The 47392-nt window shown below is 64.0% G+C and carries 43 protein-coding genes (1 of these 43 running past the window's edge); 29 read left to right on the top strand and 14 right to left on the bottom strand.

Annotated elements, in window-relative coordinates; genetic code table 11:
• Window positions 1–1040: ATP-grasp domain-containing protein (locus tag BVH03_RS16110; RefSeq protein WP_075962112.1), on the top strand; the 1040-nt coding region annotated here is incomplete at its 5' end.
• 117 nt (window positions 1041–1157) lie between these two features.
• On the opposite strand, the gene BVH03_RS16105 is transcribed toward BVH03_RS16110, so the two are convergent.
• Window positions 1158–2057 carry a LysR substrate-binding domain-containing protein gene (locus tag BVH03_RS16105; protein ID WP_075962111.1) on the bottom strand — a complete coding sequence of 300 codons (900 nt, stop codon included), beginning with the start codon at window positions 2055–2057 and terminating at the stop codon, window positions 1158–1160.
• Window positions 2058–2164: 107 nt separating this feature from the next.
• On the opposite strand from BVH03_RS16105, the gene BVH03_RS16100 reads away from it, so the two are divergent.
• On the top strand, window positions 2165–3520 hold the full coding sequence (locus tag BVH03_RS16100) for an MFS transporter (protein ID WP_075962277.1): 1356 nt from the start codon (window positions 2165–2167) through the stop codon (window positions 3518–3520).
• Between the two features lie 57 nt (window positions 3521–3577).
• On the top strand, window positions 3578–4852 hold the full coding sequence (locus tag BVH03_RS16095; RefSeq protein ID WP_075962276.1) for a glucarate dehydratase family protein: 1275 nt from the start codon (window positions 3578–3580) through the stop codon (window positions 4850–4852).
• A gap of 282 nt (window positions 4853–5134) precedes the next feature.
• On the opposite strand, the gene BVH03_RS16090 is transcribed toward BVH03_RS16095, so the two are convergent.
• The gene (locus BVH03_RS16090) at window positions 5135–5692 is read right to left on the bottom strand and encodes a cysteine hydrolase family protein (RefSeq protein WP_075962110.1); all 558 of its coding nucleotides are present in this window, start codon (window positions 5690–5692) and stop codon (window positions 5135–5137) included.
• 245 nt (window positions 5693–5937) lie between these two features.
• Between BVH03_RS16090 and BVH03_RS16085 the strand changes: the two genes are divergently transcribed.
• The 7 genes from BVH03_RS16085 (at window position 5938) to BVH03_RS16055 (ending at window position 11858) form a co-directional block, all read left to right on the top strand.
• Entirely contained in the window at window positions 5938–6288 is a 351-nt protein-coding gene (locus BVH03_RS16085) for a hypothetical protein (protein ID WP_075962109.1), read from the top strand.
• Window positions 6289–6621: 333 nt separating this feature from the next.
• The gene (gene pstS / locus BVH03_RS16080) at window positions 6622–7653 is read left to right on the top strand and encodes a phosphate ABC transporter substrate-binding protein PstS (RefSeq protein WP_075962108.1); all 1032 of its coding nucleotides are present in this window, start codon (window positions 6622–6624) and stop codon (window positions 7651–7653) included.
• 71 nt (window positions 7654–7724) lie between these two features.
• Window positions 7725–8690 (top strand): phosphate ABC transporter permease subunit PstC, encoded by a 966-nt coding sequence (gene pstC / locus BVH03_RS16075; protein ID WP_075962107.1) that lies wholly within the window; start codon window positions 7725–7727, stop codon window positions 8688–8690.
• Window positions 8690–9583 (top strand): phosphate ABC transporter permease PstA, encoded by an 894-nt coding sequence (gene pstA / locus BVH03_RS16070; protein ID WP_075962106.1) that lies wholly within the window; start codon window positions 8690–8692, stop codon window positions 9581–9583. The genes pstC and pstA overlap by 1 nt, the downstream gene beginning before the upstream one ends.
• Window positions 9584–9659: 76 nt before the next feature.
• Window positions 9660–10421 carry a phosphate ABC transporter ATP-binding protein PstB gene (gene pstB / locus BVH03_RS16065; RefSeq protein ID WP_256574727.1) on the top strand — a complete coding sequence of 254 codons (762 nt, stop codon included), beginning with the start codon at window positions 9660–9662 and terminating at the stop codon, window positions 10419–10421.
• Window positions 10422–10521: 100 nt separating this feature from the next.
• Entirely contained in the window at window positions 10522–11223 is a 702-nt protein-coding gene (locus BVH03_RS16060) for a hypothetical protein (RefSeq protein WP_075962104.1), read from the top strand.
• Window positions 11223–11858, top strand: coding sequence for a hypothetical protein (locus BVH03_RS16055; RefSeq protein WP_075962103.1), 636 nt, complete (start codon window positions 11223–11225; stop codon window positions 11856–11858). The genes BVH03_RS16060 and BVH03_RS16055 overlap by 1 nt, the downstream gene beginning before the upstream one ends.
• Window positions 11859–11918: 60 nt before the next feature.
• Here BVH03_RS16055 and pgm read toward each other — a convergent pair whose 3' ends face one another.
• Window positions 11919–13583: a phosphoglucomutase (alpha-D-glucose-1,6-bisphosphate-dependent) gene (gene pgm, locus BVH03_RS16050; protein ID WP_075962102.1), complete on the bottom strand. Its 1665-nt coding sequence runs from the start codon at window positions 13581–13583 to the stop codon at window positions 11919–11921.
• Between the two features lie 332 nt (window positions 13584–13915).
• Here pgm and BVH03_RS16045 point away from each other — a divergent pair, with 332 nt between their 5' ends.
• Window positions 13916–15550, top strand: a complete 1635-nt coding sequence (locus BVH03_RS16045) for a methyl-accepting chemotaxis protein (RefSeq protein ID WP_075962101.1) — start codon at window positions 13916–13918, stop codon at window positions 15548–15550.
• A gap of 68 nt (window positions 15551–15618) precedes the next feature.
• A complete protein-coding gene (locus BVH03_RS16040; RefSeq protein ID WP_075933873.1) occupies window positions 15619–16020 on the top strand; it encodes a hypothetical protein in 402 nt (133 codons plus the stop codon).
• A 65-nt stretch (window positions 16021–16085) separates the two neighbouring features.
• On the opposite strand, the gene BVH03_RS16035 is transcribed toward BVH03_RS16040, so the two are convergent.
• Window positions 16086–16535: an Rrf2 family transcriptional regulator gene (locus BVH03_RS16035; protein WP_075962100.1), complete on the bottom strand. Its 450-nt coding sequence runs from the start codon at window positions 16533–16535 to the stop codon at window positions 16086–16088.
• Window positions 16536–16679: 144 nt separating this feature from the next.
• Here BVH03_RS16035 and BVH03_RS16030 point away from each other — a divergent pair, with 144 nt between their 5' ends.
• The 4 genes from BVH03_RS16030 to epsC all read left to right on the top strand — a co-directional run bounded on the left by BVH03_RS16030 (window position 16680) and on the right by epsC (window position 21520).
• Window positions 16680–17567 (top strand): NAD(P)/FAD-dependent oxidoreductase, encoded by an 888-nt coding sequence (locus BVH03_RS16030; protein ID WP_075962099.1) that lies wholly within the window; start codon window positions 16680–16682, stop codon window positions 17565–17567.
• A 71-nt stretch (window positions 17568–17638) separates the two neighbouring features.
• Entirely contained in the window at window positions 17639–18055 is a 417-nt protein-coding gene (locus BVH03_RS16025) for a cytochrome c family protein (protein WP_075962098.1), read from the top strand.
• Between the two features lie 304 nt (window positions 18056–18359).
• The gene (treS, locus tag BVH03_RS16020) at window positions 18360–20435 is read left to right on the top strand and encodes a maltose alpha-D-glucosyltransferase (protein WP_371915367.1); all 2076 of its coding nucleotides are present in this window, start codon (window positions 18360–18362) and stop codon (window positions 20433–20435) included.
• A gap of 122 nt (window positions 20436–20557) precedes the next feature.
• The gene (epsC, locus tag BVH03_RS16015) at window positions 20558–21520 is read left to right on the top strand and encodes a serine O-acetyltransferase EpsC (RefSeq protein WP_256574718.1); all 963 of its coding nucleotides are present in this window, start codon (window positions 20558–20560) and stop codon (window positions 21518–21520) included.
• A 258-nt stretch (window positions 21521–21778) separates the two neighbouring features.
• Here epsC and BVH03_RS16010 read toward each other — a convergent pair whose 3' ends face one another.
• From BVH03_RS16010 to BVH03_RS15970, 9 genes are all read right to left on the bottom strand, one after another.
• Window positions 21779–22666: a metal ABC transporter solute-binding protein, Zn/Mn family gene (locus BVH03_RS16010; RefSeq protein ID WP_075962096.1), complete on the bottom strand. Its 888-nt coding sequence runs from the start codon at window positions 22664–22666 to the stop codon at window positions 21779–21781.
• The gene (locus BVH03_RS16005; protein ID WP_168175632.1) at window positions 22663–23565 is read right to left on the bottom strand and encodes a metal ABC transporter permease; all 903 of its coding nucleotides are present in this window, start codon (window positions 23563–23565) and stop codon (window positions 22663–22665) included. The genes BVH03_RS16010 and BVH03_RS16005 overlap by 4 nt, the downstream gene beginning before the upstream one ends.
• A complete protein-coding gene (locus BVH03_RS16000) occupies window positions 23562–24317 on the bottom strand; it encodes a metal ABC transporter ATP-binding protein (protein WP_075962095.1) in 756 nt (251 codons plus the stop codon). Before BVH03_RS16000 ends, BVH03_RS16005 begins: the two co-directional genes overlap by 4 nt.
• Complete coding sequence (locus tag BVH03_RS15995; RefSeq protein WP_075962094.1) at window positions 24314–25246, bottom strand: metal ABC transporter substrate-binding protein; 933 nt, start codon at window positions 25244–25246, stop codon at window positions 24314–24316. The genes BVH03_RS16000 and BVH03_RS15995 overlap by 4 nt, the downstream gene beginning before the upstream one ends.
• A 35-nt stretch (window positions 25247–25281) precedes the next feature.
• Window positions 25282–25848, bottom strand: a complete 567-nt coding sequence (locus tag BVH03_RS15990) for a DUF6162 family protein (RefSeq protein WP_075962093.1) — start codon at window positions 25846–25848, stop codon at window positions 25282–25284.
• The gene (locus tag BVH03_RS15985; protein ID WP_075962092.1) at window positions 25845–26171 is read right to left on the bottom strand and encodes a hypothetical protein; all 327 of its coding nucleotides are present in this window, start codon (window positions 26169–26171) and stop codon (window positions 25845–25847) included. The genes BVH03_RS15990 and BVH03_RS15985 overlap by 4 nt, the downstream gene beginning before the upstream one ends.
• On the bottom strand, window positions 26168–26713 hold the full coding sequence (locus BVH03_RS15980; RefSeq protein ID WP_075962091.1) for a thiamine pyrophosphate-binding protein: 546 nt from the start codon (window positions 26711–26713) through the stop codon (window positions 26168–26170). The genes BVH03_RS15985 and BVH03_RS15980 overlap by 4 nt, the downstream gene beginning before the upstream one ends.
• Window positions 26710–27897 (bottom strand): PepSY domain-containing protein, encoded by a 1188-nt coding sequence (locus BVH03_RS15975; RefSeq protein ID WP_075962090.1) that lies wholly within the window; start codon window positions 27895–27897, stop codon window positions 26710–26712. The genes BVH03_RS15980 and BVH03_RS15975 overlap by 4 nt, the downstream gene beginning before the upstream one ends.
• Before the next feature lie 189 nt (window positions 27898–28086).
• Entirely contained in the window at window positions 28087–29145 is a 1059-nt protein-coding gene (locus tag BVH03_RS15970; protein WP_075962089.1) for an AraC family transcriptional regulator, read from the bottom strand.
• A 198-nt stretch (window positions 29146–29343) separates the two neighbouring features.
• On the opposite strand from BVH03_RS15970, the gene BVH03_RS15965 reads away from it, so the two are divergent.
• The 3 genes from BVH03_RS15965 (at window position 29344) to BVH03_RS15955 (ending at window position 34137) form a co-directional block, all read left to right on the top strand.
• Window positions 29344–31374: an NADPH-dependent 2,4-dienoyl-CoA reductase gene (locus BVH03_RS15965; RefSeq protein WP_075962088.1), complete on the top strand. Its 2031-nt coding sequence runs from the start codon at window positions 29344–29346 to the stop codon at window positions 31372–31374.
• 396 nt (window positions 31375–31770) lie between these two features.
• Window positions 31771–33057 carry a chromosome partitioning protein ParA gene (locus BVH03_RS15960; RefSeq protein WP_075962087.1) on the top strand — a complete coding sequence of 429 codons (1287 nt, stop codon included), beginning with the start codon at window positions 31771–31773 and terminating at the stop codon, window positions 33055–33057.
• A gap of 138 nt (window positions 33058–33195) precedes the next feature.
• Complete coding sequence (locus tag BVH03_RS15955) at window positions 33196–34137, top strand: 1-aminocyclopropane-1-carboxylate deaminase/D-cysteine desulfhydrase (protein WP_075962086.1); 942 nt, start codon at window positions 33196–33198, stop codon at window positions 34135–34137.
• Here the strand turns inward: BVH03_RS15955 and BVH03_RS15950 are convergent.
• A complete protein-coding gene (locus BVH03_RS15950) occupies window positions 34126–35157 on the bottom strand; it encodes a DUF1853 family protein (RefSeq protein WP_083640088.1) in 1032 nt (343 codons plus the stop codon). The two genes, BVH03_RS15955 and BVH03_RS15950, sit on opposite strands and share 12 nt — an antisense overlap.
• A 38-nt stretch (window positions 35158–35195) precedes the next feature.
• On the opposite strand from BVH03_RS15950, the gene BVH03_RS15945 reads away from it, so the two are divergent.
• From BVH03_RS15945 to BVH03_RS15900, 10 genes are all read left to right on the top strand, one after another.
• Window positions 35196–36083 carry an NAD(+) kinase gene (locus BVH03_RS15945; RefSeq protein ID WP_073268818.1) on the top strand — a complete coding sequence of 296 codons (888 nt, stop codon included), beginning with the start codon at window positions 35196–35198 and terminating at the stop codon, window positions 36081–36083.
• Window positions 36083–37057 (top strand): metallophosphoesterase, encoded by a 975-nt coding sequence (locus tag BVH03_RS15940; RefSeq protein ID WP_075962085.1) that lies wholly within the window; start codon window positions 36083–36085, stop codon window positions 37055–37057. The genes BVH03_RS15945 and BVH03_RS15940 overlap by 1 nt, the downstream gene beginning before the upstream one ends.
• Complete coding sequence (locus BVH03_RS15935; protein ID WP_075962084.1) at window positions 37054–37923, top strand: rhomboid family intramembrane serine protease; 870 nt, start codon at window positions 37054–37056, stop codon at window positions 37921–37923. The genes BVH03_RS15940 and BVH03_RS15935 overlap by 4 nt, the downstream gene beginning before the upstream one ends.
• 62 nt (window positions 37924–37985) lie before the next feature.
• Entirely contained in the window at window positions 37986–38249 is a 264-nt protein-coding gene (locus BVH03_RS15930; RefSeq protein WP_075962083.1) for a YeaC family protein, read from the top strand.
• Entirely contained in the window at window positions 38249–39082 is an 834-nt protein-coding gene (locus BVH03_RS15925) for a DUF2797 domain-containing protein (RefSeq protein WP_075962082.1), read from the top strand. Before BVH03_RS15930 ends, BVH03_RS15925 begins: the two co-directional genes overlap by 1 nt.
• A gap of 71 nt (window positions 39083–39153) precedes the next feature.
• The gene (gene pepN / locus BVH03_RS15920) at window positions 39154–41817 is read left to right on the top strand and encodes an aminopeptidase N (RefSeq protein WP_075962081.1); all 2664 of its coding nucleotides are present in this window, start codon (window positions 39154–39156) and stop codon (window positions 41815–41817) included.
• 522 nt (window positions 41818–42339) lie between these two features.
• On the top strand, window positions 42340–44313 hold the full coding sequence (locus tag BVH03_RS15915) for a DUF1302 domain-containing protein (protein WP_075962080.1): 1974 nt from the start codon (window positions 42340–42342) through the stop codon (window positions 44311–44313).
• A 15-nt stretch (window positions 44314–44328) separates the two neighbouring features.
• Window positions 44329–45690, top strand: a complete 1362-nt coding sequence (locus BVH03_RS15910) for a DUF1329 domain-containing protein (protein ID WP_075962079.1) — start codon at window positions 44329–44331, stop codon at window positions 45688–45690.
• Window positions 45691–45853: 163 nt separating this feature from the next.
• Window positions 45854–46897 carry a YCF48-related protein gene (locus BVH03_RS15905; RefSeq protein WP_075962078.1) on the top strand — a complete coding sequence of 348 codons (1044 nt, stop codon included), beginning with the start codon at window positions 45854–45856 and terminating at the stop codon, window positions 46895–46897.
• A gap of 19 nt (window positions 46898–46916) precedes the next feature.
• Window positions 46917–47392, top strand: partial view of an RND family transporter gene (locus tag BVH03_RS15900; RefSeq protein WP_075962077.1) — the start only. 1903 nt of this gene lie beyond the right edge of the window; only the first 476 of its 2379 coding nucleotides appear in the window; the start codon lies at window positions 46917–46919; its stop codon lies beyond the right edge, outside the window.

Here is a 47392-nt window from a genome sequence, read left to right as displayed (position 1 = left end):
GCCCGAAAGCCGACACCATCCGCCTGATGGGTGACAAGGTGTCCGCCAAGGACGCCATGATCAAGGCCGGCGTACCGGTGGTTCCAGGCTCCGACGGCCCGCTGCCGGAAGACGAAGCGCAAGCCCTGCGCATCGCCCGTGAAGTCGGCTATCCGGTGATCATCAAGGCCGCCGGCGGCGGCGGTGGTCGCGGCATGCGCGTGGTGTGGAAGGAAGAAGACCTGATCAAGTCGGCCAAGCTGACCCGCACCGAAGCCGGTGCCGCGTTCGGCAACCCGATGGTCTACCTGGAGAAATTCCTCGGCAACCCACGCCACGTGGAAGTCCAGGTGCTGTCCGACGGCCAGGGCAACGCCATCCACCTGTACGACCGCGACTGCTCGCTGCAGCGCCGTCACCAGAAGGTGCTGGAAGAAGCCCCGGCGCCGCTGATCGACGAGAAGGCCCGCGCCGAAGTGCTCAAGCGCTGCGTCGATGCCTGCATCGAAATCGGCTACCGCGGTGCCGGTACCTTCGAGTTCCTTTATGAAGACGGCCGTTTCTACTTCATCGAGATGAACACCCGCGTTCAGGTCGAGCACCCGGTTACCGAAATGGTCACCGGCATCGACATCGTCAAGGAGATGCTCAGCATCGCCGCGGGCAACAAGCTGTCCTACAAGCAGGAAGACATCAAGCTCCTGGGCCACGCCCTGGAGTGCCGCATCAACGCCGAAGACCCGGACAACTTCATGCCTTGCCCCGGCAAGGTGAAGCACTTCCACGCTCCGGGCGGTTTCGGTGTGCGTGTCGACTCGCACCTGTACAGCGGCTACTCGGTACCGCCGAACTACGACTCGCTGATCGGCAAGCTGATCACCTACGGCGTGACCCGCGACGAGGCCATGGCCCGCATGCGCAACGCCCTGGACGAGATCGTCGTCGACGGCATCAAGACCAACGTGCCGCTGCACCGCGACCTGGTTCGCGACAAGGGTTTCTGCCAGGGTGGGATCAACATCCACTACCTGGAAAAGAAACTGGGCATGGACAAGCACTAAGTGACCTCGTCCGATGGCTATACGGAGTGAAGCGAAACCCGGCAGAGATTTCGGTATTCATCTTTGAAGCGACCGGGATCTCCCCGTGTCGGGCGCAGGTGGCGGCGATGTCCACCTTCAGTGCACCTCCGCCGCCACGGCCGCGCGGATGGCCTCGAGCAGCATCAGGCAGGCGGGGTTGTCGTTGTTGCTGCGCCAGGTCAGGTGCAGCTCGCTCTGGATGCCTTCGCCGAGGTCGATCTCGCGAAAGCACACGTCCTTGAACACCACATTGGTGGCGCAGCGCGGCACCAGGGCCAGGCCCATGCCGGCGTTGACCAGCGCCAGGATGGTCAGCGACGAGCCCAGCCATTGCACGTATTCCGGGGCCACGCCGGCCGAGCGAAACATACCGGTCAACAGCTCGTTGAACGGCGGGTAGGCGGCGTGGGAGTACATCAGGAAGGGCGCGCCATCCAGATCCCGAACGCCCACCTGACCGACCACGGCCAGCGGGTGCTGGCGGGGAATGGCCAGCACGAAGGGTTCGCGCACCAGGCATTCGTTTTCGTAGCCGGCCTGCAGCAGTGGCTGGCGCACGATGCCCAGGTCGATGCGCCGGGTGCGCAGCGCTTCGTGTTGCTGGTGGGTGTTCATCTCGCTCAAGGAAATCTTCACCTGAGGCTGATTGAGGCGCGCCTCGGCGATCACCCTGGGCAGGAATTCGTACACCGCACTGCCCACGAAGCTGATGCTTACCGAACCGATATCGCCAGCGGCGAAGCGCCGCGCCGAGGCAGCGGCCTGGTGGGCGCGCTCCAGCAGGTTCTGCGCTTCGATGAAGAATGCCCGGCCAGCGGCGGTGAGCGCGACGCTGCGCGTACTGCGGGTGAACAGTTCGACGCCAAGGCTGTGTTCGAGCAGCTGGATTTGCCGGCTCAAGGGTGGCTGGGTCATGTTCAACCGCTCCGCGGCGCGCCGAAAGTTGAGTTCGGTGGCAACGGTGGTGAAGCAGCGAAGTTGAGCGAGTTCGAACATTGATCTAATCCAGGTATCAATCGAATGCCAATATAGATTAGACGGGATCAATGCCCGCGTACATGATCGGCGCATCCCACAAAAACAATGATCGGGAGTCGCCCCAATTGAATAACGTTCAAGGTTCAGCCGACCCGCAGGTTGTCGCCCGCGCGGTCTCGAAAGTGAAACGCCACGTACTGCCGCTGTTCGTGGTCATGTTCATCGTCAACTACATCGACCGGGTGAACATCGGCTTCGTGCGCAGTCATCTGGAAACCGACCTGGGTATCGGCGCTGCGGCCTACGGCCTGGGCGCTGGCCTGTTCTTCATCGGCTACGCGCTATTCGAAGTGCCCTCGAACATGCTGCTGCAGCGCTACGGCGCCAAGGTATGGCTGACTCGCATCATGTTCACCTGGGGCATCGTCGCCACTGCGATGGCCTTCGTGCCCAACGAAACCTGGTTCTACATCCTGCGCTTTTTGCTCGGCGTCGCCGAGGCCGGGTTCTTCCCGGGCGTGGTGTACTACTTCACCAAGTGGTTGCCGGCCGGTGAACGCGGCAAGGCCATGGCCATCTTCCTGAGTGGCTCGGCGATCGCTTCGATCATCTCCGGGCCGCTGTCCGGGGCACTGCTGCAGATCGACGGCCTGGGCATGAAGGGCTGGCAGTGGATGTTCTTCATCGAGGGCATGTTCTCGGTGCTGCTGTGCGGCTTCGTGTGGTTCTGGCTGGACTCGCTGCCCAAGGACGCCAAGTGGCTGACCCGTGAGGAGAGCCAGGCGCTGACCGATTGCATCGACGAAGAGCAGCGTCAGCGTCAACTGGCGGCGGGGGAGACCGGTGCGGTCAAGCACTCGGTGTTCAAGCTGCTGCGTGACCCGCAGATCATGCTGTTCTGCTTCCTGTACTTCTCCATCTCCCTGACCATCTATGGTTGTACCTTCTGGCTGCCGAGCATCATCCGCTCCATGGGCGGGCTGGGCGACTTCGAGGTCGGCCTGTTCAACTCCATTCCCTGGATCATCTCGGTCGCTGCCATGTATGCCTTCGCCGCCCTGGCCTCGCGTTACAAGTGGCAGCAGGCCTGGGCCTCGGCGGCGTTCATCATCGCGGCGTTCGGGCTGTTCATGTCCACCACCGGCGGGCCGGTGTTCTCCTTTATCGCCATCTGCTTCGCGGCGATCGGCTTCAAGGCGGCGTCCTCGCTGTTCTGGCCGATTCCCCAGGCCTATCTGGATGCGCGCATCGCTGCGGCGGTGATCGCCCTGATCAACTCGGTAGGCAGCCTGGGCGGTTTCGTGGCGCCGGCCACCTTCGGTTATCTCGAGCAGCACACCGGCTCCATCGAGGGCGGGCTGATCGGCCTAGCGGTGGTCTCGCTGGTCGCCGGCATCCTGGTGTTCATGACCAAGACCAGCAAGGGCGCCAAGGGCAACGGCAATGGCGTGAGCCCCAAGCCCGCCGTAACGCCCGCCTGACATGCACCGGCGCTGGCCAGGCCTGCGCCGCCACTTCCAGCACAAGGAATTTGAATGATGAGGATCAAACAGGTACGCGTGACGCCGATTGCGTTTCGTGACGCACCGCTACTCAACGCCAGCGGCATCCACGAACCCTACGCACTGCGTTCGATCATCGAAGTGGAAAGCGACAACGGTTTCATTGGCCTGGGCGAGAGCTATGGCGATGCGCCGGTGCTCAGCGTGTTGCAGGCCATGCAGGATTCGCTGGTCGGTCTCGACCCCTTCGACCTGAACGGCTTGCGCGCTCGGGTGGTGAAGACCGTGGCCGCGCTCAAACCGGGCACCGCGGGCGCCGAACTGGCGCCGGGCTCGCACCCCAGCAAACAGGTGGCCAACGCCTATTCGGCTTTCGAGGTGGCCTTTCTCGATCTGCAGGCGCGTTCCCTGGGCATGCCGCTGGTGGATCTGCTCGGCGGCGCGGTGCGTGATCGCGTACCGTTCAGCGCCTACCTGTTTCTCAAGTACGCCGAGCACGTGGGCTCGCCCTACAAACCTGACCGCTGGGGCGAGGGCATCAGCCCCGAGCAGATCGTCGCCCAGGCGCGCACCATGATCGAGGAGCACGGCTTCAAGAGCATCAAGCTCAAGGCCGGTACCTTGCTCGGCCCCGAGCATGAGGTGGCGTGCATCAAGGCGCTGCGCCAGGCCTTTCCGGAAGCGCCACTGCGTATCGACCCGAATGGCAACTGGTCGGTGGAAACCTCGCTGCGCATGGCCGAGCTGATGGGTGATGATCTGGAATACTACGAAGATCCATGCCCGGGGCTGGAGGGCATGGCCGATGTACACAAACGCACTGGCATTCCCCTGGCGACCAATATGGTGGTCACCGACTTCGACGAGTTCCGCCGCAGCGTGGCGCTGAACAGCGTGCAGATCGTGCTGGCCGACCACCATTACTGGGGCGGCCTGCGCGACACGCAGATCCTGGCGCGCATGTGCGACACCTTCGGCCTGGGCGTGTCGATGCACTCCAACTCGCACCTGGGCATCAGCCTGATGGCCATGACCCATGTGGCGGCGGCGGTGCCGAACCTGTCCTACGCCTGCGACACCCACTATCCGTGGCAGGAACCGAATGAGGAAGTGATCAAGGGCGGCAAGCTGCCCATCGTCGATGGCTGCGTGGCGCTGACCCGCGCGCCGGGCCTGGGCGTCGAGCTGGACTACGATCAGTTGGCCAAGCTCAACGACCAGTACCTGACCTGCGGCATCCGCTCGCGCAACGACGTGACCCAGATGCAGAAGTACGACCCAAGCTGGCAGGCGCTCAAACCGCGGTTCTGATCCGCCACCTGTCGAGGTGGCCGTCCATGGCCACCTCAACCCTTTCTCTAAGCCTGTTCATGATCTCTCAGTCCAGGTTCGCTGATTTGGGCAACAAAGTTGCAGTAGCGGCCAGTCGCTCCTATAGGGTGAACCGGTGATTATCTGTGGGAGCGGGCCATGCCCGCGAAAAAATCACGGACATGGACTGGGCGTCCCCGCCCGTTCCCACAGGTAAAGCAACAATGGCCGCTTCTGCCTTGCACCTGTCGCTTCAGGCCCATAAAGATCGTGAACAGGTTCTTATAGTTGCTTGAGTAGTGCTAGCGCTGCCTGGCTTTCTATTACCTGCGCGTACTCATCCTGCAGATTGGCCAGCGCCATGGCGTGCACGTCCTCGGCGCTACGTAGCACCCCGTGGTAGTCGGTCTTGGCGAAAGTGAAGCAGCCATCGGCGATCACATGGGTGGTGAAGCCCAGATTGCCGGCCGTGCGCGCTGTTGCTTCCACGGAATTGTTGGTGCTGACGCCGACGATCACCAGTGAATCCAGGCCGCGCACCCGCAGCCAGCGTTCCAGTGCCGAGTTGATGAATGCATCCGGCACGTTCTTCTCGACCACATGTTCCTGGGGCAGCGGCTGCAGCGCTGGCTGGAATTCCGCACCTGGCTGACCCGGTGCGAACGGCGAGCCTGGCGAACGGGAGATGTGACGCACATGCACCACCGGTGCGCCTGCCAATCTCCATGCCTGGAGCAGTTCGGCGATGCGCGCCGGGGCATCGGAGTTGTTGCGTGCGCCTGCTGCCGGTTCGAGCATGCCGCGCTGCATGTCGATGATGATCAGGGTAGGGAGGGCCATAAGATTACCTTGTGTCGGGTGGACGGGCACTTCTGCGGAAATTACCCCTCTATAGAATAATCCCCCTCCCTCCCAGTATTGCATCTTGCACGACCAGAATCTGGTTGCCGTGCAGGATGCATAGTTCAATTATTTTTCATCTTTAAATAGTCCTTTTAAATCAGTGGTTTAGGTTTTTCCTATAACTGGCATGCAGTCTGCAATATCCCTCTCGACGAAGGAACATCACTCAGAGGGTACAAGCCATGCAATACGCCATCCAGCACCTGATCGAAAACCTCCCGGACTACGCCATCGATTTCAAGAAGCGCCCCGACGGGATGTTACTGATGACGCTGCGCAAGGATGGTGAAGTTGCTTTCGTAAAGGCGATTGACCGCCAGACCGTTTTCTGCGAGACCCGCGTTCAGGCACTGCTGCATGAGATCGTGCGCGACAACAAACTGATCAGTGGCGAAATCAGCTGGAAGGGGCAGGGCGCCCAGTGGATCGATCGCAGCCTGCCAACCTTCACCGGCTCGCCGATCAATCCAACCGCTGCCAAGATGATGTGGTCGCGCCGTGGTCGTGACGGTACTTATCGCGCCACTGCCTGATTCCCTCCAATAGGCGCAAAAAAGCCCCGCCCGACCAGGCGGGGCTTTTTCATGTTGGCGTGGCGTTTTTCTGTGGCCACCACCTGCGAGACAGCCGCCTGACCCGCCACGGCAGCTCGATGTGCGAGCGATTGGGCAGGCACGCCATAAATTGTTACTAGCCCATGACATGCCGTAACGGCATCACACAGCCCACGGGGTGGGGCCTGGCAACTTTTCTGCGCCTTTCTCGACGCCCTGCAAATCAGGGTAAGGGCGATCAGCCAGTACCTGTCACAAAAAGTTCATAGGATTGATGCAAAGTGCGGGCTCCCTCTCACAAGGAGTTCCCTAATGAAAAAGCTAATCAAGTCCGCCGCCATCGCCTTCACGGTTTCTCTTTGTGCCACTTCGGTGTCCTTTGCTGCGGAAAATCTGCGACTGACCGGCTCCGGTGCCAGCTTTCCAGCACCGATCTACCTGACTTGGTTCAAGGATTTCAGCCAGAACACCCCCGGCGTTACTGTCGACTACCAGTCCAAGGGTAGCGGTGCCGGTGTACAGGATTTTCTGAACAAGACCGTCGACTTCGCCGCCAGTGACTCGGCGATGAAAGAGGAAGATATCGCCAAGGTAGCCGAGGGCGTGCAACTGCTGCCGATGACCGCGGGCGAAATCGTTCTGGCCTACAATCTGCCAGGCAACCCGAAGGGCGTTAAATTGCCTCGCGACGTTTACTCGAACATCTTCCTGGGCAAGATCACCAAGTGGAACGATCCGAAGATCGTTGCCGCCAACCCCGACCTGGAACTGCCCGATCTGCCGATCACCGTCGTCGTGCGCGCTGACTCCAGCGGCACCACCGCCGTATTCACCAAGCACCTGTCGGCCATCAATGCCGAGTTCAACAAGGAGCTGGGCGAGGGCAATACCGTCAACTGGCCAGGCAGCGACAAATTCATCAAATCGCCGAAGAACGATGGCGTGACCGCTACCGTTCGCCAGACCCCGGGCTCCATCGGCTACATCGAGTACGGCTTCGCCAAGCTGGCCAAGGTCGACTTCGCCGTACTGGAAAACAAGGCCGGTGAATATGTAGTGCCGAACGCCGAAAGCGGCGCCGAAGCGTTGGCGGCGGTAAAAATGCCGGAAAACCTGGTCGCCTGGCTGCCGGACCCGGATGGTGCCAAGTCCTACCCGATCACCACCTACACCTGGATGATCTTCCGCAAGGACAACGGCAACCCGGCCAAGGCCAAGGCCCTGCGTGACATGGTCGAGTACAGCCTGACCGAAGGTCAGAAGATCGCCGATTCGATGGGTTACATCCCGCTGCCGCAATCGGTCATCGATCAGGTTCGCAAAGCCTCTGCCAACATCCAGTAATGCCCGCACGGCTCCGTCGGAGTGGCTGATAGCCGCCCGACGGAGTTGTGCATATGCGTCGGAATTAGCCAATGACCAGCCCTTTCCTTGTTCCAGACAATCCTGACTCTGCTTGTCGGCCGCCTTCCAAGAAGGATTTTCTGGTCGACCGCACCTTCCGCGCACTCGCCCGAGTGGGCGTGGTTCTGATTCTGGCCGTGGTCTTCGCTCTGGTTTTCGAAGTCGGAAGCAAGGCATTGCCCGGCATGCAGGAGTACGGTTTCGATGTGCTGTTTGGCACCGTCTGGGATGTCAATCAGAACAAGTACGGCATCCTGCCCGCCATCTGGGGCACGCTGTATAGCGCCTTTATCGCCTTGTTGATCGCTGGGTTCTTCGGCATCAGCATGGCCATCTTTCTCACCCAGGATTTCTTGCCTGCCAAGCTCGCGGCGGTGTTCCGTACCATCGTCGAGTTGCTGGCGGCCATCCCCAGTGTCGTTTACGGCCTGTGGGGTATCTACGTAGTGATCCCGGCCATCCGACCGGTGACCACCTGGCTGCATGCCGAGCTCAGCTGGATCCCTTTTTTCGGCTCATCGCTGAGCGGCCCCGGCCTGCTGCCTGCCGCGCTGGTACTGGCGATCATGATCCTGCCGACCATCGCAGCGGTGTCTCAGGATGCGCTCTCCAGCGTTCCCATGAAGACCAAGCAAGCCGCCTACGGCATGGGCACCACCCACTGGGAGGCGATTCTCAAGGTGATGGTGCCGTCCGCCGCGACGGGCATCTTCGGTTCGCTGGTGCTGGGCCTCGGCCGTGCGCTGGGCGAGACCATGGCCCTGGCCATGCTGGTCGGTAACGCCAACAACATTTCCCTGTCGCTGTTCGCCCCGGCCAACACCCTGGCGGCCCTGCTGGCCCTGAACTTCCCGGAAGCCGGGCCGCGCGAGGTCGAGGTGTTGATGTACGCCGCCCTGGTGCTGATGCTGATCACCCTGATCGTCAACATCATCGGCTCGATGCTGATGGTCTACGCCCAGCGGGGCAACAAATAATGACTAACCTGACCGCTCCTCCCGCCGAGATGCCGAGCCTGCAGCGCCGTTTCGAGGGCCGCGCACTGCGCAGCCTGGTGTTGACCGGCTTGGCCTGGCTCGTGGCATTGCTGGCCAGCGTGCCGCTGCTTTCCGTGCTCTACATGCTGATCACCCGCGGCGGCGCGCGCCTGAGCCTGGAAGTGTTCACCGAGCTGCCGCCCACTGGTTTCGAGACCGGTGGTGGTTTTGGTAACGCCATGGCCGGCACCTTCGTAATGGTTGGCATCGCAGCGGCCATCGCCGTGCCGGTTGGCATTCTGGCGGCGATTTTCCTGGCCGAGCTGGGGCCGGATAGCAAGCTCGCCAATGCCGCGCGCTTTGCTGCCAAGATGCTTACCGGACTGCCGTCGATTCTCGCCGGGGTGTTCGCCTATGCGCTGGTGGTGGTCACCACTGGCACCTACTCGGCACCGGCTGGCGGTGTAGCGCTGGCGGTGTTGATGTTGCCCATCGTCGTGCTGACCGCCGAAGAGGCGATGAAGATGGTGCCCAAGGTCATGAAGGACGCTGCCTACGGTATGGGCTGCACCCGCTCCCAGGTGGTCTGGAAGATCATCCTGCCGACCGGCCTGCCGGCGATTCTCACCGGCGTCATGCTGGCTGTGGCCCGCGCCGCTGGGGAAACCGCTCCGCTGCTGTTTACCGCGCTGTTCAGCAACTACTGGATCTATCACAACGGCGAGCTGGCCGTGATGAATCCCACGGCATCGCTTGCCGTACTGATCTACAACTTCTCCGGCATGCCGTTCGACAACCAGCTCGAGCTGGCCTGGGCCGCTTCGCTGGTCCTGGTGCTGATCGTGCTCATGGTGAATGTCATCAGCCGTATTTTCGGCAAGCCCAAGTATTGAGAATCGGAGCACTCTGACAGTGAACCAATTATCCGCACAAACAGCCGCCCCGTTCGAGACCCACGCCCCCGTGGTCATGGACTGCAAGCTGGACAAGATCTTCTACGGCAACTTCCTGGCCGTGCGCGACAGCCACGTACCGATCGAGAAGAACAAGATCACCGGTTTCATCGGCCCGTCCGGTTGCGGCAAGAGTACCGTGTTGCGCAGCCTCAACCGCATGAACGATCTGGTCAAAGGCTTCCGTTTCGAGGGCCACGTGCACTTCCTCGGCCAGGACGTTTATGGCAAAGGTGTCGATCCGGTGGTGGTGCGGCGCTACATCGGCATGGTGTTCCAGCAGCCCAACCCGTTCTCGATGAGCATCTTCGACAACGTCGCGTTCGGCCTGCGCCTCAACCGCTACAAGGGTGACCTGGGCGATCGCGTCAAACACGCCCTGCAAGGCGCCGCGCTGTGGGATGAGGTCAAGGACAAGCTCAAGGTCAGCGGCCTGTCGCTGTCCGGCGGTCAGCAGCAACGCCTGTGTATCGCCCGTGCCATCGCGACCGAGCCGGAAGTGCTGCTGCTCGACGAACCCTGCTCGGCGCTCGATCCGATCGCCACGCGCCGGGTCGAAGAGCTGATGATCGAGCTGAAGAAGGACTACACCATCGCCCTGGTCACCCACAACATGCAGCAAGCGATCCGTGTGGCCGACACCACTGCATTCTTCTCGGTGGACATCTCCCAGGGCACCCGTACGGGCTACCTGGTCGAGATGGGCGCGACGGATCAGATCTTCGGCAGCCCGCGAGAGAAAATGACCGAGGACTACATCAGCGGCAAATTCAGCTAACCGCGCTTACCGTTGCAGGCCGAATGCCGTTGCGCGTGAAAACGCTCTGCTGGATATTCGGCCATTTTGTCGTTTCAAAATTTTTCGTTCAGGAATGCCAATGCCTGCCAAGCGTCGCCTCGATTTACCAGCGGTAGAGCACGCTCTTCGTGAAGTGCAGAGCCGCTTCGCCGAGCTCAGCCGGCACTTCACCGAACCCCGCGATCCGCTGACCGACGAAGTGCTGGAAAATGTGCTTGAGGGCTACGCGCTGATTGACGATTATGTCGCCCGCGGCATCGACCTGTTCGAACTGCAGAATCTGAACCTGATGCTGGAGCTCAATGCTACCGTGCTCTGTGGGCGAGACGCGGCGCGTCGGCAGGAGTTCGCCCAGCACCTGGCGGCAACTGAAGCGCACTTCTTCAACAACATCGAAGGCGGGATCAAAGACGTGTTCAACTGGTATTGCGCGCATCGCGGCGAATCGGTCTGGAAGCGTGCCGCCGGCGTCTACGTGCGGATTCTCAGCAAGCCGCAGCTGTTCATCGAAGGCAACAACCGCACCGGCTCGCTGATCGTCAGCTACCTGCTGATGCGTGACGGCCAGCCGCCTTTCGTGCTGACCCTGAAAAATGCCGAGGGCTACTTCAACCCTTCTTCGGTGATCCGCAACTCTGCCAAACACGGTGTGAAGGCCTTGTACGAACTGCCCAAGATCAAGAAGAAATACGCCGCCTTTCTGGAAGACCAGTCGCCCGAGCGCAAGAAGTTCTTCCTCAGCGATAAAAAGCTCGTGGCCGGACAGGGGTGGGAGGCGTAATGAACAAGCGTTTTGCAGCCCGTCTGTCTCACCTCACCGAGCTGCCCACGTTGCAGAGCTTCAGGGGGCTCGTGCCGCTGGCTTCGCTCAAGCGCCAGCGCCTGCGCATCTCCTTCGACATCGACGACACCCTGGCCTGCCAGGCCCTGCATAGCGATGCCGAGCCGAGCAGGCTGCCGGCGTTCGTCCATCGCTGGCTCGGCGAGCCATTGCGCATCGGCACCCGTTCGCTGATTCGCGAGCTGCGCCGTCAGGATTGCAGCGTGTGGATCTACACCTCGTCAGGGCGCACGCCGGCCTACATCCGGCGCTGGCTGATGCTCCACGGCATCCACGTCGACGGCGTGGTTAACAGCGTGCGCCACAAGCACGCGCTGACGGAGCGCGGGCTGTCGCATGCGCCCTCGAAATTGCCGTCGGCATTCGATATCGACCTGCACGTCGACGATTCCGAAGGCGTGCAGATAGAAGGCCAGCATCATGGCTTCCGTGTGGTGGTGGTGCGCCCCGATGACCAGCAGTGGGCGCAGCAGGTGCTGGGTGCGGTGGCCAAGGTGCAGAACCAGATGAACCGACAGCAGCAGAGCGTGCGTCGCGCCAAGGCCGTACAGGGCGCGCAGGTTTATTCGTCCTGAACCAGGCGCGTTGAATCGACCTATACAAAACGCCCGGCAGCAGCCGGGCGTTTTTGTTGGTCAGCCGGCCAGCACGCTGTCGACCAGCGCCTTGGCCTCGCTCTGGATGCGCTCGAGGTGGGCATCGCCCTCGAAGCTCTCGGCATAGATCTTGTAAACGTCTTCGGTGCCGGACGGGCGGGCGGCGAACCAGCCGGTTTCGGTGACCACCTTGAGCCCACCGATGGCCGCACCGTTACCAGGGGCCTCGGTGAGAATCGCGGTGATCGGTTGGCCAGCCAGCTCGCTGGCGGTGACCTGGGACGCCGACAGCTTGCTCAGGCGCGCTTTCTGCTCGCGATCCGCTGGCGCGTCGATCCGTTGGTAGACCGGCGCGCCGAAACGCTCGGTCAGCGCCTGGTAGCGCTCGCCCGGGTCCTTGCCGGTGACGGCGGTGATTTCCGCCGCCAGCAGGCCAAGGATGATGCCGTCCTTGTCGGTCGACCAGGCGCTGCCGTCCTTGCGCAGGAACGAGGCGCCGGCGGATTCTTCACCGCCAAAACCGAAACGGCCTTCGATCAGGCCGTCGACGAACCACTTGAAGCCCACCGGTACCTCCACCACGTCGCGGCTGATGCCTGTGGCCACGCGGTCGATCATCGACGAGGACACCAGGGTCTTGCCGATGGCAGCCTGGGCCGCCCACTGCGGGCGGCGGGTGAACAGGTACTCGATGGCCACGGCCAGATAATGGTTGGGGTTGAGCAGGCCCACGGAGCGGGCGACGATGCCGTGACGGTCATGGTCAGTGTCGCAGGCGAAGGACACGTCGAAGCGGTCCTTGTTCTCGATCAGCCCGGCCATGGCATGGGGCGAACTGCAATCCATGCGGATCTTGCCGTCCCAGTCGACACGCATGAAGCGGAAGGTCGGGTCGATACGCGTCGACAGCACCTCCAGCGGCAGGCCGAAGCGCTCGGCGATGCGCGTCCAGTAGTGCACGCCAGCACCGCCCAGCGGGTCGACCGCGAATTTCAGGCCCGAGCCGCGAATCGCCTGCAGGTCGAGCACCTGCTCGAGATCGCCGACGTACTGTTCGATGAAGTCGTGGCGCTGGGTGCTCGGGGCTTTCAGGGCGCTGGCGTAGTCGATGCGCTGCACGCCCTTGAGGCCGGCCACCAGCAGTTCGTTGGCGCGTTCCTGGATCCACTTGGTCACGCCAGTATCGGCCGGGCCACCGTTGCTGGCGTTGTATTTGAACCCGCCGTCGGCCGGCGGGTTGTGCGAAGGGGTGATGACGATGCCATCGGCCAGGCCGCTGCTGCGGCCCTTGTTGTAGTCGAGGATCGCCTTGGAGATCGCCGGGGTAGGGGTGTAGCCCGGCTCGCCGGCGGTTTCGCTGCAGCCGGCATCGATACGGGTTTCGATGCGGTTGGCGGCCAGCACTTCCAGGGCGGAAACGAAAGCGGGTTCGGATAGCGCGTGGGTGTCCATGCCGATATACAGCGGGCCGTCGATGTCCTGGCCGCGGCGGTAATCGCAGATCGCCTGGGTCACGGCGAGGATGTGCCATTCGTTGAAGCTGTTCTTCAGGGAAGAACCGCGGTGGCCCGAGGTGCCGAAGGCTACCTGCTGAGCGGGATCGCTCGGGTCCGGGCGCTCGCTGTAGTAGCGCGCCACCAGGCGTGGCAGGTTGACCAGGCTGTGCTCGTCGGGAAGGAGCCCCGCGTTGCTGTGAATGCTCATCAATCGTTCCTTTGATAGGGTGAAAGGGCCGGGCGGCTGTCGCGGCACGCCTGACGTCGGACTCGGGGTTCGACACCAGGGCGGTGGGCTGGAGTTCCCCATACTCGCGCTGCGGATGATAAAGATTGCGTGGTAAAGCGCCAGTACCCGATAACTGGCCGATTGGTCAGCTTCGATTGCAAAAGCATGGCACTTTGCCTGAATGCGATAGATATTTTTAACGCACGCATTGGTAGCACTTTGCTAGTGTTCAGTCATGCGAGGCGCAAACGGCTTCGCGTTGCTGGGCCGACAGGGAGTGGTTGGTAAAACGCCTCTGATCTGGTGCCGCCATGAACCTTCGCAGCTTCAACATCGCTCCCCGTGCCGCCTTCTGTTTCGCGCTCATCACCCTGCTGGTGATGGCGCTGGGCGTTTTCTCACTGTTCAAGCTCGGCGACCTTTACGAGGCCGAGCAGGACATCGAAACCAACTGGATGACCAGCATCCAGGCCTCCGGCGAAATGCAGAAGGATCTGCTCAATATCCGCCTGGAAACCTTGCGCATGCTGGCTGTAGTGGAAAACACCGGCCAGGCCATCGACGAAAGTGCAGCGCAGCAATACCGTAGCGCACTGCAGCAGGTGCTCGAACAGTACGACCGCCATCTGGTCTCCTCGGACGTCGAGCGGGGGATGTTCACCCGCATCAACGCCAGCGCCCAGGCCTACCTCGATGGTCAGCAGCAGATCGTCCAGTTCCTGCGCCAGAAGCAGTTGCCGCAAGCGCTGGAACTGGCCAACGGCCAAGTGCGTGATGCTGGTAACGCGCTGCAGCAGCAGCTCGACGAGCTGACCAGCTACAACATGCAGGGCGCCAAGCAGGCCGGCATCAATGCCAATACGATTTTCCAGCACGGTCGTACCGGCGTGCTGGTGACCATTGGCGTGGCAGTGCTGCTGACCGTACTGCTGGCCACGTTGCTGACCCGTTCCATCGCCGCGCCGATCAGAGAAGCGCTGCAGAGCGCCGAAACCATCGCCTCGGGCGACCTCAGCCGCACCGTGCAGGTCACCGGCAAGGATGAAGCCTCGCGCCTGCTGGCTGCCCAGGCCACCATGCAGAAGAACCTCAACGACGCCATTCGGCAGATCAGCGACTCGTCTACGCAGCTGGCCGCCGCGGCCGAGGAAATGGCCTCGGTCACCGAGGAGAGCACCCGTAACCTGCAGAGCCAGAACGCCGAGATCGACCAGGCCGCCACGGCGGTGACGCAGATGAGTTCGGCGGTCGACGAAGTGTCGCGCAACGCCAGTGGTGCTTCCGATGCCTCGCGCGAATCCACCGTGTCGGCCAATGCCGGCAACCAGCACGTGGCGCGTACCGTGTCGGCGATCCGTAACCTGTCGAGCAACGTCATGCAGGCTTCCGATCAAGTACAAGGGCTGGCCGATCAGGCGCGGGACATCAGCAAGGTGCTCGACGTGATCCGCAACGTGGCCGAGCAGACCAACCTGTTGGCGCTCAACGCTGCCATCGAGGCGGCTCGTGCTGGCGACCATGGCCGCGGTTTCGCCGTGGTGGCTGACGAGGTGCGTGGGCTGGCCCATCGCACCTCGGCCTCGACCCAGGAAATCGAGCAGATGATCGCGGCCATACAGGCCGGTACCGAGAAAGCCGTGCAGGCCATGCGCGGCAGTAGTCAGGAAGCCACCAATACCCTGCAGGTCGCCGACGAGGCGCGCGCTGCCCTGGGGCAGATCGTCGAGTCCATCGGCATGATCAACGAACGCAACCTGCAGATCGCCACCGCCTCGGAAGAGCAGGCCCATGTGGCCCGCGAGGTGGACCGCAACCTGGTGAGCATTCGCGACCTGTCGATCCAGAGCGCCTCGGGTGCCAACCAGACCGCTGCGGCCTGCAGCGAACTGGCGCACCTGGCTCAAGGGCTGAACACGCTGGTAGGCCGCTTCAAGCTCAGTGCCTGATCGGCGAGGGCGATCGACGGCGCGTTGACCATGGTCAACGCGCCGCCAGCGTAGCTATGATGCAGGCCATGAATTCTTCTCTGCCGATCCGTCATCCCTGCCCGCCGGGCGCTTGCGACTGCGAGCGCGAGCAGTTGCTGGACGTGCCCGGCGGCGATCAGCGCATCCTGCTGCTGACCAAGGCCGAAGAGAAGCGCCTGCTCGAGCGCCTGGAAAACCTGGCCAGCCTGGAAGACCTCGAACGCATGCAGCAGCGCATGTTCGAGCAACTGGGTATTCGCGTCGAAGTGGCACCAGGGTTCAACGAAGTGCGCAGCATGCGCGGCATCGCCATCGAAGTGCAGACCTTCCCCGGCCTGTGCCGCAAAACCCGCCAGGCGATCCCGGCCGCCATCCGCCGTGGGCTGGAGCGCCGCCCGGAAATCGCCTACGCACTGCTCAACGCCCACGACCTGTTCCGCGACCTTTAGGTTCTGTTCCCGTCTCACGCACGGCTCGCGCTGAAACGGGAACAGACCCTAGCGCGCCAAGGTGCTCAGTGGTTGTTGCACGGCACTTCCAGAGCCCGGTAGCGCGCGTCGAAATCCTCGGCCAGCGACGCCACGCTGATCGACGCCAGGCGCTGCAACAGCAGCGCCTGGGCTTCGCCGAACGCCTGCCCAAGCGCGTGATTCACCGCCTGCTCGACCAGGCAGGTGGGGTGATCGGTGGCCATCCCGATACTGAAGATCGATTGCGAGCCCAGCGCCTGGTGGATGTCCAGCAAGGTGATCTCGTCCAGCGGCCTGGCCAGCGACCAGCCGCCGTTGTGGCCCTTGTCCGACGTCACGTAGCCCTGATCGCGCAGCAGGCCCATGGTGCGTCGTACCACCACCGGGTTGGTTTCCAGCATGCGCGCGATGGTCTCCGAGGTGGTGCGCTGCGCGTGGCGATCCATGTGGATCAGCACGTGCAGCATGCGGGACAGCCGGGTGTCGTTTCTCATGGTCGTCTCGAGGTGGAGGCAGTCATGCAGAGTATGATTCGTAATGAGTGAAGTTACGAGAGGTTGACCCTTCGATTGTATGTAACTTATGGTGTTGCATGATGGCTCGGTCTTCTCCCGAGCCGCGCATGGAGGAGCAACGCCATGAGTTATGACGCAATTATCGTCGGCGGCAGCTATGCCGGCTTGTCCGCCGGCCTGCAGTTGGCCCGTGCCCGACGTCGCGTGCTGGTGATCGACGCTGGCGTGCGCCGCAACCGCTTTGCCAGCCATTCCCACGGTTTTCTCGGCCAGGACGGGCGTGCGCCTGACGACATCGCCGCCGACGGGCGCGCCGAGCTGATGGATTACCCCAGCGTCACCTGGCAGGTCGGGGAAGCCGCCGAGGTAAAGCGCGAGGACGACGGTTTCGTGGTCAGGCTGCGCGGCGGCCAGGCCCATGCCGCCCGGCGACTGATCCTGGCCGGCGGCGTGCGCGACGAGCTGCCCGCCATCGATGGGTTGGCCGAGCGCTGGGGCCGCCACGTGTTTCATTGCCCGTATTGCCATGGCTACGAGCTGGATCAGGGGCGCATCGGCGTGCTGGCCGTGTCGCCCATGTCGATTCACCACGCCATGATGCTGCCGGACTGGGGCAGCACCACTTTCTTTCTCAACGGCGCATTCGTGCCCGATGCCGAGCAGCTCGAACAACTGGCGCGGCGCGGCGTGGTGGTCGAGCCAGACCGCGTGCAATCGATCAGCGGTGAGCGCGTGGACGTCAACCTGGCCGACGGCCGCAGTGTGACACTGGACGGCCTGTTCGTGATGTCGCGCACCCACCAAGGCAGCCCACTGGCCACGCAGCTTGGCTGCACCCTGCTCGAAGGGCCGATGGGGCTTTACCTGCAAACCACCAAAACCCAGGAAACCACCGTGCCGGGCGTGTTCGCCTGCGGCGACGCGGCCCTGGCTGCAGGCTCAGTGGCGCTTGCCGTCGGCACTGGTGCACGGGCGGGCGCAGCGGCGCATCAGTCGCTGATCTTTCGCTAGCGCAGATCAATGAATCGGTATGGGTGCTGGGGCATACTGGCGCCCCCTCCGCATCCACTTTCAGCGTACCAATGACCGTTTCTGTACTGACTCACCTACCGGGCCGGCGCCTCCTGCGTCACGGGTTGCTCATCGCGGCGAGCGCGCTGTTCACCCAGGCGGCCCTGGCCGAAGCCGACATCGCTGCCGGCGAGGCATTGTTCAAGCGCGTCTGTGGCAACTGCCACAACGTCGGGCCGGGCGCGCGGGCGGCCTTCGGGCCCCAGCTCAACGGGATTTTCGGCCGCCACGCCGGCGCCACTCAGGACTACAAGTATTCGCCTGCCATGCAGCAGGCGGACGTGGTGTGGGATCACGACACCCTGAGCGCCTTCATCAAGGATTCCGACAGCGTGGTGCCGGGCAACAAGATGCGCTTCTGGGGCATTGGCGATCAGGACAAGATCGATGGCCTGCTGCTATATCTGAAGGCTCAGCAAGATCACTAGGCTCTGTACGAAAAAGTACCTACGCTCGGTGATGCTTCGTTAAAAATCAGTTCGGCAAGCCGCTTGCGGCTAACGCGCTTTAGCGCGGCCCGTAGGGCGAGCGAAGCGAGTACTGCTCATTTACAGCTCGTAAACTCCGCGTCCTCACTGATTTTTGCCTCGCCTGACCTTCGCTCGGAGACTTTTCGTACAGACCCTGAGCGGCAGCAATCAATCTGAACGAAGCCCTGGCAGCTGGCTCTGAAATTGAACCAGCGGACGGCCTGGCCGTTCGCGATCCTCCCTTTCGCACCCCGGGATCGCTATGGCAGATGAACAACAGATCAACTGGCTGGTCGAGCAGTCCATGCTGCACACCGCCCGCCAACGCATGCGCCTTTATTCGGGCCAGGCCCGCCTGTGGCAGCAACCCTATGCACTGGCACGGCCGCGCAGCGTCACCGCGGTAGCCTCGGTGTGGCTGGCGGTCTATCCCGCCTCGATCATCATCTCGCCCGATGGCTCGGTACTGCAGGCGCTCGGCGACGAGCGCTTGTGGGCGGCACTCTCCGAACTTGGCGTTCAGGGCATCCACACCGGGCCGCTGCGCCGGTCGGGTGGTTTGCAGGGGCGCGAGTACACGCCCACCGTCGACGGCAATTTCGACCGGATCAGCCTGGAGATCGACCCGCGCTTCGGCAGCGAGGAAGAGTTGGTGCACCTGAGCCGTGTGGCGGCGGCCCATAACGCCGTGACCATCGACGACTCGATCCCGTCGCACACCGGCAAGGGCGCGGATTTCCGCCTGGCGGAAATGGCCTATGGCGATTACCCCGGCCTCTACCACATGGTGGAAATCGCCGAGGCCGACTGGGAGCTGCTGCCGCCGCTGCCCGAAGGCCGCGATTCGGTGAACCTGTCGCCGGCCACCGTCGATGCGCTGCGCGACAAGCACTACATCGTCGGCCAGTTGCAGCGGGTGATCTTCTTCGAGCCGGGCGTCAAGGAAACCGACTGGAGCGCCACCGGCGAGATCATCGGCGTCGATGGCAAGGTGCGACGTTGGGTGTACCTGCATTACTTCAAGGAAGGTCAGCCGTCGCTGAACTGGCTGGACCCAACCTTTGCCGCCCAGCAGCTGGTCACCGGTGAGTCGCTGCACGCCATCGACGTGATCGGCTCGCGGGTGCTGCGCCTGGATGCCAACGGGTTCCTCGGCGTCGAGCGACGCAGCCAGGGCAATGCCTGGTCGGAGAGTCACCCGCTGTCGCTGACCGGCAACCAGTTGCTCGCCGGGATGATTCGCAAGGCCGGCGCCTTCAGTTTTCAGGAGCTGAACCTGACCCTGGACGACATCGCGTCGATGTCCCAGGGCGGTGCGGATCTGTCCTACGACTTCATCACCCGCCCGGCCTACCAGCACGCCTTACTGACGGGGGAAGTCGAGTTCCTGCGCCTGATGCTGCAGCAGATGCACGATTTCGGCATCGACCCGGCATCGCTGATCCACGCCCTGCAGAACCACGATGAACTGACTCTGGAGCTGGTGCATTTCTGGACGCTGCACGCCAATGACACCTACGTGTTCCGTGGCCAGAGTCTGCCGGGCAGCATCCTGCGCGAGCACATCCGCGGCGAGATGTACGAGCGCCTGACCGGCGACCACGCGCCTTACAACCTGAAGTTCGTCACCAACGGCGTGGCCTGCACCACGGTGAGCATCATCACCGCGGCGCTGGGCATCCGTGATCTGAACGCCATTACCGACGCCGACATCGAGCAGATCCGCCGCGTGCACCTGCTGCTGCTGATGTTCAACGCCATGCAGCCGGGCGTGGTGGCACTGTCGGGCTGGGATCTGGTCGGCGCCTTGCCGCTGGAGGCCGAGCAGGTGGCCGAGCTGATCGCCGATGGCGACACGCGCTGGATCAACCGCGGCGGCTACGACCTGGTCGACCTCGACTCCGAAGCGCTGCTGTCCGCCGAAGGCCTGCCGCGTTCACGCCAGCTGTACGGCAGCCTCAGCGAGCAGTTGCAGGACCCGCAGTCGTTCGCCTCCCAGGCGCGCCGGCTGTTCGCGGCGCGGCGCTCCCACGGTGTCGCCTCCAGCCGGCAAATCGCCGTGCCGGTCACCGAGCATCCGGCGCTGCTGATCATGGTGCACGAGCTGCCGGCCGGGCGCGGCATCCAGGTCACGGCGCTGAATTTCGGCGCCGAGCCGCTCAGCGAGGTGATCACCCTGGAGCACGTCGAGCCGGGCCCGGTGGTGGACATCATTCACGAACGGCTGATGGGCGATCTGTCCGCCGATGGCGAGTTGCACATCCAGCTCGAGCCCTATGAGGGGCTGGCGCTGCGTATCGCCAGCATGGCGCCCGGTATCGCGCCCATGGACGGCTGAGCAATATGCCTTTGCGCACTAAGCTCATAACCTGCGAGTAGTTGAGCGTGCCTGCGAGTGCGCCGTATTGTCCATGTTCTGGCCGGCCACTGGCGCCGGCCATCTGTCGAGTTGAGGTGTCGATGAACGGCGAGTTTGCCATCCGCAATGACGATGGCGCCGAGGTTGATTACTGCTCCCGGCCCGTCAATTGGGACCTGGAGCAGACCGTGGCCGGCCTGCGCGCGGCGCGTGCCGAATGGCGCAACCGCTCGGGCCGTCACCCTGAGTTGGGTGGCCGCGAGCTGCCGTCGCGCCAGGCCATGGCGGCAATCTTGACGGGCCTCTGTGGGGCGCTGTTCCCGATGCGCCTGGGGCCTACGGAGTTGCGCGAGGAAAGCGAGGATTATTACGTCGGTCATACCTTGGATCGCGCACTCAATGCCCTGGTGACCCAGGTGCGCATGGAGTTGCGTTACGCGGCGCGCCAGCGCGGTGAGTCCGGCGATGACGTGGATGGCCAGGCGGTCGCCATCGTGCGTGATTTTGCCGCCGCATTGCCAGCGCTGCGCCGCTTGCTCGATCAGGATGTGGTGGCCGCCTATAACGGCGACCCGGCGGCGCGCAGCGTCGACGAAGTGCTGCTGTGCTACCCCGGCGTGTTGGCCGTGATCTATCACCGCCTGGCGCATCATCTGTACCGCGCAGGGCTGCCGTTGCTGGCGCGCATCGCGGCGGAGACCGCCCACGGCGCCACCGGTATCGACATTCACCCCGGTGCGCAGATCGGCCACAGCTTTTTCATCGATCACGGCACCGGTGTGGTGATTGGCGAGACGGCGATCATCGGCAACCACGTGCGCATCTACCAGGCCGTGACCTTGGGTGCCAAGCGCTTCACCAGTGACGAGAGCGGCCAGTTGCACAAGGGCCAGCCGCGTCACCCGATCGTCGAGGATGATGTGGTGATCTATGCCGGCGCAACCATCCTGGGGCGCATCACCATCGGCAAGGGCTCGGTAATCGGCGGTAACGTCTGGCTGACGCGCAGTGTCGAGCCAGGGAGTAATGTGTCGCAGGCCAGCGCGGAGCGCAGCGGCTGCTGATCCGTGTCATGGCAAGGTCACAAGGATTATTTAGACTCGGTCAGAGATCAAAGAGAGAGAGAAAGGAGAACGGAGATGGACGATTATCAGGAAGAGTTGCTCGAGTCCCGCGCGCTGGGACAGGACGTGCCCGAGTTCGCGGAAGACGCCACCGAACTCTGAGTTCATTGAAAGGCTTGGGGCGAACGCCGGCCGCGATCAAAGCAAAAGGCCCGATGCGCATGCATCGGGCCTTTTCGTTTACAGAGCCTGAACTGCTTACTCGGTCAGCGTCTTGACTACCGTGTTGATGTTGCCTTCCAGCTCGGCCACCGGGTCTTCGCTGTCTGTTGCCAGCACCAGCAGTGGCACACCAGCGGCTTGCACTGCATCAGCCACTGGCTTGGGCGGGGTGCGATGGGTCAGCACCAGGGCCACGTCATCGGCTTTCAGGGCGCCGGTCAGGGATTTCAGGGCGTCGGCGTCCCAGTCGCGGTCATCGCGGCCGTCGCTGCTGACCAGATCCAGGTTGAGGCCGCTGATCAGGTAGTCCAGGCGATCACTGAGGCTGTACACCGACAGGTTGTCGGCCTTGGCCAGCTCGCGCTCGCTGTGAGCGTTGAGCTTGAGCAGGCGCTGCTTGAGGGCAGCCAGGTTCTGCTCGACCTTGCCCTTGGCTTCCGGCGCCAGGCGTACCAGATCGGCGGCCATCACGTCGGCCATGCGGCCCATGTTGTTGATCGCCAGCCACGGGTGGCTGGCCAGGTCGTTGTCACTGGTGCTTTCGGCCTGGATGGCGATACCCGGCAGGGCGCCATCCACCGGGCGGGCGGCGTCGATCTCGACGATGCGAATGTTGCTGCGCCGGGCCATGGGGTAGAGCGGGTCTTCCGACCACAGCGAGCGCAGGGCGATGGCCGCGTCGGCATCGACGGCGACCTTTTGCAGCGCGGTGGCGCCACGCCCGGCGAAGTAAGATACCTGGCGGCTGGCCGGCAGGTTGGCTGGCGCGGCGCGCTCGATGTGCACCTGGGTGCCGTCGAGCAGGTCGCTGGCCAGGCCAAAGGTGATCGGCTGCGAAACCAGTACGCTGACGTCCTTGGCGAGGGCGAGGCCCGGCAGGCTGAGGAGCAGGGCAAGGCCCAGTTGGTGGAGTCGATGGGTCATCCCAGGTTCCCTTTCAAGCTTGGTACGACGCCGCGCGCGATGGCGGCGATGGCGAAGGCGATACCGGCGATCATGATGATCGCGGCGCCGGAGGGGATCGGCAGATCCAGCACGATGGGCAACAGGATGCCGAGCAGCGTGCTGACGGTGGCGATCAGCACCGAAAGCCAGAAGAAGCCTTTCAGCGACTGGCTGAGCAGACGCGCGGCGGCGGCCGGAATCACCAGCAGGGCGCCGACCAGAATCGCGCCGATGACCTTGACCGCGGCCACGGTGATCAGCGTTACCAGGATCACGAACAGGTAATCCAGAGTTTTCACGGCAACGCCGCGCACTGCCGCCAACTGCGGGTTGAAGCTGGCCAGCATGATGCGATTGTACAGCGGCAGCGCCAGGCCCATGACCAGGCCGCCGACCACCAGCAGAACCAGCAGGTCGGTGCCGTTGACGGTGAGTACCGAGCCGAACAGCACGTTTTCCAGAATGTGCACGTTGATGCGTCCGGCCAGCACCAGTAGCAGGCTGGCGCCCATGGCCAGGGAAACCGACAGGAATACGCCGATCAGCGTGTCCGGCGCCAGGCCCGTGCGATTGCGCAGGTAGTTGAGCAGAATGCCGAACAACAGCGCGTAGCCGAACAGCGCGCCGTAGGGGCCGGTGTAGGGTTCGCCGAGGAGGATGCCGATGGCCACGCCAGTCAGCGCGGCGTGGCCTACCGCTTCGGAGAAGAACGCGAAGCGCTTGACCACCACCAGGGTGCCCAGGCCGCCCAGCACCGGGCCGATCAGCAGGCCGGCGAGCAGGGCGTTGACCACGAAACCATAGGCCAGCGCAGCGGGCAGGTAGCCGGATGAGGCCCAGCCCTGGATCAACAGACGGAACTGTTCATAGTCGATCATGGCTGGGCGGCCTCCACGGTGCGGGCATGGGTGGAGAACAGGCTGAGCAGGCGCTCCGGGGTCAGGGCTTCACCCGGCGGTGCGTCGAATAGCACGCGGCGGCTCAGGCCGGTGACGCGATCGGCCAGGCGCTTGACCGCCTCCAGGTCGTGCTCGATCCACAATACGGTCATGCCGGCACGGCGCCAGTCGCCGAGCAGGCGTTCGAACACCTGGATGCCGGCTTCGTCGAGGGCCGACATCGGCTCGTCGAGCACCAGCATTTGCGGCGCGGGAATCAGCCCCTGGGCCAGCAGCACACGCTGGCGTTCTCCGCCGGACAGTGCGCCCATGCGCCGCTTACGCTTCTCCAGCATGCCGACGCGGGCCAGGGCCTCGTCGATGGCCTTGGCATAATGCTTCGACAGGCCGAGAAAGGCCGGTCGGCGCTGGCACATGGCGGCCATGAAGTCGTCCACGGTCATCGGCAGGCCGCGGTCGAACTCCAGCGCCTGAGGCACGTAGCCGATGGTGCCGACCTCTTCCTGCCAGGCCAGGCTGAGCGTGCCCTGGTGGGGCATCTGGCCGAGCAGGGTCTTGATCAATGAACTCTTGCCACCACCGTTGGGGCCGACCAGCGCATGCACGCTGCCTGGCTGCACTTTGAAACTCACGTTGTCGAGAATCTGCGTACGCCCCAGCACCAGGCTGACCTGCTGAAAGTCTAGGGTCGGGCCGATAGCCTTCACGTGCAGATTTTCCGCCGCGGTCATTGGCCGGCATCCTGGATGGCGCGCACCACGGTGTTCATGTTGTTGGTCATTTCCTTTTCGTACTTCTCGGCACTGTATTCGCCGTAGGAAATGTGCGACAGCGGGTAGAGCTTGACGCCCGACTCGCGCTGGATGGTGTCGACGTAGGTGGACGGGAAGTCCAGCTCGGAGAAGATCACCTTGACGTCCAGCTCGCGCAACTGGTCGATGGTCCTCTTCAACTGGCTCGGGCTCGGCTCGATGCCGTGGGCCGGCTCCACCACCGCAGTGACTTCCAGGCCGAATTCGCGCAGCAGGTAATCGTAGGCCGCATGCACGGTGGCCACGCGCAGGTCGGCGTCTGGCGCCTCGGTGAGCTGGCCGAGCGCATCGGCGCGCAGCTTGCGCAGGCGCTTGCCGTAGGCGCGGGCGTTCTGGGTGTAGGTCCTGGCGTTGTCCGGATCGAGCTTGCCGAGCTCGCGGGCGATGTTGTTGATCTGGGCGATGGAGGCACTGATCGACAGGAAGGTGTGCGGGTTGACCACCTTGCCGGCGCCACGGGCAGCGATGCCGGTGGCGGCCAGCAGCGGTACATTGGCGTTGGCCTCGATCACCTCGATGTCCGGCTTCTCGCTGGCGGCGATCATGCGGTCGGCGAAGTCGTCATGGCCCACGCCGTTGAGCACCACCACGTCCAGCGAGCCGATACGCTTGATGTCCTCGGCCCGCGGCTCGTAGGCGTGCGGGTTGAAGCCGGCTGGAATCAGTGGCACCACCTCGGCCTTGTCGCCGACGATGTTGCTCACGTAGCTGTAGTAGGGGTGCAGGGTGATGCCGATGCGCAGCTTGGCATCGGCCGCGCTGGCGGCACCGAGCAGCAGCAGGGCGGTCGCGCCGATGCTCAGGCGTGATAGCAAGCGGCGTGCGCGGAAAAAGCGGGAAATGGGCATGGGCGGGCGGTCTTCTGTCGAGTGAGTCAAAGGTGTCAGTGGCGATGTTGCCGGGTCACACCTGCGTCGTAGTGGGAGGCGATCTGCTGCCAGCCGGCAGCGATCAGGGCCGGCGCCTCGAGGCTGGCAGGCGCGCTGGCGGTGTTGCGGTTGAGCCACACGTCGGCCTGCTCACCCTCGGCGTCGAGGCGCATGAGCAGGGAGCCGGCGACGTCCAACGCCTGGCTGGCGCCGAAGTAGGCGGCCTCGGCACCGGGCAGCAATTGCCACTGGTGGCTGCCGCGGCTGGTGGCGCTGGCATCGTTCACGAACGGCGGGAAGCCTTCGTCGGCCAGCTCGGCGGGGCTCAGCAGGGTCTGCTCCTCGTCGCGGCGAATGCGGATCTCGTCGGCGGCCACGCGCAGGTCGGCATAGATGCCTTGTTCGGCGGCAGTCAGGTCGCGGCGGGCGTCGATCTGATGGCTGGCGATGGCGGTTTCGCTGTCCGTCTCGCCATGCCAGGCGACCACCGAGCCGGCCACCAGCACGATGGCCAGGCACAGGGCGAGCACGTAGAGGGTTTCATGACCGGCACCGGCGGGGCGTACGACCTGAACTGTCATAGGGCCTCGATTTCCGTGTGGTCGATCTCGACGACATGGCCGGGGCCGGCGTCGAACAGCACGTAGAACTCGCCTTCGGGTTTCTTGAAGGTCAGTGTCGAGTCGTCGTCCAGTTTGCCGGGCACCAGAATGCTCTCGTCATAGCCGATCACATCCAGGGTCACGCCGGCGGCACCGCTGCCATCGGAGAAACCGCCTGTGCAGCGGATGTTCTCGGCATCGACTTCCTCGCACTGGCACATCGGGTTGTGAGCCAGGGCCAGGCCGCTCAGCGACAGCAGGGCGATGGCTGCGGTGCTGCGCAGGATGTTGGGTTTGATCATGGTTTGCCTCCTTGTTGTTTCTGCAGCCACGCGACGGTGGATGGGGATGCCTGTTCGAGTGGGACGGCGGCCTGGTGCACGGAGCCGTCCCAGCCCTCCATGGTGATCCATAGCTCGGCGTTGGGCTTGGTGCGGGTCGGCAAGGGCACGGTGGCGCCCATGCGATACGCACTGCCGAAGAAAATGCCGCCGGCAGCGCGCAGGCTACGGGGCTTGCCGATGCGCAGGTAGGTGGCCTTGACCTGGCCGATGCACTCCTTGCACAGCGCACCGGTGAAGGTCTTCATGTAGCCGGACGGGCCGTCGAGCTCTGGTGGCGCGGCGCGAAATTCCGCCAGGGTGATCGACCAGGGGCCGACCGAGAATTCACCGGCCGTGCGCTCGCCCAGGCCGCTGGTACCGCGAAACAGCGCGACGTCGGCGAAGTACTTGGGCATGAACCCCAGCGGGATGAGCACCAACAGGATGTTGATGTGGAAGCGCCATTTGTACCAGAAGCGGCTCAGCGGCGAAGCGGGTTGTGCTGCCATGGCCTTGCTCATGCCTTGACCTCCCCAGTGTCGGTTGCAGTGTCACGTTCACGCGAGCGCGCCGGCCGCTTGATCGCCTTGGCGGTGGCCTGGGCGGTGCGCTTGGTCCAGATCAGCAGGCCGCTGAGCACCATCATGCTCAGTATCAGGCCGAAGAAGAACCAGATCATCTTCACCCACAGGCCACCGAAGTCGCCGGTGTGCAATGGGCGCATGGATTCGGTGACGAACTCCAGCTTGGAGCGATCTTCGAGCAGACGCTGCTGCGCCACTTCACCGGTATAGGGGTTGATCGAGGCGCTCTGGAACATCAGCGGGTACCAGCCGCGCCCGCTGACGGAGATATGGTCGTAGGCGTTGCTCGGCAGGCGGGTGAAGCTGACGTCCAGGCTCGGCACCTTGTCGATGGCGATGCGCGCGGCTTCGTCCACATCGAGCATCGGGATCGGCTCGCCGGGGCGCACGTTAGGCACGTCTTCGCGGGCCACCACGGCGGGCACGCCTTCGGTGGAGATGGAAATCTGGTTGTCGAAGAGGATCGCCTGGATCAGGAACCAGATGCCGGTGATCGACACCACGGCGATGAACCAGATCGACCAGATACCGCTCAGGCGGTGGAAGTCGCCCCAGAAGATCCGCGCGCCCTGATTGAAGCGCAGGCGCGGTTTGAGGAAGCCCTTCCAGAATTTCTTGTAGACCACGAGGCCGGTGATCAGCGACAGCAGCATCGGGATGCCCATCATCGACACCAGGTACCAGCCCCAGCTGAAACCGTTGGTGAAGGGTACCAGCCACCAGCCGTGCAGGGCGCGGGTGAACTGGCGGAAGTCGAACTCGGGGCTCACGCCCTGGATGGCTCCGGTGTAGGGGTTGACGTACAGGGTCGGGTTGCTGCCATCCGGGTAGCTGACCCGCGCGGTGAGCGCGAAATGCGACTCGTCCGGGCGGGAGATGGACTGCACCACCAGCTCCGGCTGGGCCTTCCTGATTTCGGCCAGCACCTGGCCGAAGGTCAGCAGCTCGGCATCGTCCGAGGGTTTACTGGCGCGTACGTCGGGGTTGGCCAACCAGACGATTTCCTGGCTGACCACCGCCAGGGTGCCGGTGACGCAGACGATCAGCACGAAGAACCAGATCGGCAGGGCGAGCCAGCTGTGCACCAGGAACCAGATTTTTGAACGCGACTTCTTGGACATGTATATCAATCTTGATTGAGCGCCTCGTGCGTTGCACGGGGCGCGAGTAAGGTACGAACGAAACTTGGCCGGCCAGGTAGTCAGCGAGGGGAGCAAACCGATGAGGTGCTCGTCAGGCGGGCAAGAATGAATCAATTGTCTATTGTGACGGATGAGAAGCGTAAAACCCGCAGCTGCAAATGAAAATAGTTATTTCATAGATTCAGATGCGTTGCTGTGCTGTCGCAGTGTGCGGCGCATTTCTCCGGGCGGGTGCTTGAGCCAGCGTTTGAAGGCGCGCTGAAACGCCTCCGCTGAGGCGAAGCCGAGCAGGTAGGCGATCTCGCCGAAACTTAGCTCGGTGTCCCGCACGTAGGCAACCGCCAGGTCGCGGCGGGTCTCGTTGACGATAGCGCTGAAGCGCGTGCCTTCATCGCCCAGGCGGCGGCGTAGCGTCCAGCTCGGCAACTGCAGTTGGCGGGCGATATCGTCCATGTCCGGCTCTCGCCCATGCAGGCGTGGGCCGAGCAGCTGGATGACGCGATCACGCATGTTTTGCGGGCGCGTCAGCTTCTGCAGTTCCTGCTCGCAAAGTTGTAATAATTCATTCCAGGTGCCCGGGCAATGCAGCGGATTGCGCAGGTTCAACGCTTGCTGATCGAGCCTGAGCCCGTTGAAGTCCGCCCCGAACGTCGGTACGCAACCGAACTCCAGCCGATAGCGTTCAGCGTAGTCAGGCGCGGTGAACTCCAGCTGAAGGGTCTGGGTGGTCAGCGGTGTGCGGGCCAGCGCGCCCAATTGTTGCAGCCAAGTGGCCAGCACGGTGTCGACCACGAAGCGGTTGTAGGCGTTGTACGGGCCGATGGAATGAAAGCGCAGCCAGGCGCCGCTGCTGTCTTCGGCCAAGCTGGAGCGGCCGCGGTAGTTCGAGGCGTACAGTGCCTCGAAGCGGATCAGGGTGCGGGCCGCCTCGCGCACGGTAGGCGCCTGGCCCGCGGCGATACCGGCCAGACCCAGGCGGTGCAGGTAGGCGAAGCGGCCCATCAGCAGACCGAGGGCCGGCTCGCCGGTCAACTCGATGGCGGCGTGACCCAGGTGCATGTAGCGCGGGATCGACAGCCGGGCGCGCGGCTCGGCCAGGCGCGCGGCATCGAAGCCATAATGTTCGAGCAACGGCTGCGAGGCGTGGCCAAGAAGCTCGACGGCGTCTGCCAGGCTGTGCAGGTAGCCAACGGATAGATCGCCCAGGCGAATGGCAGCAGGTTTCATCGGCGTACGCCTGGCAGGGAGGGGTCGCCAGCGTAGCTCGGCCTAGGGCAGTGCGCCAGCTGCGCTGTCACTCATGATCATTGATTTGTCATTTACGAACATTGAGTAGAGGCATCTGCTTCACTATCTTCTAAGCCATACGACCGCTGCCCGCGCAGGTGGCGGCAACTCCGTGACCGACGCCGATGGACTGAAACCATGACCGCCTACCCGCACCTGCTCGCGCCCCTTGATCTGGGCTTCGTGACCTTGAAGAACCGCACCCTGATGGGCTCCATGCACACCGGCCTGGAAGAGAAGCCTGGCGGCTTCGAGCGCATGGCCGCCTACTTCGCCGAGCGTGCCCGTGGTGGCGTCGGCCTGATGGTCACTGGCGGCATCGCGCCGAACGAGGAGGGCGGCGTGTACGCTGGCGCGGCGAAGCTGAGCACGCCTGAGGAAGCGGACAAGCATCGCATCGTCACCGAGGCGGTGCATCAGGCGGGTGGGCTGATCTGCATGCAGATCCTGCACGCCGGCCGCTACGCCTACAGCCCCAAGCAGGTGGCCCCTAGCGCCATCCAAGCGCCGATCAACCCGTTCAAACCTCAGGAGCTGGATGAGGCGGGTATCGAGAAGCAGATCGCCGATTTCGTCAATTGCGCGGTGCTGGCGCGCCAGGCCGGCTATGACGGCGTGGAGATCATGGGCTCCGAGGGCTACTTCATCAATCAGTTCCTGGCGGCCCATACCAACCAGCGCAGCGACCGTTGGGGCGGTAGCTACGCCAATCGCATGCGCTTGCCGGTGGAGATCGTCCGTCGCGTACGCGAGGCGGTGGGCAGCGACTTCATCATCATCTATCGCCTATCCATGCTCGACCTGGTCGAGGGCGGCAGCAGCTGGGACGAAATCGTGGTGCTGGCCAAGGCCATCGAGGCGGCGGGCGCCACACTGATCAACACCGGCATCGGCTGGCACGAGGCGCGTATCCCGACCATCGCCACCAAGGTGCCGCGCGCCGCATTCACCAAGGTCACCGCCAAACTGCGCGGCGAGGTGAGGGTCCCGCTGATCACCACCAACCGCATCAACACTCCGGAGGTGGCGGAGCAGGTGCTGGCCGAAGGCGATGCCGACATGGTGTCCATGGCGCGGCCCTTCCTCGCCGACCCCGAGTTCGTCAACAAGGCCGCTACCGGGCGTAGCGACGAGATCAACACCTGCATCGGCTGCAACCAGGCGTGCCTGGACCACACCTTTGGCGGCAAGCTGACCAGCTGCCTGGTCAACCCGCGGGCCTGCCATGAAACCGAGCTCAACTACATCCCCACTACCGTGGTGAAGACCATCGCCGTGGTCGGTGCCGGGCCTGCCGGGCTTGCCGCCGCCAGCGTGGCGGCCGAGCGCGGGCATCGCGTTACCCTGTTCGATGCGGCCAGTGAGATCGGCGGCCAGTTCAACGTGGCCAAGCGCATCCCGGGCAAGGAAGAGTTCTACGAGACCCTGCGCTACTTCAAGCGCAAGCTGAAGACCACGGGCGTCGAGCTGCGCCTGAATACCCGGGTGAGCGCTGCGGATCTGCTCGCCGGCGGTTTCGACGAGGTGATCCTGGCTACCGGCATTCTGCCGCGCACGCCGGCCATCCCGGGTGTCGAGCACGCCAAGGTGATCAGCTATCTGGACGCCATCCTGGGGCGCAAACCGCTGGGCCCGCGCGTTGCGGTGATTGGCGCTGGTGGCATCGGCTTCGACGTCAGCGAGTTCATCACCCATGCAGGCCCGGCCACCAGCCTGGACCGTGATGCGTTCTGGAAGGAGTGGGGCATCGACCCGGCCCTGCAGGCGCGCGGCGGCGTCGCGGGCGTGCAGCCGCAGGTCGAGCCGGCAGCGCGCCAGGTGTTTCTGCTGCAACGCAAGAAGAGCAAGGTTGGCGATGGCCTGGGCAAGACCACCGGCTGGATTCACCGCGCCGGCCTGAAGAACAAGCAGGTGCAGATGATCAATGCCGTCGAATACCTGCAGATCGACGACCAGGGACTGCACGTGCGCGTGGCCGAGGGCGAGCCCCAGGTATTGCCAGTGGACACGGTGATTCTCTGCGCCGGCCAGGATCCGCTGCGCGAACTGCAGGACGAGTTGCTGGCGGGTGGCGTGCCGGTGCACCTGATCGGCGGGGCCGACGTGGCTGCCGAGCTGGATGCCAAACGTGCCATCAACCAGGGCTCACGTCTGGCGGCAGCGCTCTAAGAATCCGTTCACGATCTTTTTAGTCGACATTAAACAGGGGGCTGCAAAGCAGAAGCGGCCGTTTGCTGATCCACTGTGGGAGCGCACCATGCGCGCGAAAAATCGCGGGCATGGACTGGGCGTCCCCGCCCGCTCCCACAGGTACCGCGCCGATGACCGCTCTCGCCACTCTGCAGTCAAAGCGCTGAACTCGAGCCGAAATATCGTGCACAGGCTACAGCAGACGGCTGCTACCGAGCCGGTCACAGTTCGACCGTGCCGTTCGTCCTGCGGCTGAATGACTGCCAACCGGGTCACACAGCCTGTAATGGGTTCTCGCCTAGACTTGCCTGGCTGGCGCTTCGTTGCGCCAGCGAAAAGGCAGCGCGAACCGTCATTACCCCGTGGAGAACATCGATGAGCAAGCCGCAACTGATCGAGGCCGTGATGTTCTTCGCCCCGGACGGCAGCATCGATAAGCAGATGTTCTACACCGAGTTCGAGACCTTGCTCGATGGCCTGGTGAAGATGCCGACCCTGGCCGACGAGCAGGTGCGGGCCGCGTACGTGGTGATCAATGGCCGTCTGCAGATTCGCTCGGCGGTGTTCTTCTACCTGGATCTCGACGAAGACGGTGCGCCGGACAGCGGTTGGAACATTCCCCTGCAGCAGATGGCCGAGCGTGCCGGCCGCGGCCCCGACCTGGGCGGCGGGCCGATTCGCCTGGCCTGCCGTAGCCAGTGCCCGGTGTCCTGGCACCAGCTGCACCTGTGGGACCCGAGCCTGGTGCCCGGCAACAACGATCTGGCCACCTTGCGCGACATGGTACGAGCCAACGGCCTCGGCATCCTCATGCAGGAAGAGGAAACCCCGGCCGTGACGCCCGAGCGGCTGCAGGTGGCCTCCGAGGATCAATGGTACGCGCCCGAAACATCCCGCGACATGGCCGAAAAGCTGGCCGAGCGCCTTTCCCACGACTACCGGCAGAAGGCTGCGCAGCTGGTTCGCCAGCAACGTGAGCGCCTGGCCGCCCTGGCTCACGAGCACCAGGCCGAACTGGCGCGCGCCGTTTCGCAAAGCGGTGGACAGCTGGCCGAGCTGCAAGGGCAGGTTCAGACGTTGCGTCAGGCACTGCGCCAGCAGCAAGGGCTCAACCAGAGCCTGAAATCGCAACTGGCCGAACAACGGGAAGCGCAACAGGGCGAGCGCGAGGAAATGGCGGTGCGGGTGCGCGCTGCCGAGCGTCACGCCCGCACCGAGCGCGAGATACTGCGCGAGCAGTTCGACAAGGAGCTGCGTGCGCGCATTCTCGCCAGCCAGTCTGCCGCCGAGCAACAGGCCCGTCACCGCGAGGGCGAGGCTGCCCAGCGCGGCGCCGGCCAGGTGCTCGAACGCCTGGCTGCACAGGGCGTGGTGTTCGTGGTGTTCCATCCGGGCGCCGGGCACCTGACGGTGCCTTTGCTGGATGTCGACCGCTACCTGGCGGGCCCGCAGGCCTATGCGGCGAGCAAGTGCTTCGTGCCGGAGAGCCAGTACCGGCAGTGGCTGGAGCATTATCAACGGCCCCGTTGCGAAGGGCTGCAGGCCGATGGCCAGCGCTGCGATGTAGCCGTCGAGCGAGTCGACACGCCCGGGCGGTTCGTGGCTGGCGAGTCCAACTGCTGCATACTGCACAAGACCGCCCGCCTGCGTACCGTGGGTTAACAGGCCGCTGAAGAACTATCTCGGCTTAGGCTTCCTGCGTCGCTCTACCTCCTGCATCCATGCAGCCGTACGTTGCTGCCTCGCCTACGTTTTTCAACGGACTGGTACACTCCCGGCCTTTTTCCGGGCCGTATCGTCATGACCTCGATTCCACTGGCTGCCATCAGTGCCTGGCGCCCCCAGGCGCCCCTGCAGCGGCTGCGGTTCGACTGGCTGATGGGTGTCGAATTGGCGGTGCTGCGCCTGGACCTGATCGACCCGCTGATCAGCGGCAACAAGTGGTTCAAGCTCGCGCCCCATCTGCGCGGCGCTGCTGAACAGCGTGCCAGCGGCATCATCAGCCTCGGCGGCGCCCACTCCAACCACCTGCATGCCCTGGCTGCCGCTGGGCAGCGTTTCTCGTTCGCCACCGTCGGCCTGCTGCGGGGCCATCCCCAGGACACGCCGACCGTCGAGGATCTGCAGCGCTCCGGCATGCAGCTGCACTGGCTGGGCTATGGCGCTTATCGCGAGCGGCATCGTGCCGAGTTCTGGGCTCCCTGGCAGGCGCGCTATCCGGGGTTCATGCCGGTGCCCGAAGGGGGCGGCGGGCTGCCAGGCGCGCTGGGGTGTGCAGATTTACCGGCGATGGTGGCGGGGCAACTGGCAGCGCTTGGCTGGGGTTATTACCACGGCTGGTGGTTGGCGGCCGGCACCGGCACCACGCTGGCCGGGTTGGTGATTGCAGAGGCCGGGCGGCGCTGCGTGCACGGTGCCCTGGCCGTACCGCTAGATCATGGCGTGCCCGAACAGGTCCGTACGCTACTGACCGAGGCGGGCCGTGACGATGGCGGATACCAGTTGCTGGACGCCTGTCGCGGCGGCTTCGCGCGTCAGGACGCCGAGTTGCTGGCCTTCATGGAAGGGTGCGAGACGCAGAGCGGTTTGCTGCTGGAGCCGCTGTACACCGCCAAGGCGTTGCTGGCCTTGCGCGATGCCATCCGCCGAGGTGAGATCGAGGCCGGCCGACGCCTGATCTTCGTACACACCGGTGGGCTGCAGGGCCGCCGCGCGGCGCTTGGCAAGGGTTCAGCGCGCTGAGGGCGGCGCCGCACCCGGTTCGGTGCCGCTGATTGGCCAGTCGTCGGCAACCAGAAAGATCCGCTGGCGCTCGGTAAGTGCGCCGTTGCCATCGGGCTGTAGATCGACCAGCAACTGCGCGCCGGCGTCCGCGGCCAGCCCATCCAGCCAGGCCTGCAGGTCCTGAGCGGACCAGGCTTGCGCCACCGGCCGCCTAGCCGGTGCCAGCCAGGCGTTGCGCGGCAGCGGTTGCCAGTGGGCATCCGGGTATCGCGCCTGCAGCCCAGGCCATTGCCGGCGGTGCAGCCAGGTGCCGCGCAGGTGCGCCGGCTCGGCCCCCTCCGGTGGCGGATGATCCAGACCATGGGGGTAGAACAGATAGCCACCCAGCCACATCGAGGCCTGGATCGGTGCGTGGGCCAGCATCGCCAACGCTTGCCGCGCTTGCGGCGAACCTGACAAAGGCAACTGGTGAGTGGCGAGATGATCGAGCTTGAGATCCAGGCGGTCCCGGCCTCCCGGCCCGATCCAGTGCTCGGGCGCACTGGGCGGCTGACCCAGGTACAGCTTGATCGCCAACTCCACGTGGTGCACGCCGCTGGCATCGCGCAGCAGCAGATCCAGCTCGCCCAGGGTATGGCCGCCCTGGCGAATCGGCAGGTTGGCTGCCAGTATCTCGATACCGGGCGCCGCGTGCAGGGCGAACTGCCACAGGCGCTCGTAGTAAAGGCCCAGGCGCCGCACCGAGCTGCGCGACAGCCATTCGTGCAGCGCTTGCGGGTTTTCGTCCTGACGCTGCAACCAGTCGGCCAGCAGATCCGGCTCGGCCGCCCAGGTACTGTCGATCAGTGGGTGACGCTGTGGCCAGGGCGTGCGGGCGAGCAGGGGTGGGGAGAGCAGCGTCCAGGCCAGGTCACGCACGGCAGGTTCGCTGAGGTGGCGGGGCAGGTCGGCAAGTGCGGTGAACGGGGTCATCACTGCAGCATAGGCGTTTGCTGGCGTCGGCGTCAGGGTTTGCTGGCGTAGGGTGCCTTCGCCCATAATCCAGGCCATTAGAGCCAGAGCCTCGCGGGAGCCCCATGGAGCAGTTTCGTAATATCGGCATCATCGGCCGCCTGGGCAGTACCCAGGTGCTCGACACCATCCGCCGCCTGAAGAAGTTCTTGCTCGAGCGCCAGCTGCACGTGATTCTCGACGACACCATCGCCGAAGTGCTGCCGGGCCACGGCCTGCAGACCTCGGCGCGCAAGCATCTGGGCGAGTTCTGCGATCTGGTGATCGTGGTCGGCGGTGATGGCAGCATGCTCGGCGCCGGTCGCGCCCTGGCGCGCCACAAGGTGCCGGTGCTGGGCATCAACCGCGGCAACCTGGGCTTTCTCACCGATATCCGCCCTGACGAGCTGGAGTCCAAGGTCGCCGAGGTGCTGGAAGGCAATTACCTGACCGAGAACCGCTTTCTGCTCGAAACCGAGGTGCGCCGGCATTCCGAGGCGATCGGCCAGGGCGATGCCCTCAACGACGTGGTGCTGCACCCGGGCAAGTCGAACCGGATGATCGAGTTCGAGCTGTATATCGATGGCCAGTTCGTCTGCAGCCAGAAGGCCGACGGTTTGATCGTAGCCACGCCGACCGGCTCCACGGCCTACGCACTGTCCGCTGGCGGGCCGATCATGCATCCCAAGCTCGATGCCATCGTCGTCGTACCCATGTACCCGCACACCCTGTCCAGCCGGCCCATCGTGGTGGATGGCAACAGCGAGTTGAAGATCGTCGTCTCCAAGGACCTGCAGCTCTACCCGCAGGTGTCGTGCGATGGCCAGAACCATTTCACCTGTGCGCCGGGCGACACCATCACGGTACGCAAGAAATCCCAGAAGCTGTGCCTGATCCATCCGCTGGACCACAACTACTACGAGGTCTGCCGTACCAAGCTGGGTTGGGGTAGCCGACTCGGCGGAGGCGACTGATGCAGCTCGATCCGTCTCGCGGTTATGACCTGATCGGTGATGTGCACGGCTGCGCCAATACCCTGGTGCGCCTGCTTGAGCGCATGGGTTATCGCCGCCAGGACGGCGTGTGGCGGCACCCGCAGCGGATGGCGATCTTCCTCGGCGACCTGATCGACCGTGGCCCGCGCATCCGCGAGGCCGTGCACCTGGTGCACGACATGGTGCGCGCCGGCGAGGCGCTGTGCATCATGGGCAATCACGAATTCAACGCCCTGGGCTGGATGACCCCGGCGCCACCAGGCAGCGGGCGCGCCTTCGTGCGTGAGCACACGGCGCGGCACGAGCGGCTGATCGGCGAGACCTTGCGGCAGTTCGAGGCCTACCCGGATGAGTGGCGCGACATGCTGGCGTGGTTCTATGACATGCCGCTGTTCCTCGATGCCGGCCATTTTCGTGTGGTGCATGCCTGCTGGGACGAGGCCATGATCGCTTCGCTGCGCGGGCAGTTCCCCAGGGGCTGCATCGACGAACACTTCCTGCAGGCCTCGGCCGTTCCCGGCAGCTTCGCCTGCACGGTGCTCGACCGGCTGCTGCGTGGCACCGACATGCGCCTGCCGGGCGGGCTGACCATGACCAGCAGCGACGGCTTCACCCGTTCGTTCTTCCGCACCAAGTTCTGGGCCGGTAACCCGTCGACCTACGGCGACGTGCAGTTCCAGCCCGATCCGTTGCCCGAGCAGGTGGCCTGCCTGCCGCTCAGCGAAGAGGACCGGGCGCAACTGCTGACCTACGGCCCCGAGCAGCCGCCGCTGTTCGTCGGCCACTACTGGCGCAGCGGCACGCCGGCGCCGATCTGCCCGAACATCGCCTGCCTGGACTACAGCGCGGTAATGTACGGCAAGTTGGTGGCTTACCGACTGGACCAGGAAACCCGTCTGGACCCGGCCAAGTTCGTCTGGGTCGAAGTCGAACGGCCGGGGCCGGCACGATGAGCCCGGTGATCGCCCTGCGTGCGCCGCTGGAACAGGACCTCGCGGCATTCATCACCCTGCTCGGCAGGCTGCGCGTGCCGCACCGTGTCGCGGAGCAGGGCAACGAGCAGGTGCTCTGGGTGCCGAACGAAGAGATCGCCGCCCAGGTACGCGAACTGTTCGCACGGGCGCCCCAGGGCGACCCGAGTCTGCAGCCCGTGGCCGCGCCGGTCGCCAGCTCGCGGCCCGGCATCGCTGCCCAGGCCAGGCGCAGCCCACTGACCCTGGTCGTGCTGGCGCTGACCCTGCTGGTCGCGGTGTTGACCTGGGGCGGCGAAGACTACGCCGTGGTGCGCTGGCTGAGTTTCGTCGACTTTCATATCGATGGGCAGTACATCTATTTCGCGACCTTCGCCCAGGTCATTGACAGCGGCCAGTGGTGGCGCCTGCTGACGCCCATGCTGCTGCACTTCGGCATTCTGCACCTGGCGATGAACAGCCTGTGGTACTGGGAGTTGGGACGGCGCATCGAGGCGCGGCAGGGCGCGCTGATGTTGTTGCTGCTGACGCTGTGGTTCGGCCTGGCCGCCAACGTGGCGCAATACGTCTACGGCGGGCCGGCGCTGTTCGGCGGTTTGTCCGGTGTGCTCTACGGGCTGCTCGGCCATTGCTGGTTGTTCCAGTGGCTGGCGCCGAATGCGGCCTACAAGCTGCCACGTGGCGTGCTGGTGAGCATGCTGGTCTGGCTGCTGATCTGCATGACCGGGGTCTTCGAACTGCTGCAGTTCGGCGCCATCGCCAATGCTGCCCATGTCGGTGGGTTGATCGCCGGCTGCCTCACCGGCGCCATCGGAGGGCTGCTGGCTCGCCAGCTGGCACGGCGCTGAGCGCCTCGGCTTGGCGGGGCAGATAGGGTAGAATCAGCGCTTTTCCAGCCCTGGAGTCAGCCATGTCCTCCTTCGTCGAACTGATCCGCAACATTACCCCGGACGTGTATGAAAGCCTCAAGCTGGCCGTGGAGATCGGCAAGTGGCCGGACGGCCGCAAGCTCACCCAGGAGCAGAAGGAGCTGAGCCTGCAGGCGATGATCGCCTGGGAAATCGAAAATCTGCCCGAGGACCAGCGCACCGGTTACATGGGCACCTCCCAGTGCGCATCGAAATCTGCGCCCATTCCCAACATTCTGTACAAATCATCGGAAACCCTGCACTGATGTTAGAAGTAGCCCGCGGCGCCCTGAGCAAGATGGCAACCCAGCTCGATGCGCCGGTGCAGTACGCGTTTCGCCTGGGTGACGAGCAGGTCGCCGTCAACCCGATGATCGGCAAGACCGTGCGCCTGGAGTTTCTCGGCGCCATTCATTGCAGCCATTGCGGCCGCAAGACCAAATCCAGCTACAGCCAGGGCTATTGCTACCCCTGCATGCAGAAGCTGGCCCAGTGCGACCTGTGCATCATGAGCCCCGAGCGCTGCCACTATGACGCCGGCACCTGCCGTGATCCCGGCTGGGGCGAGCAGTTCTGCATGACCGATCATGTGGTCTATCTGGCCAATTCGTCAGGCATCAAGGTCGGCATCACCCGCGCCACGCAGATTCCCACGCGCTGGATCGACCAGGGCGCCACCCAGGCGCTGCCGATCATGCGGGTCGCCACACGCCAGCAGTCGGGCTTCGTCGAAGACCTGCTGCGCAGCCAGGTGGCGGACAAGACCAACTGGCGCGCATTGCTCAAGGGCGACGCGGCGCCGGTCGACCTGCTGCACGTGCGTGAGCAGATCTTCGATACCTGCGCCAGTGGCATCACCGCGCTGCAGGAGCGTTTCGGCCTGCAGGCCGTGCAGCCGCTCAATGAGCAGGGCGTGGTGGAGATCCGCTATCCGATCGAGGCGTATCCGGCGAAGATCACCAGCTTCAACCTGGACAAGAATCCCATCGCCGAAGGCACGTTGCTCGGCATCAAGGGCCAGTACCTGATGTTCGACACGGGCGTCATCAACATTCGCAAGTACACCGCGTACCAACTCGCCGTGGGCTGTACGCACTGAGCGTCAGCCCGAACTAATCCGACCTGCAGCTTGCAGCCTGTAGCTTGTAGCTGCCTCGAAGAGGCCATCCCATGCGCACCGAGCAATCGAAGACCATCTACCTCAAGGACTATCAGGCGCCGGATTACCTGATCGACGAAACCCACCTGACCTTCGAGTTGTTCGAGGATCACACCCTGGTGCACGCCCAACTGGTGATGCGTCGCAACCCGGCGCTGTCCGCCGAGCTGCCGGCGCTGGTGCTGGACGGCCAGCAGCTCGAGCTGTTGCACCTCGAACTCGACGACCGCGAACTGGGAGCCGGCGACTATCAACTGACCGATAGCACGCTCACCCTGCAGCCCACCCAGGCCAGCTTCGTCGTCGACAGCAGCGTGCGCATCCACCCGGAAAGCAATACCGCGCTGGAGGGCCTGTACAAGTCCAGCGGCATGTTCTGCACCCAGTGCGAGGCCGAGGGTTTTCGCAAGATCACCTATTACCTCGACCGCCCGGACGTGATGAGCAGCTTCACCACCACGCTCAGCGGCGACAAGCAGAAGTACCCGATCCTGCTCTCGAACGGCAATCCGATCGCCAGCGGCGAGGAAGAAGGCGGCCGCCATTGGGCGACCTGGGAAGACCCGTTCAAGAAACCGGCCTACCTGTTCGCCCTGGTCGCCGGTGACCTGTGGTGCGTGGAAGACACCTTCACCACCCTGAGCGCCCGCAACGTGACCCTGCGCATCTACGTCGAGCCGGAAAACATCGACAAGGTGCAGCACGCCATGGACAGCCTGAAGAAGTCCATGAAGTGGGACGAGGAGGTGTATGGCCGCGAGTACGACCTGGACATCTTCATGATCGTCGCGGTCAACGACTTCAACATGGGCGCCATGGAGAACAAGGGCCTCAACATCTTCAACTCCAGCGCCGTGCTGGCCCGCGCCGAGACCGCCACCGATGCCGCACACCAGCGCGTCGAGGCGATCGTCGCCCACGAATACTTCCACAACTGGTCGGGCAACCGCGTGACCTGCCGCGACTGGTTCCAGCTGTCGCTCAAGGAGGGTTTCACGGTATTCCGTGACGCGGCCTTCTCGGCGGACATGAACTCGCCGACGGTCAAGCGTATCCAGGACGTCGCCTACCTGCGCACCCACCAGTTCGCCGAAGACGCCGGCCCCATGGCCCACCCGGTACGCCCGGACGCGTACATGGAAATCTCCAACTTCTACACCCTGACCATCTACGAGAAGGGCGCGGAAGTGCTGCGCATGATCCACACCCTGCTGGGCGCCGAAGCGTTCCGTAAGGGCTCGGACCTGTACTTCGAGCGCCACGATGGCCAGGCCGTGACCTGCGACGATTTCGTCAAGGCCATGGAAGATGCCAGCGGCGTCGACCTGACCCAGTTCAAGCGCTGGTACACCCAGGCCGGCACGCCGCGCCTGGCGGTCGCCGACCGCTACGACGCCGCGGCGAAAACCTACACCCTGACCTTCACCCAGAGCTGCCCGGCCACGCCGGGGCAGAGCGAGAGCAGCAAGCTGCCGTTGGTAATCCCGGTGGAGCTGGGCCTGCTGGACGGGCAGGGCAACGACCTGCCATTGCGCCTGCAGGGCGAAGCCGCCGCGGTGGGAGGCAACCGCGTGCTGTCGGTGACCGAGGCGCAGCAGTCGTTCACCTTCGTCGACGTTGCCGAGAAGCCGCTGCCGTCGCTGCTGCGCGGCTTCAGCGCGCCGGTGAAGCTCAGTTTCGCCTACGACCGCGACCAGCTGATGTTCCTGATGCAGCACGACAGCGACGGCTTCAACCGCTGGGAAGCCGGCCAGCAGCTCAGCGTGCAGGTGCTTCAGGAACTGATCGGCCAATACCAGCGCGGCGAAGCGCTGGTGCTCGATCAGCGCCTGGTCAGTGCACTGCGCACCTTGCTGCAGGACGACACGCTGGATCAGGCCATGGTCGCCGAAATGCTGTCGCTGCCGGGCGAGGCCTACCTCACCGAAATCAGCGACATCGCCGATGTCGATGCCATTCACGGCGCCCGCGAATTCGCCCGCCAGCAACTGGCCGATGCGCTGTTCGAACCGCTGTGGCAGCGCTACCAGGCCAACCGCGCGGTATCGCGTGCCACGCCTTATGTTGCCGAGGCTGAGCACTTCGCCCGCCGCGCGCTGCAGAACATCGCACTGTCCTACCTGATGCTCGGTGACAAGCCTGAAGTGTTGGCCGCGGCGCTCGACCAGTTCGAGACCAGCGACAACATGACCGAGCGCCTGACGGCCCTGGCGGTGCTGGTCAATTCGCCATTCGAGGCCGAGCGCGGCAAGGCCCTCGACGCCTTTGCCGAGCAATTCAAGGACAACGCCCTGGTCATGGATCAATGGTTCAGCGTGCAGGCCGCCAGCACCTTGCCGGGCGGCCTCGCTCGTGTGCAGGCGCTGATGGAGCACCCGGCCTTCACCCTGAAGAACCCCAACAAGGTGCGCGCATTGATCGGCGCATTCGCCGGGCAGAACCTGGTGAATTTCCATGCCATCGACGGCAGCGGCTACCGCTTCCTGGCCGACCAGGTGATCGTGCTCAATGCCCTGAACCCGCAGATCGCCTCGCGTCTGCTGGCGCCGCTGACCCGCTGGCGCAAGTACGGCGCCGAGCGTCAGGCGCTGATGAAGGCCGAGCTGGAGCGCATTCTCGCCTCCGGCAAGCTGTCATCCGACGTCTACGAGGTGGTCAGCAAGAGCCTGGCCTGAGCCATGCCCGGAGCGGCGCTCGCCGTTGCGGCCAACAGCATTTGCTGCCTCCTACCGGCGCCCGTTCTGGGCGCCTTCAACCGTGCTTCGATCCCCGATCTTGTTACCCCCGCTTTGGTGGTAACAAATTTTTGTTACCTCGGGGGATGAAAAGCTACCGCCGCCCTCCGTCAGCCACTTAATATCGCCGCCGCTGCCGCCATGCTGGCATTTTGATCGAGGCTTTTTATTGCGCGTGAGGCGTGTCGACAGCTTGCTGAAAGCGCTGATGAGCGATTCTGCGTCGATATCGGGGCATTGCTGCTCAGTGGCCGACCAGTCACAAAGAGACGCAGCAGAGCTGCTCTAGAAAAGTACTTTCGGCTAATACGATCGTTTGAACTGGCACCAAGGTTGCACTGCATGACGCAGTCACGCCAGCCAGTTCAAGGTTATCGACGGACACCTTGCCAGGGGTTCGCCAGGCTCATCGGAAAATGAGCTGCAAGAATAATGACTGTCTGTCTGCGGAGTAGAGATTCAATGCGTATCAAGTCCCTTGTGCGGGCCCCGCGTCTGGTGCCGGCCAAAGCCGGTTTTGCCCTGGCCGGCGTGCTGCCGCTGCTGGTTGCCGCGCCTGCGCAGGCGGTGGAGTTCAGCTTCGCCGATAACGAGGTCAGCGGCTCGCTGGACACCACGCTGTCCTATGGGCAACTGTGGCGTGTGCAGGGGCAGAGCCGTGGTAACAACGACGTCAACGTCAATGACGGCAATCGCAATTTCGACACCGGGCTGGCCTCCGAAGTGTTCAAGATCACCTCGGATCTCGAGATGAACTACCAGAACTACGGCCTGTTCGTGCGCGGCACCGCGTTCTACGACACGCAGATCATGGACAAGCGCAACGACTTCTACGGTGGCGATCGGGCCGCCCAGCCAAGCCAGAATACCCCCAACGATGATCGGTTCACCCGTGATACCCGGCACAGCGCCGGCCGCGATGCACAGATTCTCGACGCCTACCTCTATGGCAACTGGGGCGTCGCCGAGCGCCCGGTCACTGCACGCCTGGGCCGCCAGGTGTTCAATTGGGGCGAGGGCCTGTTCTACCGCGGTGGCGTGAATACCAGCAACCCCGTGGACGGCGCGCGCTTCCGTCTGCCGGGTGCGGAGCTCAAGGAAGTGCTGATCCCCGTCGAGGCGGTCAGCTTCAATATCGGCCTGACCGACAACCTGTCGATGGAAACCTTCTACCAGTTCAAATGGAAGGAAACCGCCATCGATCCGGTGGGCAGCTATTTCTCCGAGACCGATCTGTTCGCCGAAGGTGGCAATACCGCCTACGCCCGCAATGCAGCGCTGGGCAGCGCTGCCTTTCGCAGCAACTACGCCGCCTTGACGGCCCTTGGCGTTGGCGGGCTGCAGGGCACGGACTATCTCGATAGCAATGGCTACTTCAAGGTCGCCTCCATCGGCTCGGATATCGAAGCCAAGGATGATGGTCAGTTCGGCGTTGCCTTTCGCTATATTGCCGAACAGCTGAACTCGACCGAGTTCGGCTTCTACTTCGTCAACTACCACGCCAAGGAACCGACGCTTTACGCCGACCTCGATGGGTTCTCCGGGCTGGATCTGGATGCCATCACCAGTACGGCCAGCGGTGGCAGCATTCCCAACTACGCCGCGCTGCTCAGCGCTGCAGGCGCCGGTAGCGCCCAGGCGCAGACGCTTCTGGGGCTGGTCAACGGCGCCGCCACCGTCGATGCCGCCAGCCAGGTCAATGCGCACCGCGAGTATGTCGAGAACATCCGCATGTACGGCTTCAGCTTCAACACCACCCTGGGCGATGCCTCGGTATTCGGTGAACTGGCCTACCGCCCGAACCTGCCGATCGCCATCGCTGCGACCAACGACCTGCTTGGCGATCTGCTGCAGCAGGGATCGCGGCTGGTGCAGGGGCAACAGGGCAACATTGGTGGCCAGGCGCTGCAGATGGGTGATGCAATCCATAACTACGAACGGGTCGAGGCCTACAACGCTTCGCTCGGCACCCTCTACAATTTCGGCCCGTCGCTGGGCTTCGACGCGCTGACCGGGGTGGCCGAGCTGGCGTCCGAGCATTTGCGCGGTAGCGACCTGAAATACACCGCGTTCGATGGCTCGACCCGCTATTACGCCGGGCGGGGCGACTCTTCCTACACCTTCGGTTACGGGCGCAGCTACCAGGCCAACAAGAATGCCTATGGCTACACCCTGTTGCTGTCCGGCACCAGGAATGATGTGTTGGCCGGGGTGAACCTGTCGCCCTTCGTCGTCTACAAGGATGATTTCGAGGGTAACTCCTACCAGACCGGCAATTTCATCGAGGGCCGCAAGGCCTATACCCTCGGCATCAAGGCGGCGTACATGAACAGCCTGGAAGCCGAGCTGCAGTACACCGAGTTTTCCGGTGGTGGCAACAACAATGCCGTGCGCGACCGCGACAACATCGGCTTCAACGTCAAATACTCCTTCTGATCACGGGGATACAGCATGCTGAACATCAAGGGTGTCGCCGTCGCGCTGGTGCTGCTGGCCGGCAACAGCATGGCCGCGGTCTCGCCGCAGGACGCCGCCAAACTGGGGGCGAGCCTCACGCCGCTGGGCGCCGAAAAGGCCGGCAACGCCGCAGGCACCATTCCCGCGTGGACGGGCGGCATCACCCAGCCGCCGGCTGGCTACCAGGGCTCGGGCAAGCACCATGTCGACCCGTTCGCCGCCGACAAGCCGCTGTTCACCATCACCCGCGCCAACCTGGCCCAGTATCGCAATCAACTGACGCCGGGGCAGGTCGCCTTGTTCGAGGCCTACCCGGACACCTTCCAGATGCCGGTCTACCCCAGCCGTCGCTCGGGCTCGGCGCCGCAGTGGGTGTATGACAATACGGCCAGGAACGCCGTCAGTGCCAAGCTGCTCGACGGCGGCAACGGTTTTGCCGATGCCTTCGGTGGCATCCCGTTCCCGATTCCGCAGAATGGCGTCGAGGCCTTGTGGAACCACATCGCCCGTTATCGCGGCACCTACGTGGTTCGCCGCGCCTCGGAAGTGGCGGTGCAGCGCAACGGCTCCTATTCGCTGGTCACCTCGCAGCAGGAAGCGCTGTTCAAGTTCTACGACCCGAAAGGCAGTTACGCCGACCTCAGCAACATCCTGTTCTACTACCTGTCGTTCACCCGCAGCCCCGCGCGCCTGGCCGGTGGCGCGGTGCTGGTTCACGAGACGCTGGATCAGGTCAAGGAGCCCCGCCAGGCCTGGGGCTACAACGCCGGTCAGCGCCGCGTCCGTCGCGCGCCGAATCTGGCCTACGACACGCCGATCTCCGCAGCCGATGGCCTGCGTACCGCTGACGATACCGATATGTTCAACGGCGCGCCGGACCGTTACGACTGGAAGCTGCTGGGCAAACGGGAAATCTACATTCCCTACAACAGCTACGCACTCACCAGCCCGCAGGTGAAGTACAAGGACCTGCTGCAGGTCGGCCACCTCAACCCGGCCTATACCCGTTACGAGTTGCACCGCGTGTGGGTGGTGGAGGGCACGCTCAAGACCGGTGAGCGGCACATCTATTCCAAGCGCACCCTGTACCTGGACGAAGACAGCTGGCAGGCCGCGGTGGTCGATCAGTACGATGGCCGCGGCGAGCTGTGGCGCGTGTCCATGGCGTACCTGAAGAACTACTACGAACTGCCGACCACCTGGTCCGCGCTGGACGTGTTCCACGACCTGCAGGCCCGTCGCTACCACGTGCAGAACCTGGACAACGAGGAAGCCAACACCATCGACTTCAGCCAGCCGACTGCCAATGACGGTTATTTCACACCGGCGGCGCTGCGTCGTCGCGGTACTCGCTGAGGCGGCGGCGCACGAGTTGAGCGGCTGGCATTCGCGCGGTCGATAACACGGGCTTTTTCTTACAAAACAGCAGAACGTGGTGGCTACCATGTCTTGCAAAGGCCGATAGCATAGGCGGCGCCGCGCAGGCGCCGGAATAACAAGAACAAAGGGGGAGTTGTGTATGAGTGAGCCCATCGTGCGGCGCACCCGAAGCGGTAAAGTCACCCGGCCCGTGCTGCAGGCACTGGCGTTGTGTTCGCTGCTGATGGCCGGCGCGCCGCTCGTCCAGGCCCAGGCCGCCGATGCGTCGACCTTCTCGGTGCCGTCGACCCGCGCCGTCTCCAGCCTGCTGCTCGACGTCGCCCATGCCGGCAAACGCCTGGTGGCGGTCGGCGAGCGCGGTCACGTGCTGTACTCCGACGATGACGGCGCCAACTGGACCCAGGCCAAGGTGCCGACCCGGCAGATGCTCACCGCGGTGTTTTTCGTCGACGACCAGCGTGGCTGGGCGGTCGGCCACGACGCGCTGATCCTGGCGAGCAGCGACGGCGGTGCGACCTGGACCAAGCAGTTCGAAGACCTGCAGCGCGAAGCACCGCTGCTCGACCTGTGGTTCAAGGACGCCCAGCACGGTTTCGCCATCGGCGCCTATGGTGCATTGCTGGAGACCAGCGATGGCGGCGCCACCTGGGACGACGTCAGCGACCGCCTCGATAACGAAGACACCTATCACCTCAACGCCATCGCCGATGTGCCGGGCGCCGGCCTGTTCATCGTTGGCGAGGCGGGCGCTCTGTTCCGTTCCACCGATGAAGGGCAAAGCTGGGAAACCCTGGAAAGCCCCTATCAGGGCTCGCTGTTCGGCGTGATCCCCAGCGGCGAAGCCAATGGCCTGCTGGTCTTCGGCCTGCGCGGCCACCTGTTCCATTCCACCGACGCGGGCGAAACCTGGCAGCAGGTCGCGCTCGACACCGCCAGCGGCGGTGACCTGGAGTTCGGCCTGGCCAGTGCGGCCACGCTCGGCGACGGCAGCATCGTGGTGGTCGGTCACGGCGGCAGCGTGCTGCGCAGTACCGATCACGGCAACAGCTTCAGCGTGTTCAACCGCCCGGATCGCGTATCCCTGGCGGGCGTCACCGCGGGTGCAGACGGCAAATTGGTGCTGGTCGGGCAGGGCGGCGTACGCCTGACCACCGAGACCGGTGCCAATCCAGGCCAACAATAACAAGCTGGGGTAGTGTTCGATGAGTAACCTTGATCAAGACAAGGCCAGCCTGCTGGAGCGCCTGATCTTCAACAACCGACCGGCAGTGATCCTGATCTGCCTGCTGGTCAGCCTCTTCCTGTTCTTCCAGGCCACCCAGGTGCGCCCCTCGACCAGCTTCGAGAAGATGATCCCGCTGAGCCATCCGTTCATCCAGAACATGATGGAGCACCGCAACGACCTGGCGAACCTCGGCAATACCGTGCGTATTTCCGTGGAGGCCAAGGACGGCGACATCTTCAGCCAGTCCTACATGGAAACCCTGCGGCAGATCCACGACGAGGTGTTCTACATCCCCGGCGTCGACCGTTCCGGACTGAAGTCGCTGTGGAGCCCCAGCGTGCGCTGGACCGAGGTGACCGAGGAAGGCTTCGCCGGTGGCGAGGTGATTCCGCAAACCTACGACGGCAGCGCGCAGAGCCTCGAAGAGCTGCGTGGCAACGTGCTCAAGTCCGG

The sequence above is a fragment of the Pseudomonas sp. PA15(2017) genome, assembly GCF_001945395.1.
GTDB lineage: Bacteria > Pseudomonadota > Gammaproteobacteria > Pseudomonadales > Pseudomonadaceae > Aquipseudomonas.
This window is presented reverse-complemented; position numbering and strand designations above follow the sequence as displayed.

What these genes read in the sequence shown, in the direction of transcription:
- BVH03_RS16105 (WP_075962111.1), bottom strand. Translation starts at nt 2,057, where the DNA reads ATGTTCGAACTCGCTCAACTTCGCTGCTTCACCACCGTTGCCACCGAA.
- BVH03_RS16095 (WP_075962276.1), top strand. Translation starts at nt 3,578, where the DNA reads ATGAGGATCAAACAGGTACGCGTGACGCCGATTGCGTTTCGTGACGCA.
- BVH03_RS16090 (WP_075962110.1), bottom strand. Translation starts at nt 5,692, where the DNA reads ATGGCCCTCCCTACCCTGATCATCATCGACATGCAGCGCGGCATGCTC.
- BVH03_RS16085 (WP_075962109.1), top strand. Translation starts at nt 5,938, where the DNA reads ATGCAATACGCCATCCAGCACCTGATCGAAAACCTCCCGGACTACGCC.
- pstS (WP_075962108.1), top strand. Translation starts at nt 6,622, where the DNA reads ATGAAAAAGCTAATCAAGTCCGCCGCCATCGCCTTCACGGTTTCTCTT.
- pstC (WP_075962107.1), top strand. Translation starts at nt 7,725, where the DNA reads ATGACCAGCCCTTTCCTTGTTCCAGACAATCCTGACTCTGCTTGTCGG.
- pstA (WP_075962106.1), top strand. Translation starts at nt 8,690, where the DNA reads ATGACTAACCTGACCGCTCCTCCCGCCGAGATGCCGAGCCTGCAGCGC.
- pstB (WP_256574727.1), top strand. Translation starts at nt 9,660, where the DNA reads ATGGACTGCAAGCTGGACAAGATCTTCTACGGCAACTTCCTGGCCGTG.
- BVH03_RS16060 (WP_075962104.1), top strand. Translation starts at nt 10,522, where the DNA reads ATGCCTGCCAAGCGTCGCCTCGATTTACCAGCGGTAGAGCACGCTCTT.
- BVH03_RS16055 (WP_075962103.1), top strand. Translation starts at nt 11,223, where the DNA reads ATGAACAAGCGTTTTGCAGCCCGTCTGTCTCACCTCACCGAGCTGCCC.
- pgm (WP_075962102.1), bottom strand. Translation starts at nt 13,583, where the DNA reads ATGAGCATTCACAGCAACGCGGGGCTCCTTCCCGACGAGCACAGCCTG.
- BVH03_RS16045 (WP_075962101.1), top strand. Translation starts at nt 13,916, where the DNA reads ATGAACCTTCGCAGCTTCAACATCGCTCCCCGTGCCGCCTTCTGTTTC.
- BVH03_RS16040 (WP_075933873.1), top strand. Translation starts at nt 15,619, where the DNA reads ATGAATTCTTCTCTGCCGATCCGTCATCCCTGCCCGCCGGGCGCTTGC.
- BVH03_RS16035 (WP_075962100.1), bottom strand. Translation starts at nt 16,535, where the DNA reads ATGAGAAACGACACCCGGCTGTCCCGCATGCTGCACGTGCTGATCCAC.
- BVH03_RS16030 (WP_075962099.1), top strand. Translation starts at nt 16,680, where the DNA reads ATGAGTTATGACGCAATTATCGTCGGCGGCAGCTATGCCGGCTTGTCC.
- BVH03_RS16025 (WP_075962098.1), top strand. Translation starts at nt 17,639, where the DNA reads ATGACCGTTTCTGTACTGACTCACCTACCGGGCCGGCGCCTCCTGCGT.
- treS (WP_371915367.1), top strand. Translation starts at nt 18,360, where the DNA reads ATGGCAGATGAACAACAGATCAACTGGCTGGTCGAGCAGTCCATGCTG.
- epsC (WP_256574718.1), top strand. Translation starts at nt 20,558, where the DNA reads ATGAACGGCGAGTTTGCCATCCGCAATGACGATGGCGCCGAGGTTGAT.
- BVH03_RS16010 (WP_075962096.1), bottom strand. Translation starts at nt 22,666, where the DNA reads ATGACCCATCGACTCCACCAACTGGGCCTTGCCCTGCTCCTCAGCCTG.
- BVH03_RS16005 (WP_168175632.1), bottom strand. Translation starts at nt 23,565, where the DNA reads ATGATCGACTATGAACAGTTCCGTCTGTTGATCCAGGGCTGGGCCTCA.
- BVH03_RS16000 (WP_075962095.1), bottom strand. Translation starts at nt 24,317, where the DNA reads ATGACCGCGGCGGAAAATCTGCACGTGAAGGCTATCGGCCCGACCCTA.
- BVH03_RS15995 (WP_075962094.1), bottom strand. Translation starts at nt 25,246, where the DNA reads ATGCCCATTTCCCGCTTTTTCCGCGCACGCCGCTTGCTATCACGCCTG.
- BVH03_RS15990 (WP_075962093.1), bottom strand. Translation starts at nt 25,848, where the DNA reads ATGACAGTTCAGGTCGTACGCCCCGCCGGTGCCGGTCATGAAACCCTC.
- BVH03_RS15985 (WP_075962092.1), bottom strand. Translation starts at nt 26,171, where the DNA reads ATGATCAAACCCAACATCCTGCGCAGCACCGCAGCCATCGCCCTGCTG.
- BVH03_RS15980 (WP_075962091.1), bottom strand. Translation starts at nt 26,713, where the DNA reads ATGAGCAAGGCCATGGCAGCACAACCCGCTTCGCCGCTGAGCCGCTTC.
- BVH03_RS15975 (WP_075962090.1), bottom strand. Translation starts at nt 27,897, where the DNA reads ATGTCCAAGAAGTCGCGTTCAAAAATCTGGTTCCTGGTGCACAGCTGG.
- BVH03_RS15970 (WP_075962089.1), bottom strand. Translation starts at nt 29,145, where the DNA reads ATGAAACCTGCTGCCATTCGCCTGGGCGATCTATCCGTTGGCTACCTG.
- BVH03_RS15965 (WP_075962088.1), top strand. Translation starts at nt 29,344, where the DNA reads ATGACCGCCTACCCGCACCTGCTCGCGCCCCTTGATCTGGGCTTCGTG.
- BVH03_RS15960 (WP_075962087.1), top strand. Translation starts at nt 31,771, where the DNA reads ATGAGCAAGCCGCAACTGATCGAGGCCGTGATGTTCTTCGCCCCGGAC.
- BVH03_RS15955 (WP_075962086.1), top strand. Translation starts at nt 33,196, where the DNA reads ATGACCTCGATTCCACTGGCTGCCATCAGTGCCTGGCGCCCCCAGGCG.
- BVH03_RS15950 (WP_083640088.1), bottom strand. Translation starts at nt 35,157, where the DNA reads ATGGGCGAAGGCACCCTACGCCAGCAAACCCTGACGCCGACGCCAGCA.
- BVH03_RS15945 (WP_073268818.1), top strand. Translation starts at nt 35,196, where the DNA reads ATGGAGCAGTTTCGTAATATCGGCATCATCGGCCGCCTGGGCAGTACC.
- BVH03_RS15940 (WP_075962085.1), top strand. Translation starts at nt 36,083, where the DNA reads ATGCAGCTCGATCCGTCTCGCGGTTATGACCTGATCGGTGATGTGCAC.
- BVH03_RS15935 (WP_075962084.1), top strand. Translation starts at nt 37,054, where the DNA reads ATGAGCCCGGTGATCGCCCTGCGTGCGCCGCTGGAACAGGACCTCGCG.
- BVH03_RS15930 (WP_075962083.1), top strand. Translation starts at nt 37,986, where the DNA reads ATGTCCTCCTTCGTCGAACTGATCCGCAACATTACCCCGGACGTGTAT.
- BVH03_RS15925 (WP_075962082.1), top strand. Translation starts at nt 38,249, where the DNA reads ATGTTAGAAGTAGCCCGCGGCGCCCTGAGCAAGATGGCAACCCAGCTC.
- pepN (WP_075962081.1), top strand. Translation starts at nt 39,154, where the DNA reads ATGCGCACCGAGCAATCGAAGACCATCTACCTCAAGGACTATCAGGCG.
- BVH03_RS15915 (WP_075962080.1), top strand. Translation starts at nt 42,340, where the DNA reads ATGCGTATCAAGTCCCTTGTGCGGGCCCCGCGTCTGGTGCCGGCCAAA.
- BVH03_RS15910 (WP_075962079.1), top strand. Translation starts at nt 44,329, where the DNA reads ATGCTGAACATCAAGGGTGTCGCCGTCGCGCTGGTGCTGCTGGCCGGC.
- BVH03_RS15905 (WP_075962078.1), top strand. Translation starts at nt 45,854, where the DNA reads ATGAGTGAGCCCATCGTGCGGCGCACCCGAAGCGGTAAAGTCACCCGG.